This window comes from Peribacillus sp. NPDC058075, assembly GCF_042885195.1.
GTDB lineage: Bacteria > Bacillota > Bacilli > Bacillales > DSM-1321 > Peribacillus.
On sequence record NZ_JBHVSL010000006.1, the window covers coordinates 1 to 57671 of the forward strand.

The 57671-nt window shown below is 34.7% G+C and carries 65 protein-coding genes and 3 pseudogenes; 15 read left to right on the top strand and 53 right to left on the bottom strand.

Annotation, left to right across the window (positions count from 1 at the left end; translation table 11 throughout):
- Positions 1-236: 236 nt before the first annotated feature.
- From ACFVS1_RS24365 to ACFVS1_RS24400, 8 genes are all read right to left on the bottom strand, one after another.
- A complete protein-coding gene (locus ACFVS1_RS24365) occupies positions 237-386 on the bottom strand; it encodes a DUF3953 domain-containing protein (protein ID WP_387551437.1) in 150 nt (49 codons plus the stop codon).
- Positions 387-658: 272 nt separating this feature from the next.
- The gene (locus ACFVS1_RS24370; protein WP_387551440.1) at positions 659-925 is read right to left on the bottom strand and encodes a CPCC family cysteine-rich protein; all 267 of its coding nucleotides are present in this window, start codon (positions 923-925) and stop codon (positions 659-661) included.
- Between the two features lie 675 nt (positions 926-1600).
- On the bottom strand, positions 1601-1834 hold the full coding sequence (locus ACFVS1_RS24375) for a hypothetical protein (RefSeq protein ID WP_387551442.1): 234 nt from the start codon (positions 1832-1834) through the stop codon (positions 1601-1603).
- Positions 1835-1954: 120 nt separating this feature from the next.
- On the bottom strand, positions 1955-2311 hold the full coding sequence (locus tag ACFVS1_RS24380; protein WP_387551445.1) for a hypothetical protein: 357 nt from the start codon (positions 2309-2311) through the stop codon (positions 1955-1957).
- Between the two features lie 354 nt (positions 2312-2665).
- Positions 2666-3013, bottom strand: a complete 348-nt coding sequence (locus ACFVS1_RS24385; protein ID WP_387551448.1) for an ABC transporter — start codon at positions 3011-3013, stop codon at positions 2666-2668.
- Between the two features lie 593 nt (positions 3014-3606).
- On the bottom strand, positions 3607-3822 hold the full coding sequence (locus ACFVS1_RS24390) for a DUF6366 family protein (RefSeq protein WP_192206688.1): 216 nt from the start codon (positions 3820-3822) through the stop codon (positions 3607-3609).
- A 146-nt stretch (positions 3823-3968) separates the two neighbouring features.
- Positions 3969-4352, bottom strand: a complete 384-nt coding sequence (locus ACFVS1_RS24395; protein WP_387551451.1) for a YkvA family protein — start codon at positions 4350-4352, stop codon at positions 3969-3971.
- A 205-nt stretch (positions 4353-4557) separates the two neighbouring features.
- The gene (locus ACFVS1_RS24400) at positions 4558-5325 is read right to left on the bottom strand and encodes an SDR family NAD(P)-dependent oxidoreductase (RefSeq protein WP_387551454.1); all 768 of its coding nucleotides are present in this window, start codon (positions 5323-5325) and stop codon (positions 4558-4560) included.
- Positions 5326-5465: 140 nt separating this feature from the next.
- Between ACFVS1_RS24400 and ACFVS1_RS24405 the strand changes: the two genes are divergently transcribed.
- Positions 5466-5846: a MerR family transcriptional regulator gene (locus ACFVS1_RS24405; RefSeq protein ID WP_387551457.1), complete on the top strand. Its 381-nt coding sequence runs from the start codon at positions 5466-5468 to the stop codon at positions 5844-5846.
- Positions 5847-6399: 553 nt separating this feature from the next.
- A complete protein-coding gene (locus ACFVS1_RS24410; protein ID WP_387551460.1) occupies positions 6400-6816 on the top strand; it encodes a hypothetical protein in 417 nt (138 codons plus the stop codon).
- A 203-nt stretch (positions 6817-7019) separates the two neighbouring features.
- Here the strand turns inward: ACFVS1_RS24410 and ACFVS1_RS24415 are convergent, their stop codons facing one another.
- The 16 genes from ACFVS1_RS24415 to ACFVS1_RS24490 all read right to left on the bottom strand — a co-directional run bounded on the left by ACFVS1_RS24415 (position 7020) and on the right by ACFVS1_RS24490 (position 20166).
- Entirely contained in the window at positions 7020-7505 is a 486-nt protein-coding gene (locus ACFVS1_RS24415) for a GNAT family N-acetyltransferase (protein ID WP_387551463.1), read from the bottom strand.
- A gap of 193 nt (positions 7506-7698) precedes the next feature.
- On the bottom strand, positions 7699-8514 hold the full coding sequence (locus ACFVS1_RS24420) for a lipid II flippase Amj family protein (RefSeq protein ID WP_352928144.1): 816 nt from the start codon (positions 8512-8514) through the stop codon (positions 7699-7701).
- A gap of 159 nt (positions 8515-8673) precedes the next feature.
- Complete coding sequence (locus tag ACFVS1_RS24425) at positions 8674-8856, bottom strand: hypothetical protein (RefSeq protein WP_387551466.1); 183 nt, start codon at positions 8854-8856, stop codon at positions 8674-8676.
- Between the two features lie 339 nt (positions 8857-9195).
- Entirely contained in the window at positions 9196-9405 is a 210-nt protein-coding gene (locus ACFVS1_RS24430; protein ID WP_214922382.1) for a FeoB-associated Cys-rich membrane protein, read from the bottom strand.
- A 141-nt stretch (positions 9406-9546) separates the two neighbouring features.
- Complete coding sequence (locus ACFVS1_RS24435; protein ID WP_352928138.1) at positions 9547-9939, bottom strand: hypothetical protein; 393 nt, start codon at positions 9937-9939, stop codon at positions 9547-9549.
- A 448-nt stretch (positions 9940-10387) separates the two neighbouring features.
- Complete coding sequence (locus tag ACFVS1_RS24440) at positions 10388-11170, bottom strand: SDR family NAD(P)-dependent oxidoreductase (protein WP_387551471.1); 783 nt, start codon at positions 11168-11170, stop codon at positions 10388-10390.
- Positions 11171-11851: 681 nt separating this feature from the next.
- Positions 11852-12253, bottom strand: coding sequence for a hypothetical protein (locus ACFVS1_RS24445; protein WP_352928196.1), 402 nt, complete (start codon positions 12251-12253; stop codon positions 11852-11854).
- A gap of 536 nt (positions 12254-12789) precedes the next feature.
- Entirely contained in the window at positions 12790-12948 is a 159-nt protein-coding gene (locus tag ACFVS1_RS24450) for a DUF1540 domain-containing protein (protein WP_101645284.1), read from the bottom strand.
- 382 nt (positions 12949-13330) lie between these two features.
- The gene (locus ACFVS1_RS24455; protein WP_387551476.1) at positions 13331-14047 is read right to left on the bottom strand and encodes a class I SAM-dependent methyltransferase; all 717 of its coding nucleotides are present in this window, start codon (positions 14045-14047) and stop codon (positions 13331-13333) included.
- Between the two features lie 1049 nt (positions 14048-15096).
- Complete coding sequence (locus ACFVS1_RS24460) at positions 15097-15621, bottom strand: hypothetical protein (protein WP_387551479.1); 525 nt, start codon at positions 15619-15621, stop codon at positions 15097-15099.
- Positions 15622-15798: 177 nt separating this feature from the next.
- A complete protein-coding gene (locus ACFVS1_RS24465; protein WP_387551482.1) occupies positions 15799-16626 on the bottom strand; it encodes an STAS domain-containing protein in 828 nt (275 codons plus the stop codon).
- A gap of 238 nt (positions 16627-16864) precedes the next feature.
- Positions 16865-17536, bottom strand: a complete 672-nt coding sequence (locus ACFVS1_RS24470; RefSeq protein ID WP_387551486.1) for an HAD family hydrolase — start codon at positions 17534-17536, stop codon at positions 16865-16867.
- Positions 17537-18032: 496 nt separating this feature from the next.
- Positions 18033-18440 carry a hypothetical protein gene (locus tag ACFVS1_RS24475; RefSeq protein WP_387551489.1) on the bottom strand — a complete coding sequence of 136 codons (408 nt, stop codon included), beginning with the start codon at positions 18438-18440 and terminating at the stop codon, positions 18033-18035.
- Positions 18430-18642: a helix-turn-helix transcriptional regulator gene (locus ACFVS1_RS24480; protein ID WP_061465124.1), complete on the bottom strand. Its 213-nt coding sequence runs from the start codon at positions 18640-18642 to the stop codon at positions 18430-18432. The genes ACFVS1_RS24475 and ACFVS1_RS24480 overlap by 11 nt, the downstream gene beginning before the upstream one ends.
- A 402-nt stretch (positions 18643-19044) precedes the next feature.
- On the bottom strand, positions 19045-19485 hold the full coding sequence (locus tag ACFVS1_RS24485) for an SRPBCC family protein (RefSeq protein ID WP_352926947.1): 441 nt from the start codon (positions 19483-19485) through the stop codon (positions 19045-19047).
- A gap of 246 nt (positions 19486-19731) precedes the next feature.
- Positions 19732-20166, bottom strand: a complete 435-nt coding sequence (locus tag ACFVS1_RS24490; protein ID WP_352926950.1) for a hypothetical protein — start codon at positions 20164-20166, stop codon at positions 19732-19734.
- A gap of 364 nt (positions 20167-20530) precedes the next feature.
- Here ACFVS1_RS24490 and ACFVS1_RS24495 point away from each other — a divergent pair, with 364 nt between their 5' ends.
- Positions 20531-20683, top strand: a complete 153-nt coding sequence (locus ACFVS1_RS24495; protein WP_309559627.1) for an aspartyl-phosphate phosphatase Spo0E family protein — start codon at positions 20531-20533, stop codon at positions 20681-20683.
- A gap of 277 nt (positions 20684-20960) precedes the next feature.
- Here ACFVS1_RS24495 and ACFVS1_RS24500 read toward each other — a convergent pair whose 3' ends face one another.
- The 3 genes from ACFVS1_RS24500 to ACFVS1_RS24510 form a co-directional block, all read right to left on the bottom strand.
- A complete protein-coding gene (locus tag ACFVS1_RS24500; RefSeq protein ID WP_387551494.1) occupies positions 20961-21377 on the bottom strand; it encodes a VOC family protein in 417 nt (138 codons plus the stop codon).
- A 316-nt stretch (positions 21378-21693) separates the two neighbouring features.
- The gene (locus ACFVS1_RS24505; RefSeq protein WP_387551497.1) at positions 21694-22185 is read right to left on the bottom strand and encodes a hypothetical protein; all 492 of its coding nucleotides are present in this window, start codon (positions 22183-22185) and stop codon (positions 21694-21696) included.
- Complete coding sequence (locus ACFVS1_RS24510) at positions 22119-22511, bottom strand: SMI1/KNR4 family protein (RefSeq protein WP_387551500.1); 393 nt, start codon at positions 22509-22511, stop codon at positions 22119-22121. The genes ACFVS1_RS24505 and ACFVS1_RS24510 overlap by 67 nt, the downstream gene beginning before the upstream one ends.
- Positions 22512-22793: 282 nt before the next feature.
- Here ACFVS1_RS24510 and ACFVS1_RS24515 point away from each other — a divergent pair, with 282 nt between their 5' ends.
- A complete protein-coding gene (locus tag ACFVS1_RS24515; RefSeq protein WP_387551503.1) occupies positions 22794-23312 on the top strand; it encodes a tubby C-terminal domain-like protein in 519 nt (172 codons plus the stop codon).
- Between the two features lie 152 nt (positions 23313-23464).
- Here the strand turns inward: ACFVS1_RS24515 and ACFVS1_RS24520 are convergent.
- Positions 23465-23838: pseudogene (locus tag ACFVS1_RS24520) on the bottom strand (DUF4181 domain-containing protein).
- A gap of 788 nt (positions 23839-24626) precedes the next feature.
- Between ACFVS1_RS24520 and ACFVS1_RS24525 the strand changes: the two are divergent.
- The 4 genes from ACFVS1_RS24525 to ACFVS1_RS24540 all read left to right on the top strand — a co-directional run bounded on the left by ACFVS1_RS24525 (position 24627) and on the right by ACFVS1_RS24540 (position 31914).
- On the top strand, positions 24627-25994 hold the full coding sequence (locus tag ACFVS1_RS24525) for a purine-cytosine permease family protein (protein WP_387551506.1): 1368 nt from the start codon (positions 24627-24629) through the stop codon (positions 25992-25994).
- Between the two features lie 47 nt (positions 25995-26041).
- Entirely contained in the window at positions 26042-26719 is a 678-nt protein-coding gene (locus ACFVS1_RS24530) for a cyclase family protein (RefSeq protein WP_387551509.1), read from the top strand.
- Between the two features lie 195 nt (positions 26720-26914).
- Entirely contained in the window at positions 26915-28384 is a 1470-nt protein-coding gene (locus ACFVS1_RS24535; protein ID WP_387551512.1) for an aldehyde dehydrogenase family protein, read from the top strand.
- A 1589-nt stretch (positions 28385-29973) separates the two neighbouring features.
- The gene (locus tag ACFVS1_RS24540) at positions 29974-31914 is read left to right on the top strand and encodes an AAA family ATPase (RefSeq protein WP_387551515.1); all 1941 of its coding nucleotides are present in this window, start codon (positions 29974-29976) and stop codon (positions 31912-31914) included.
- Positions 31915-32362: 448 nt separating this feature from the next.
- Here the strand turns inward: ACFVS1_RS24540 and ACFVS1_RS24545 are convergent, their stop codons facing one another.
- From ACFVS1_RS24545 to ACFVS1_RS24585, 9 genes are all read right to left on the bottom strand, one after another.
- Positions 32363-32926: a DUF2812 domain-containing protein gene (locus ACFVS1_RS24545; protein ID WP_387551518.1), complete on the bottom strand. Its 564-nt coding sequence runs from the start codon at positions 32924-32926 to the stop codon at positions 32363-32365.
- Complete coding sequence (locus tag ACFVS1_RS24550; RefSeq protein WP_289338234.1) at positions 32923-33261, bottom strand: PadR family transcriptional regulator; 339 nt, start codon at positions 33259-33261, stop codon at positions 32923-32925. Before ACFVS1_RS24550 ends, ACFVS1_RS24545 begins: the two co-directional genes overlap by 4 nt.
- 301 nt (positions 33262-33562) lie before the next feature.
- Positions 33563-33793, bottom strand: a complete 231-nt coding sequence (locus tag ACFVS1_RS24555; RefSeq protein ID WP_387551522.1) for a DUF3953 domain-containing protein — start codon at positions 33791-33793, stop codon at positions 33563-33565.
- Between the two features lie 380 nt (positions 33794-34173).
- Positions 34174-34713 (bottom strand): GNAT family N-acetyltransferase, encoded by a 540-nt coding sequence (locus tag ACFVS1_RS24560; protein ID WP_387551525.1) that lies wholly within the window; start codon positions 34711-34713, stop codon positions 34174-34176.
- A 203-nt stretch (positions 34714-34916) separates the two neighbouring features.
- Complete coding sequence (locus ACFVS1_RS24565) at positions 34917-35426, bottom strand: YfiT family bacillithiol transferase (RefSeq protein ID WP_387551528.1); 510 nt, start codon at positions 35424-35426, stop codon at positions 34917-34919.
- Between the two features lie 627 nt (positions 35427-36053).
- Positions 36054-36416 (bottom strand): hypothetical protein, encoded by a 363-nt coding sequence (locus tag ACFVS1_RS24570; protein ID WP_352926967.1) that lies wholly within the window; start codon positions 36414-36416, stop codon positions 36054-36056.
- Between the two features lie 229 nt (positions 36417-36645).
- A complete protein-coding gene (locus ACFVS1_RS24575; RefSeq protein ID WP_387551532.1) occupies positions 36646-38820 on the bottom strand; it encodes a transglycosylase domain-containing protein in 2175 nt (724 codons plus the stop codon).
- 120 nt (positions 38821-38940) lie between these two features.
- Positions 38941-39180, bottom strand: coding sequence for a hypothetical protein (locus tag ACFVS1_RS24580; RefSeq protein ID WP_144530034.1), 240 nt, complete (start codon positions 39178-39180; stop codon positions 38941-38943).
- 1072 nt (positions 39181-40252) lie between these two features.
- The gene (locus ACFVS1_RS24585; RefSeq protein WP_387551536.1) at positions 40253-40807 is read right to left on the bottom strand and encodes a GNAT family N-acetyltransferase; all 555 of its coding nucleotides are present in this window, start codon (positions 40805-40807) and stop codon (positions 40253-40255) included.
- A gap of 377 nt (positions 40808-41184) precedes the next feature.
- Here ACFVS1_RS24585 and ACFVS1_RS24590 point away from each other — a divergent pair, with 377 nt between their 5' ends.
- Positions 41185-42207: an STAS domain-containing protein gene (locus ACFVS1_RS24590; RefSeq protein WP_387551539.1), complete on the top strand. Its 1023-nt coding sequence runs from the start codon at positions 41185-41187 to the stop codon at positions 42205-42207.
- Between the two features lie 128 nt (positions 42208-42335).
- Here the strand turns inward: ACFVS1_RS24590 and ACFVS1_RS24595 are convergent, their stop codons facing one another.
- A complete protein-coding gene (locus ACFVS1_RS24595) occupies positions 42336-42671 on the bottom strand; it encodes a hypothetical protein (protein WP_387551542.1) in 336 nt (111 codons plus the stop codon).
- 667 nt (positions 42672-43338) lie between these two features.
- Entirely contained in the window at positions 43339-43779 is a 441-nt protein-coding gene (locus ACFVS1_RS24600) for a bleomycin resistance protein (protein ID WP_387551545.1), read from the bottom strand.
- Between the two features lie 233 nt (positions 43780-44012).
- On the opposite strand from ACFVS1_RS24600, the gene ACFVS1_RS24605 reads away from it, so the two are divergent.
- The gene (locus ACFVS1_RS24605; protein ID WP_352926987.1) at positions 44013-44234 is read left to right on the top strand and encodes a hypothetical protein; all 222 of its coding nucleotides are present in this window, start codon (positions 44013-44015) and stop codon (positions 44232-44234) included.
- Between the two features lie 59 nt (positions 44235-44293).
- Here the strand turns inward: ACFVS1_RS24605 and ACFVS1_RS24610 are convergent, their stop codons facing one another.
- Positions 44294-44752 (bottom strand): DUF5412 domain-containing protein, encoded by a 459-nt coding sequence (locus tag ACFVS1_RS24610; RefSeq protein ID WP_387551549.1) that lies wholly within the window; start codon positions 44750-44752, stop codon positions 44294-44296.
- A gap of 32 nt (positions 44753-44784) precedes the next feature.
- Positions 44785-44998 (bottom strand): annotated as a pseudogene (locus tag ACFVS1_RS24615) (dihydrofolate reductase); the annotation flags it as partial.
- Positions 44999-45214: 216 nt separating this feature from the next.
- Between ACFVS1_RS24615 and ACFVS1_RS24620 the strand changes: the two are divergent.
- Both ACFVS1_RS24620 and ACFVS1_RS24625 read left to right on the top strand, forming a co-directional pair.
- Positions 45215-45826 (top strand): undecaprenyl-diphosphatase, encoded by a 612-nt coding sequence (locus ACFVS1_RS24620; RefSeq protein WP_387551552.1) that lies wholly within the window; start codon positions 45215-45217, stop codon positions 45824-45826.
- Between the two features lie 392 nt (positions 45827-46218).
- Entirely contained in the window at positions 46219-47736 is a 1518-nt protein-coding gene (locus tag ACFVS1_RS24625) for a COG4705 family protein (protein ID WP_387551555.1), read from the top strand.
- 282 nt (positions 47737-48018) lie between these two features.
- Here ACFVS1_RS24625 and ACFVS1_RS24630 read toward each other — a convergent pair whose 3' ends face one another.
- From ACFVS1_RS24630 to ACFVS1_RS24665, 8 genes and pseudogenes are all read right to left on the bottom strand, one after another.
- Positions 48019-48396, bottom strand: coding sequence for a hypothetical protein (locus ACFVS1_RS24630; RefSeq protein WP_387551558.1), 378 nt, complete (start codon positions 48394-48396; stop codon positions 48019-48021).
- Positions 48397-48548: 152 nt separating this feature from the next.
- A complete protein-coding gene (locus ACFVS1_RS24635) occupies positions 48549-48752 on the bottom strand; it encodes a DUF4181 domain-containing protein (protein ID WP_387551561.1) in 204 nt (67 codons plus the stop codon).
- A gap of 260 nt (positions 48753-49012) precedes the next feature.
- Positions 49013-49457, bottom strand: a pseudogene (locus ACFVS1_RS24640) (aspartate/glutamate racemase family protein); the annotation flags it as partial.
- 27 nt (positions 49458-49484) lie between these two features.
- Positions 49485-49907 carry a FosM family fosfomycin resistance protein gene (fosM, locus tag ACFVS1_RS24645; protein ID WP_387551564.1) on the bottom strand — a complete coding sequence of 141 codons (423 nt, stop codon included), beginning with the start codon at positions 49905-49907 and terminating at the stop codon, positions 49485-49487.
- Positions 49908-49921: 14 nt separating this feature from the next.
- Positions 49922-50452, bottom strand: coding sequence for a PepSY domain-containing protein (locus ACFVS1_RS24650; RefSeq protein ID WP_352926999.1), 531 nt, complete (start codon positions 50450-50452; stop codon positions 49922-49924).
- A 7-nt stretch (positions 50453-50459) separates the two neighbouring features.
- A complete protein-coding gene (locus ACFVS1_RS24655; RefSeq protein ID WP_387551568.1) occupies positions 50460-50918 on the bottom strand; it encodes a GNAT family N-acetyltransferase in 459 nt (152 codons plus the stop codon).
- A 332-nt stretch (positions 50919-51250) separates the two neighbouring features.
- Positions 51251-51742 carry a GNAT family N-acetyltransferase gene (locus ACFVS1_RS24660; protein WP_352927004.1) on the bottom strand — a complete coding sequence of 164 codons (492 nt, stop codon included), beginning with the start codon at positions 51740-51742 and terminating at the stop codon, positions 51251-51253.
- A gap of 65 nt (positions 51743-51807) precedes the next feature.
- Positions 51808-52065 carry a hypothetical protein gene (locus ACFVS1_RS24665; RefSeq protein WP_387551572.1) on the bottom strand — a complete coding sequence of 86 codons (258 nt, stop codon included), beginning with the start codon at positions 52063-52065 and terminating at the stop codon, positions 51808-51810.
- 263 nt (positions 52066-52328) lie between these two features.
- On the opposite strand from ACFVS1_RS24665, the gene ACFVS1_RS24670 reads away from it, so the two are divergent.
- The 3 genes from ACFVS1_RS24670 (at position 52329) to ACFVS1_RS24680 (ending at position 54262) form a co-directional block, all read left to right on the top strand.
- Positions 52329-53324 carry a zinc-dependent alcohol dehydrogenase family protein gene (locus ACFVS1_RS24670; RefSeq protein WP_387551575.1) on the top strand — a complete coding sequence of 332 codons (996 nt, stop codon included), beginning with the start codon at positions 52329-52331 and terminating at the stop codon, positions 53322-53324.
- Between the two features lie 333 nt (positions 53325-53657).
- Positions 53658-53885, top strand: a complete 228-nt coding sequence (locus ACFVS1_RS24675; protein ID WP_387551577.1) for a DUF421 domain-containing protein — start codon at positions 53658-53660, stop codon at positions 53883-53885.
- Positions 53886-53890: 5 nt separating this feature from the next.
- Complete coding sequence (locus ACFVS1_RS24680) at positions 53891-54262, top strand: DUF421 domain-containing protein (RefSeq protein WP_387551580.1); 372 nt, start codon at positions 53891-53893, stop codon at positions 54260-54262.
- A 120-nt stretch (positions 54263-54382) separates the two neighbouring features.
- On the opposite strand, the gene ACFVS1_RS24685 is transcribed toward ACFVS1_RS24680, so the two are convergent.
- The 4 genes from ACFVS1_RS24685 to ACFVS1_RS24700 form a co-directional block, all read right to left on the bottom strand.
- Complete coding sequence (locus ACFVS1_RS24685) at positions 54383-55180, bottom strand: fumarylacetoacetate hydrolase family protein (RefSeq protein ID WP_101226022.1); 798 nt, start codon at positions 55178-55180, stop codon at positions 54383-54385.
- Between the two features lie 482 nt (positions 55181-55662).
- The gene (locus ACFVS1_RS24690) at positions 55663-56307 is read right to left on the bottom strand and encodes a DUF4272 domain-containing protein (protein ID WP_387551584.1); all 645 of its coding nucleotides are present in this window, start codon (positions 56305-56307) and stop codon (positions 55663-55665) included.
- Between the two features lie 261 nt (positions 56308-56568).
- Entirely contained in the window at positions 56569-56778 is a 210-nt protein-coding gene (locus ACFVS1_RS24695; protein ID WP_352927029.1) for a hypothetical protein, read from the bottom strand.
- A gap of 361 nt (positions 56779-57139) precedes the next feature.
- The gene (locus tag ACFVS1_RS24700; RefSeq protein WP_352927031.1) at positions 57140-57526 is read right to left on the bottom strand and encodes a DUF192 domain-containing protein; all 387 of its coding nucleotides are present in this window, start codon (positions 57524-57526) and stop codon (positions 57140-57142) included.
- Positions 57527-57671 lie beyond the last annotated feature (145 nt).

Genomic DNA, 57671 nt, shown 5'->3' on the forward strand with positions numbered 1-57671 from the left:
AATACATATAGATAAACTTTTTTTATTTTCATCTACTAACACTCCAATCATAATTTTCATAGTTTATTTTTTCCACATCAAAAGCTACTCCACCAAAAAAGAACGCATGTTCCTTTTAATGCAATTATATTCCATAATTAACCAATAGTCAATTTCTTATGGAACTATCCTGCCCCTATAGTTGCATAAGAAAAAGCTGTCTTAAAGACAGCTCTAATCTTCAGCTAACGGACCCGTTAGTTCATTAAGAAACCCTGTATTGAAACAAAGAAAAGAAATAATGAGACAACTACGCACCCCAAAAATCCTCCTTTTCTATCTTTTTGAAGTTCAGCTAATCCTCTCACCAACATAATTACCCCCGAGATCAACATTAAATACGGCATAAACTCAAAGTTTTCAGTAATTAGCAGATATGCTGATAAAGCAAGAACAATATTGCCAAGATAATTCTAACTATTTTCAAGAATATATTTCCCCCTAAAAAATTAAGTTCTGTACGATTTTTTATTTAATCATACCATTTAACACCTTTTCATTTGTGTGGAAAATGGAAAGTCCTTCTTTCACTAACCCGCTCCGTTAGTTCCATAAGAAAAAGCTGCCTTAAAGACAGCTCCGATCAACAGCTAACTCACCCGTTTGTTAAAGCATTTCATTAAATCAAGGGTATCCAAACAGGGTCTTTTACGTCTTTTTCATTAGGTTTTCTTACAAACTCAATACACCCATCCTCACAAGCTCCAAACACAAGATAATTTTTTTGTGCTTGCCTTAAAGAAGGGGTATTAGCACCACCGTCATAATCTGGATCACTATATTGAACTCCATCATCTTCCCAAAAACAAATACTGCAAATATCATATGTTCCAGGCGGTTCTTCATCTAATGTTTTATAACCGCAACAAGGACAAGTATATTTCATACAAACACCCCAATACTTATATCATACCTGTTCTTCAACTATCCTGCCCCGTTAGTTCATTAAGCAAAAAAGGCCACCAAATGGCAGCCCCGGTTCTCAACACGCACCCGTTAGTTGCATAAAACCTATTGTAGAGTTGACACAAACTGTGCGATAAGAAATCTTTTCAAATCAAAAAAACACCCATTAAATAGGAGTGTTTTTTGTAATAATATTCTGGATTGCTTTGGCAGCAACATCTATATCATTAATAAATTCTACTTTACCGCAATTAGAACAAACTAATTTAAAAGTACGTTGTGAATTAAATGTTAAGTATCTAACTTTTAGAGATTGAGTTTTATTAATTGTAAAAGTATGAGTAATATTTACATTATGATAATAGCATAGGTAGGAAAGTAAACTTTTTAAGCTTTCAAATGTCATAATCTTCCCCTTCCTAAATGGGAAGTGACTAAGAAAAGTCTGGTAGGACCCAAATATACTTTATTATCTCTTACTGTAACATCTAGAATTTTGAATGTATATTACTACCATTTTACAAATAGTTACATTTTATCTGAAAAAATGCCGTACAGTCCGACTACACTACGCTTATGGAACTAACCTGCCCCTATAGTTGCATAAGGAAAAAGCTGCCTTAAAGACAGCTCCGATCTTCAGCTAACGCACCCGTTAGTTGTAGAGTGGGGAATAGATTATTAAAAGAACTCCTAATAAAATAAGACCGACAATAATAATTAATCCATTACTTAAATCTAATACGACACCTAAAATCAACCATATGAAATAGAAAATTTTAGTTTTTGTACTTTCTTTTTTATAATTTTTATAAGCTTCTTTAATAAACCACCCTAAAATGATACTTCCACCAACAACCAATATAATCCCAATAGCCAATATTTTCATAATCGTACTATTTTCTGACCCCTTTTAAGAATTTATATTCCTGTTAGTTTGTCACTTTTCTTCTTCAACTAACCTGCCCCGTTAGTTGCATAAAGAAAAAGCTGTCTAATACTTCTCTAATTAGAATGCGTACTTATAGAGACCAAAATACAGTGGACCGAGTAAAAGTACAAATACTACAGCAATAATGATGTATTTGACTGGAGGTGAAACACCCTCGAACTCATCCCCATAGTCAGCTAGGAAGAAGCTGTAGATTAAGTCCCAAAATAACGCCCCAAAAAACACGATTTGCCATAAAGAAGTATTTATTATTTGGATATTTGATACGTAACCAAAAAGTCCTATCCAGGTAATAATCGAGATTACAAAATCCAGTTTTGCTGGAAAAGTCTTATATTTTCCTTTAAAAAGATATCCAATAGCAACAGCACCAAGTATTCCTAAATAAATTGTCCAAAACATATTAACAAACATAATCCATTTCCTCTTTCCTCTGTTTCCCTGAATCATTAATTCAAGATTAACCCCTATTTATTTATAAAAATTATAATTGAACTTGATTAATTTTGAATACAGGGGTTTTATTCCAAACATTTAACTCTACAGAAATTTGTATAGGACCGATCTTGAAAAAGGCGCATCTCACTTTATGAAATGCGCCTGATTACGGAGATCAAGATAATGATTATTCAACAATATGGCCCAAATGTTGAATTAAAATCAAACAGCACTCTTCAACTAACCTGCTTAATTATATAAAAAAAGAGCTGCCCTTAAAGACAGCTCTGATCCTCAGCTAACGCACTGTTAATTCGACAAGATAAGAATTCATTCTGTAATTCTAAGGTGTCTTTTAAGTTCCTTAAAAGGAGGAGCATAGGAGTCCTCATATTTCTTAATATGTTTATTTAACACAGACCAATTGCTTTCGAGGAATGGATGTATCTGAGTGGTATCAGAAAGACTATACAGTTCATTTAAAAAATAAAGGGTTTCCCAAACCAAAAAGTCATCGTCTAACTTAAATAAAACCTCAATGACATTTGGAATATAGTTAAACGCTTCTTCAGGGGACATACCCTTAGTAATTGATTCAAAAGAATTACTAAAATACCACTCGTCATCATCTAATTTGTCTTCCCATTCCATATATATGTCCAATAACCGTTTATCCATTTTAATCCCGTCCCAAAGTGCAATTTTAGCTATACATATTTTATCATTTGCTCTGAAACTATACTGCCCCGTTAGTTCCATAAAGAAAAAGCTGTCTTAAAGACAGCTCTGATTTTCAGCTAACGCACCCTTCATTAGGGATAAAATCTCATTCTTCTGTTAAAATCTCTATAAAAATAATGGTAATAACAAAAGCTATCAAAGAAAGTAAAACTCTATTAAATAAATGAATAGGCGTTAGACGATCTTTTAGCTTAAAGTATCCATTTAACACGACGATTAGTATAGCAAAATGAATAATTATTGCTATTAAATCAGTGTAAGTAAATGGCTTGCTTATGTAACTATCTGAGTAAAACCCTGTTAGGATTATTACAGTAAATAGAATAAATTGGATTCCAAAATATTTAATAAGATTCAAACTGCATAAGCTCCTTCTCAATTTCTCATTGTGTTTCACCATTATTGTAGCTGTAAGAAACAACTTTGGGAAACAGTACATATCGAGAAAAATTCTTCAACTAACCTGCCCCGTTAGTTCCATAAGAAAAAGCTGTCCTAAAGGCAGCTCTGATCTTCAGCTAACGCACCCGTTACTTGAAGAAAAGTGATACAAAAATAAAGCCAATAATGATTACAAGAATGAGAATTCCCGTACCTTTCCAACCTAAACTTCCTACTAAATCAGCAAGACCGCCACTGTTTGCTTTATTAAAAGCATCATTCAAACTACCAGTCGGATTTCTTTTTAATTCTTCTTGTCTTAATCTCTCTCTTTTTCGGTCAGGAGTTTCTTTGTTTTCTTGCACTTAAAACAACCCCCTATAAATTAAACAACTATTCTTTTATATTTTACCACAAATAACCATTTCCCTTGTTGAACTATCCTGCCCCTTTAGTTGCATAAGAAAAAAGCTGCCTTAGAGACAGCTCCGATCTTCAGCTAACGCACCCGTTAGTTCATTAAGCGATAAATATTAATAATAGCCCATATTATAATTAAGCCCCAAATCAAAACTATTATTGAGCCAACTATCCAATTCTTTGGCTTACCCTTTTTCATCATTTCTTCTGCTTTAACTTCACAGTTGGTTAATACACTCTTTGGTATCATCTTTAATGCAAGCATTACCCCTATTGGAACGAGAATTACATCGTCTAAGTAGCCAAGAATGGGTATAAAATCAGGTATGAGGTCAATCGGACTGAATGCATAAGCTACAACACAAGCCGTAAATACTTTTGCATACCAAGGCACCCGTTCATCTTTACAAGCAAAGTAAAGGATAAAGATCTGTCGTTTTAATTTTCTCGCCCAAGTCTTAATTTTGTTAAACATTTTATCTCCTAATACTATTTAAGATTTTATTTCCATTATGACAAAATAAAATTTACTAAGGATTGTTATTGCATTAACCTGCCCCGTTAGTCGAAAAAGAAAAAAAGACCGCCGCAGCGATCCTAATCTTTAAATCTCACATCCGTCAGTTGAACAAGGAAATGAAAGGTTCTCCTAATAGAAAAACGATGATCAATCACCCTTTTTAGTTTCTCATTCTTACTGCATAAGGATAAATTGGATCCTTTAATTGAAATTCATACGTAAGACCATCGACAATTCCAACTACTTTTTCGCTATCGTAAAGATCAAGCATAAATCCAGCCATTTCTTTAGCTGTATGGTATTTTGGAAGAAGCCCTTCGAATGTAACATTTTCCTCCAAGTCATTCGATACTTTTGCAAATTCAGTTTCAGTTGCAGCAGGAGCTAATACTTTTGCTTGCATGCTTGCACCTTGTTCTTTTAATTCATGTGCAAGGCCTTCAGTAAAGGCACTTACATAGAATTTAGAAGCACAATATGTGATTGCATTTCCAATAATCGTGTAACCTCCACCTGATGAAACGTTAATTAATTGCGTTCCTTCAACAGTTGAATAATCACGCACATAAAGAGAAGTCAAAATAGTTAAAGCTTCAATATTTAAATTTAGCATAGTCTCAATTTTAGTTAAATTTTGTTCTCCAACTGATGCGAAATTACCAAACCCTGCATTATTAATCCAAGTTTCAATTTCGCATTCCTTTAAATCTTCAAATAATGTATAAGCATTTTTCGTATTAGATAAATCAACTGTTTTTATAATGACATCTAATTCAGCATTTACCTTCGCGATTTCTGATTTTAGTTTTTCGAGTTCCTCAGTTCTACGTGCCACAATGACTAAATTTTTTCCACGAGCAGCAAAAACAAGAGCTGTTTCATAACCAATCCCAGAACTTGCACCTGTAATAACTGTATATTTCTTCATTTCATTTCCTCCTACTATTTTGTTTATACTAATAACAATTGATTCTTTAGATGATACGAATTTATTATATGGGTTAGAGTAAACTCTAAGTCAAACCTATTTTTACACTTGATTAGCATTGGTTAAGTATGGAGGTTTTTATGTATACAATTGGCGAAGTGGCACAACTTCTAGGAGTCAGCACACATACATTACGTTACTATGAAAAAGAGAAAATCATTCTTCCAGATCGAAATGAACATGGAGATAGAATATATTCTGAATCACATCTTCAATGGCTAAAATTTGTTTTAAAGTTAAAAGAGACGCAAATGCCGATCACAAAAATAAAAGAATATGCCTACTTGTATACTGAAGGAGAACATACAGCATTAAATCGATTAAAACTGTTAGAAGATCATAAAAGTTCGATTGAAAACCAGTTAAAGACGCTGGAAGAAACAAATAAAATGTTAGAACATAAAATTACATCATATAAAGAAATGATTCTGAAAAGAGATGAAGGAGTTACAAAAGCATAATATTATCTGAAAATGAAAGTGTTAAATTACGAAAACTCATAAAATCAAAAGGACCACCATATTAGATACGTCTAATATGTGCGGTCCTTAATGGAGTAGCATCAGGATTATGCGGAAATATAGTTTTTTAAAGTTATCAACTTATTTCTGGACAAACTCCTTAAATTTAGTAAAAGTTCGTCTTATTAAAATAAAATCCTTATGCAACTAACCTGCCCCTTTAGTTCATTAAGAAATGGGATCTATCCCCCATATAGGCAGTATATGCTCGTTTTTCTCTCCATGAAACCCTCCCCTAATTTATGCAATAAAAACGGGAAATGCTTAAAATGATTTTCCGACAAAAGGCCTTATATCAACGATGTATCAAACCCTGTATATTGGATAATTCGATGCCATTTTAAACCCATTGATATAACTGAGGTTTGTATTACTTTATGTAGACTTCCTCTACATGTCATATTTATATATTAATAAAAAAAGATAGTTTGCTTTAATAACTTCTGGTAAATTAAAGAAACATAGTTATAAAAAGTTATATAAGGAGAATTTCATGAAAAAGAAAAGATATTTAAAATTATTAATTATTTTTGTACTTTTGGGTGGAGGAGTATATTGGTATTACAACAGTATTGCAATCTGGGGTACATCTGAAAATGGAATGTGGAAAGCAACTTATAAAAAGAATCAAGATCAATATGTTGAAAAGGGTTGGACTGGCACCCTTAAGCAACAGTCTGGAGATAAAGTTACTGTAGAAGATATAACTTTTACAGATAATAATAAAAATCTAATGTCTGTAGGAGATTTTGAAGAAGGAATAGCCGAAGACGGTGAAGAAACGGCATTATATCCATTTTCTGCAAGATTTTATGGTGGAGATGGGCCTAAGAAAGGGCATATTTATAAAATTCATGTTACTTGGAAGGATAAAGGAAAATCCCATACTGATGGTTTTCGTCTTAAATAATTGAAGATGTGCATTACCCACACCAAAAGCGACTAATCCTTCTGACTTTGAGATTCCAGAATCTATGCGTATGTTGGGTGGAAAAGGACAAGTTTCTCCTAATATTGACCAAAACACGCTCTTAATATATTCAATTAATGATTCTTTTATAAAATGGTTTGATCATTTTCCATAGTTTTTAATGAACTAACGCACCCGTTAGTTTAAGAAGATGTAGATAATAATTTATACATTCTAAATCTCGGAACAGTATCTTCATCTTCTATTTTTAATACATCAAATCCATTTTTTTGATAAAATCTTATCGCCCTTTTGTTTGTGGGGGATACCCTTAATTGATATGCATTAACACCATATTCGCGAAAGAAACGTTCTGCAAATTCAATTAGTTTAGCACCGTATCCTTTTCCACGATATTCTGAGATTAAGTAAAATAGATTAACATATCCAATCTCTTTATTCTCAAATTGTTTAATCTGCAACTCAACTTGTCCTACTTGTTTACCATCTATTTCAACAATAACAAGTCCACCAGGAAATTTTATAAGCCTTACGAAAATCTTCTTTAAATAACTGTCATTATCTCCGAATAAACTCTCATCACCAAAACTAATACTGTACGAATCTCTTCTAAACTTAATAATGGTTTCAGTGTCTCTTAATAGGTCAATGTTACGAAATGAAAACAAGCTGATTCTCCCATTCCTTAAGCACGATATGCTTGATTTTAAAAGACCTTGTTTATAGTTTAATTCAACAATGGAAGTTTTTCCTTAATGAACTAACCTGCCCCTTTAGTTCCATAAAGAAAAAGCTGCCTTAAAGACAGCTCCGATCTTCAGCTAACGCACCCGTTAGTTTATTAAAAAAATTAGTTAATTATTAGACAATAAATTTAGTAAACCACGCAATATAATCTGCCCCTGGAATAAATAATACTTGAGCTAGTATCGTTCCTAATAAACGAGAAGTAACCATCATAAGAGATACACTCTTGAGATTAAGGTAACTTCCCTTTTGATTTATTACGTCATCCGCAAGAATAGATATTTTAGGGTCAATAAAAATTATAAGTAAAATTGTAGCTATTCCATTTATAAGACCCGATGCCATAATAGCTGTTGTTGCTCTTTCTGGAGCTATTAAAGCAGCATATAACGCTGATAACACTCCAATCGTATAGATTGCAGTTATTACCATATTAATTAAGAACAATCTTATGGGAATATCTTTCAATCTAATATCCTTTAAGTATGAAAACCTTGGTAAATGAATGTGTTTTATCCCACGCTTAATGTATTCGAAAGTTAACCCCTTTTTTATCAAAGATGGAATAGAACCTCTTTCTTCAGCTAAATGAACAATAGCCCTTGAAAAGATTGCAATAAAAGTAGGAAGTAAAAGAATACCTATTATTGTTCCTAAGGTTGATGAACCAATAATGACTCTATATTGGTTTTCAACAAATGCTAGTGTATTTACTTTTGGAGCATTATCAACCAGGCTCCCTGTAAATGGTTGCTGCATCATATTCGCTAATCGAGAAATCATAACCATCAAGTTAAATAAAGATAGAGCTGAAGCTAACAATCTTACTCTTGCACCAGATAATCTGACTGCATATGCAAGTGTTTCGATAGAATGGATAATAAATATAAATAGAGATATAAGAATTAATTTTTCTGTTAGGAGTACCAAAACAAATTACCTACTTTAATATATTTCTTCCCATATTACCACATATATTTCCAATTTGTGTTATGGAACTAACCTGCCTCGATAGTTCCATAATAAAAAGCTGCCTTAAAGACAGCTCTGATCTTCAGCTAACGCACCCGTTAAGCTTAAAAATCTGTTTTATTTATCAATGTCTATGTCATCATCGAGAAAAGATTTTTTATCTTTAATTCCATACTTCTTTTCAAGTAATTCACCAATAATTGAGCTGTTAATAACTCTTCTGACTGCTGTTTCAATAACTATATAAAGAATAAATAACGAAATAATATAAAGAACAATAGATAAACCAATAGACTGCATTTAAAAAACCTCCCTAACTACCTGCCCCGTTCATAAAGAAAAAACTGCCTTAAAGACTACTCTGATCTTCAGCTAACACACCTTTAGTTGAATAAAAATTATTTTGTTAAAAGCCAAATTACAAATAAAACAATAGTGATTATAGCCCAAAAAATAGCTTGTCTATATTTCGAACCTCTTTTTTCTGTACTCAAATAACCATCTCCTTGATATATTTTACCATAAAAATCCAATTTCTTTATGCAACTATCCTGCCCCGTTAGTTGCATAAAGAAAGAGCTGCCTTAAAGACAGCTCTGATTTTTAGCTAACGCACCCGTAGTTCTTTAGGGCTTTATTTCAATCACTCTTTTTATCAACTTCTTCATAAGGTATTTCTTTTCTTGACTCAATTTCTTGAGGTTCGCTTGAGTAATTTCGAACCAATCCATTATTGATGTCATCAATAGGTGTATATTGATTACTCGGTATAGTTTTTTTCTTCTTAAACATCCTAAAAAGAGAAAAAATAATCACCCCGATAATTAATGCAAGTACAAAGTATTGCATTTAACCTCCCCCATTCATAAATACAAATCCTTATTTTACCATATATTCCATACTCGTTATAGAACTATCCTGCCCCTTTAGTTCCATAAGAAAAAGCTGCCTTAAAGACAGCTCCGATCTTCAGCTAACGCACCCGTTAGTTCAAGAAGGATCAGCTTCTATAAACTGTTCATAATACTTTTTAGGGTTACTTATTTTGTTTTCAATGAAAAATTCAGCCTGGTTTTTAACCATATCAATATAGTCACTATCAATTTGACCCTTACGAGTATTCTCAACACTGCCTTCAACCTTAACATAATTTGATTGTACATTTACAATTACCGTCATTAGTTTCTTATCTTTAAACGAAACTGTTCCAATAACTTCTTTATTTTCTAAATCGACAGAAGGATAGTCCACTGTTATCCCAGAGGATTTGTACACAGTAAACCCTGGTATTGGTACCATTGGTCTAATGTATTTAAATGTAATATAAAGACCAATGCCAACAATCGGTATCAACAAAATTTTCAAGACAAGCGAACCACCCATTACTGTCCTCCTAACAACAATTCTCTTTCCTAAATAATACCATAAAGTTAAAGTTCCTTCTTCAACTAAACTGCCCCTTTAGTTCCATAAGAAAAAGCTGCCATAATGACAGCTCTGATCTTCAGCTAACGCACCCGTTAACTGAAGAAGAATTATTGTAGAGTTGAACCATATTGCGAAACAAGAAAAAGAATGGAGGAAAACGAACTCTAATTTCTTATTGGCTCAAATTGGCTCATTTTCCGGCGGGGTTGGCTCATTTTTGATTAAGATTGGCTCATTCCTATAGGTTATTGGAATTTTTTTCGTTTTTTTATCATTATGAGAAGACCATAAGGACAACCCGTCCTACTAAAGTCATTCATAACCTTGATGAACCAAAAACCGCAAAAACAAGTCTCTTTCTCTATTCATTCATATTGCCAAAGAAGAAGTCTCTTCACTCATTTTATTTGGTTCTATTTTTTAACCAGCTGTCAAATTCGGTGGCGACTAGGCGTTCACCTGTTAATCCTTCAGATTGCTCGGAAGCAAGATAAACGATAGGTTTTGCCATGATTTCTGGCTTCAGAAGCTGAGAGTTTCCTTCAAGTTCCCTTCTCACTTCATCAGGTATCATTCCGGTTATGGTGGCCCCGCCAGGAAGAAGCATATTTACCGTCACACCAAATTCACGCAGGTCTTCAGCCATGATAAATGACAGGGACTCGGTTGCGGCACGAGAAGGGCCGTATGGGACAAATCCTTTTCGTTTCATGGTTTCATAATTCATTGATATATTGATGATTTTTCCTTTTGCCTGCTTGACCATCAGAGGAGCGAATCCCCGGGCGGTTAGGAAATAACCGGTCACATTTGTATCGATTAAATTTCGAAACCCTTCAGGAGAGACCTGATAGAAAGGCTGTGGTTCTGTAAGGAATTTTGGGTTTACAGTCCTCATGCCTATCCCGGCATTGTTCACGAGGACATCGATCTTACCCCATTCCGTTTTTACCCAGTTCACTGCATCTTGTACCGATTCCTCCGACCTGACATCCAATGGAAGTTTAAAAACATTCGAATATCCCTTATCTTGAAGGTTTTTTACAGCTTCCGTCATTTTTGCTCCCGGACGGGATGCCACTGCAACCGTTGCTCCTTCATCAAGAAGTGCCTCTACCATGGCATATCCTAAACCGCTTGATCCTCCTGTAACAACGGCATGTACGCCAGTTAATTCTTTTGCCATTTTTCCACCTCATTTGGTTTAAATTCAAATCTTCGAAAGGATTATGATAGTATGTACAGTTTTTATATATCAGTTCCCCTGCAGTTAAAAATTTTATGTGTATCGGAAGCGATTAAGTTTTTCCAAACTTATTCTTTCAGTCTGTCTTTGCTAATAAAGTCCAGCCAAATAATCCATTATCTTAAAAACCTGGGATGGTTAAAGATCAGGAAAATCCCGACCACTAATTTAACCCTTTTTTTCATAGAAATAAATTCCTTCCAAATTCCAGAATATAACTTTATTATATCTCAAATTACTCTGAAAATAAAAAAGCTGATCCTATAAGTGTACATAAGAACCTCTGGGTCAGCCTGACTTATTGATGTATCGATTGGATGATTTTATTTACTAAACCTTCCGCATCTTTTGCTTCTACAGTCGTTAATTGGATGCGGCAGAACGGGTTTACCCGGAACTCCAGGCACCTTCTAAAGCAATCTGTGACTTTTACATCAACTTCTTATGATGTTCGAGGCGGAGTAATTCCAACACTTTTCAGGTTTTGGTTTTCTTGTTAAACTATCCTGCCCCGTTAGTTGCATAAAGAAAAAGCTGCCTTAATGACAGCTCCGATCTTAAGCTAACGCACCCAATAGTTTAAGTGCATTTTTCTCTTACTGGTTAATTCAATGGTGACAGCTATCTCTTTTCAATCGCCATACGCAAGTTCGAAATGACACCAAGAAGCACTAGTAACGAACAAAACATTTTTTCAAAAGGTGTTCCTAATAATTGTTGTAAAAACCCAAAAGACCAAAGTACAACAAAAAACCAACATATAATGGTTCTTCCTCTTTTATGTTTATAAAGTCTATTTCCACCAACAATTTGTGTGAAGACTCCTCCCATAATACAAATAATGATACTTATAATAGATATTGGTAGTTGAGCAGCATAGGAAACAGACCGTCCACCATTAACCCATGTGAATGGAATAACACCGCTAATAATAAGAACATGGAGTAACAATGTTATTCCGTAAAAACAAATCCCCATAAATACAGCCATTTTCAGTTCAATTTTTCTAACTCTTCTTAGCATATATAACCTCGCTTTTTCCCAACTTTACTGTATTACATGTTACCCTTATTATATTGGAGACCACGGAGATGAATCATTATCAAATTTATGCTTTAACAGAAAAATCCATGCTAATCCAAATTAAAATAAAGGTTTAGGCATTCTTGTTAAACTATCACACCCTTTAGTCTAAGTACATTTGTTCACATATTAGTTCAAATAGAAGATAAATTAAAAAAGAGCAGATAATTTTTAGTTATCTGCCCTTCCTTTTTAACGGTTGGAATGACGATTGACTGCCTAGACTAAAACATTATCATTACCACCAACCGTCCAACATTATATCGCGCTAATACTATTGAAAATCCACCAAATATATAAATACTTACTTTAATAAAATTATTTTGTTCATTAATTAATAAAGTTTTTAAATTGATTTTCAAGTTATATCCCCTCTTGCATAGTCGTGCTAATTAAATTATTTTTAAGGGGACTGTCCCTATTTCTCGAATTAAAAAACCGGGCGGCATCAGCCGTCCGGCCCATTCTGTATTCCATTATTGTTTGCGAGGTTCAAAGGTTTTACAAGCCGTTTCCTCAACATTGTCAGCATCATTGTTATCAAGGCCCACGACATAAATGGAGTCGGCAACACATTGATTCCCTTCGGCCCAGTACGTACAATTCTCTACGTTACACAAAACTTCGAGTTTCATAAAATGTCTCCTCCTCTTTATCGTTTAGTAACATATCCCCGTTTTGGGATATGGATAAACTCTCATAAGCTTCTTCCTTCTTCTATGGAATTACCCAAATGTCTGTATAACCAATCTCCCACTAGCCTTCTTTGCTGACCATAAGAGCATATAGAATGGAATTCACTATGCCTTAAGCTGCTTCTGGAGGCAATTATCAAAAGGCTGACGAAGCAGCCATACCTACTTAAACTAACGCACCCGTTAGTTCATTAAGAAAAGCGATTCTTATTAAAGAATCGCGCCCGATTGCTGAATATAATAATTGTCTCTCTTTCATTCTTTCGTTTCTAATAATGAAATTGTCAAAGTAGATAAGCAAATCGTCAAAGAAATCCCTTATTTATTTTACACTGTGAAAAATAAAAGATTTGGTTTCTGAAGTTGCTTGTTTAAACTCCCAATCTCCATAAACTTGGAATTGTGAAAAGCCTACTTGTTGTAATGATTCATGGATTTCATCTTGTGTTCGGAATTTTAATTGCATCTTTTTATGAATTACTACTTCTTCTGTACGTGCATTTTTCACAGTTTCATAAAATGTAAAAACATCTTCTATAAATCCCTCGTATTCTGTCCATATTTCAAGTGTATCACCAGTCATCTGATTCGTTGCAATATCAGGTGTCATATCCTTTTTCCACTGTTCCCACGCCTTTGCTAATGGGTTACGTGTATCAAAGATAAAATGTCCTCCAGGCTTTAATGCTCGATATGCATCTGAAATGACGTGTTGCCAACTTTCATCTGTAAGAAATACTTGCGCAACATTCGCTGTCATTATAACGGCATCAAACGCATTTGTTTGTAATTTTGAGCTATCACCAACAATCCAAGTCACTTCGTCTGGATACGCTTTGTTTTCCGCATATTCTATTGCTTCTTCATTCGGGTCAATAGCTGTAATATGATAGCCTACTTTCGCAAAATGCGTTGTCAACCTTCCAGTTCCACAACCCAAATCAGCTATTTTTTTAACATTTACCTTCTTTAACAGTGCTAAGAAGAATTCATCGTCTTTACCCCAGCTATTAATTTGATCATATACTAATGGAATCATTTATTTACCTACTTTCTAAATCATACTTATTTTTTCCTTTATATTTGGCAAAGTACTTTTACCAGTACTTGTACCACAAATTATTTTCACTTAATTACTTCGATTTGATTACAATTTCATCTTCCGCAATATGGCCCTTTAATGGAATAACATAAACAACTTTAATGTTACTTAACAGTATTCCTTATGGAACTATCCTGCCCCGTTAGTTGAATAAGAAAATGCTGCCTTAAAAACAGCTCTGATCCTTAGCAACGCACCCGTTAGTTGAATAACTATGCTTTTTTATTTTGGGTATTTTCGTATAGATTGATGCTATAAGGGGGCGGGCATAAAACACTCCTTTTAAAAACAAGCAATCAAGAATACAAGAAGGATTAACGCACCTATTAACGACATAAAAAACGTTGTGATTAGTAAGGTATGGCGTAATGGTGACTTTATTTTGAAAGCTTTATAGCAAAATAAAATTCCTAACACCAATGCAATTAGAGAGCATATTTGTCCAAACCTTGTATCCAATTTATCTGTCATAAAAACCAACGCATACAAAACAAGCATATGAATAGTAACAAGAAGTATAAAGATTGTATTTAATATTTTAGCGTTTTTTAAAATTTCCATATTTCACCTCTATACTCTAATTATATCTTCAACTAACCTGCCCCTTTAGTTCCATTTGCTGCTGATCAGCTCCTGATAATGAAGGAAAGCACCAGTTAACTTAAGAAGAAAGTAGCCCGAACAATCTTAATAATGAGTACAAAATAAAACCCACACCAATAAATATAATTAAAAATCTTATTATCCAAGGTAATTTAGGAGGAGGGAAAAATGCAATAATTCCACCGGTTAAAAAAAAACACCTACAACAAAACTAAATAAAACTTCCAAACAATTCACTTCCCCATTTAATCTTACATATATTATACGATTTACCAATAAAACCGTTTCACTATTAAACTAAACTGCCCCGTTAGTTCCATAAGAAAAAGCTGCCTTAAAGACAGCTCCGAACTTCAGCTAACGCAACCGTTAGTTTAACAAAATCACTTAACTTTATTATGTAGTTCAAATGTCTCTTCAAAGTCATCCCATTTTACATATACCTTTATAACTTCGCCTTCACCTATAATTGCTCCATTTTCTGAAGCTCCACTCATTGAGAATACTTTTTCGTCAAGCGGTTCAGTGTATACCTCTGTTTTAGTTCCGCTTGAAGTGGTTGTTTCATAAGTATATTCAAGGTTTTTTATAGAGGCTAACTCTTCCAAAGACCCCTTGTATGTCAATACAAGTTTATAGTTATCTTTGCTAGAATGAGTTGTTTGTTTGCTATCATTTTTCCCCCATATTTCGGTTCCTTTATAAGAATATACAGCTTCCCAGTGTTCACTTTCTCCTGCGAATTGGTAATTATGCTCTGTCTTTTCTTGATTAGTATCTTCCTTTGTGGCTTCCTTAGTATCTTCCTTTGTGGCTTCCAAGTTAGTGGTGTGCGAACTTTTAGTACTGTCCGAACCACAAGCTGTTAAAACCATCATTAAAAATAATACAGTAAAAATTTTCTTCAACTTAACTCCACCTCAATGATAAAATTGAATTTCTTTTCAATTTTACCATTTAAAGGTATTAAATTGAGTTTCGATTTTAAATTTTTTATTCCACTAACCTGCCCCTTTAGCAAACAATAAAAAAGATGCTGCTTCCGCAACACCTTTAATTAACAAAAGTTTTTTATTTACTTCTATTCAAATATCCCTTTTGTTAATCCAATTAAGTGCTTGTTTGACATGCGCAAATGTTTGGATTCCATTCATGTCTATCCCGCTATGTACAACAGTTTGAACTAATTCCGGACGCAACCCAGTTACTATTATTTCTATTCCTAACAATTGAAGCACTCCAGCTATATCTCGAAGATTATTTGCTGCATATGTGTTAATGTTTAGAATGCCGGAATAATCAGCAATTAAATATTGTAACTGGAGTTCCGCTATTTTGGGAACCACGTAGTCAGAAATATGCATTGCTCTATAAGAATCCATTATACCGATAAGAGGTAAAATCGCAACATCATCCTTGATTAATACAACAGGTGCTGAAAGAATTGCCATTTCTCTTTGAGTTTCTTCTCGATACTTTTCAGAGATCAGCTCAAAGGCAAGTATTGTTTCGTTTAGGCTTATGTCCAAAATAGAATTTACCTGGCGGATGATTTGGGCATTTTCCTTTAAGGTGAGACCAAATTCAATACTTTTTTGGGTTATTAAGTCTATAAAAACATTCCGTGTAGGAGGGTAACGAACTGCTATATCGGAAATCTTGCCACCGGATTCCACTTGTTGCAGCGCATTTTTTTTACTCCAATCAATTAAAGCATTTGGTGGGTTATTTTCATCTTCGGTAATGTATTTACTCAAAAAATCCAGTAATTTAGCATACATATTAATTGCCTGTTGTTTTTCATGCTCAGAAATTACCAAGTTTAATGAAATTAAAACACTTTTGACAATATCAACTGATAGAGGATACGCATTGTTTTTTAAATAGCTGGAAATCTTCGACATCGAGGTCATTTTTTTATCCATCCTTATGTGATTATTAATAAAATTATAGCAGATAAATAAAACAACACAAATTTGTATTCTAATTCTCTATTTAGGTTTTCGGCAGAAATTACAACTATAACTCAATCCTTGACAGTGGAGTCCACTGTGATTTTAACTGGTTTTATTATTGAACTAACCTGCCCCTTTAGTTGCATAAAGAAAAAGCTGCCTTAAAGACATCTCCGATCTTCAGCTAACGCAACCGTTAGTTCATTAGGCTACTTTTCATTTTAGGTAATATTATTTTTAGCTCCATTAAGTCATCTATTACCAAATCAGCCTGAGCGAGTTCATCTTCTTGTGCAAAATCAAAATTACAGCCAATTGCAATTAAACCATTATCTTTAGCCGCATGTATATCAGATAGACGGTCTCCGATTACTGCTGCTATTTTTATATCATATTTTTTTACAATTTTTTTAACTAAATCACCTTTATCGAGCGTTTGTATTTGTTGAATACTAAATGTTTCAGTAACCCAATTATCCAAATTATAATAACTCACAATTGCTTTTAAATATTCCGTTAAACCATTACTCGCTATGTAAATTGAACAATTATTCTCTTTTAAATAACTGAAAACTTCCTTTACATTAGGATATAAAGCACCTTTTCCACTTCTTATGTTTTCAACTAATCTTTTCAGAAAATAAGCATCAGTTTGTTCTCTTACTTCTTTGGAATGATTAGGTAACAAAGCTTCCCATACTTTTGGTAAAGGTACACCCATAATTTCACGGTATTTATCAATAGGGGTTACTGTATCCCATTTATTTAGTGACCGTAAATGGTTAAAAGTATCATGAAGTGATAATTCTAAAATTTTATCTGTTTGAAATAGAGTTCCGTCCATATCAAAAATCAGTGACTGCAACATTATTGTCCTCTCCCTTTTAAACTTACTACTTGAAAAGTTTACCAAAAATAAAATGATAACTAAACCAATATCTCTTCAACTAACCTGCCCCTTTAGTTCCATAAGAAAAGGAGCTGCAAAAGCAACTCCCTTATTAAAGTAAGGCTGTTTTCGCATACTTTGTTGCTATTTACTGCTATTTACCAAGTAGTGCGGTGTGGTTGATTTCCCCTCCAGATGCTCGCTTTCCGCGGGGCGGGCGGTGAGCCTCCTCGGCGTAAACGCCTGTGGGGTCTCACCTGTCCCGCTGCTCCCGCAGGAGTCTCGCACTTCCGCTCCAATCAACCTTACATAGTTTTGTTTTAAAAACAACAATCTTTACGAAAAGAGCCTAAAGTAAAGAACATTATGGGGTTAGTATACTTTCATGGAACATTATAGATAGGTCCTTAATAGTCCTTCGGCTCGATTCGTATAAAACATTGATAGCCGTAATTAGGTTAAATAGCTTTTCTGATTAACCAGTTTTGATAAAGAAAAAAAAATTACTAATAAAATACATACCAATTAAGAAGAAAAAAGACACCTTATTCATATAACCTAGCAATGCTAAAAATAATAAACCAATACCAAATAAAATGGACATAAAATCAAAGGCTTTAGACTTTGCAAATTGATTAATTTTTGTATTACGCTCATCATTTTCTTCGATCTTTTGTGCTTTAGTTTTAAATCTTTCACTTGAAATAGATGTTACTCCAGAAAAGGTGAGAAAGACCCCAGTAAAAATAATAGCTATGGAAACTAGATCAGGACGGATAAATAGGGAACGAATCTCATTTGCCACAGGAAAAGGTACGAATATTCCAAATGATATTAAGACAATTCCACTTAAGGTTATAATCCAAGGTGCCTTATTTTTCATTATTTATTTCCTCCTCGTAGATAAAAATTTCTTCAATGCTTAAATTAAAATAACGTGCAATCTTAAAAGCTAGAATTATTGAAGGGTTATATCGACCATTTTCTAAAGACCCAATCGTTTGTCTAGATACCTCTAAGGCTGCGGCAAGTTCCTCCTGTTTTACTCCATGCTGTTTTCGGATTATTTCTAGCTTATTTTTCAACTAACCACCTCTAATAAGGAAAGTAAACTTTCTGTAGAATTAACATAAAAAGGTAAAAAGCAAAGTTTACTTTCCATAAAAACCAAATAACATAATCACTCTTAAAGAAACCCATCAAAAATAAACCCCTTGACGGCCAAGGGGTTTTATCATCTTCTAAATTATCGTTTATGCTGTAGGTTTGAAACAAAGTTTAATCATTTTTGTGTTCCTTAATGAACTAACGTACCTGTTAGTTCATTAAGAAAAGCGATTCTGGAATATTGAAAAAAAGAGGCCATCCTTTTGGGACAGCCCTCTTTCCGCTAATTATAAAATTTCTAGTAGAGCTCGACATCATTATATCGGTCACTTCAGAGAAGGTATCTCCAAAATGAACTGGCTTTCAATCTTTGAAAAAAACTATGAGAATACCGCAATTTTACGTGCGATAGATTCAGTTAAACGAGATGCTACTTTTGGAACAGCCCATTTAATAATTGGTGTTAACACCGCACCAGATAATCCGCCTGCATGGATTTCCACTGTACAAGTCATTATTGTTTTACCATTAACATCTTCTGCAGTAAATTGACCGCTTCCTGTAAAATTATCTGATAAACCTTTTAGTTCAAACTTAATATTTGAAGGTTCATTCCATTCGGTAATATCTACCTGCGCTTGAATTGTTTTTTTAATACCTTTCACACTGCCTTCAAATGTCCAAATAGATTGCTTGTCATTTATGATTTCATGTTCTTTATAGGCTGGTACTGTCGTTGCCCATTTTTCTAGATCACTGACATAATCCCAAACTGCTTGTACATCTACTGGAACTACTACAGTATGCGTTCCCGTTGCCATTATGATCTCCACCTTCACTATGTATGAATTTCAACTTTACATTTCTACAAAATAATTATTACATAAAAAGCATAAACTTACATCACTAATTATACATAGCACTGACGTTTTTAAACGAATTTAATGTCACTTAACAGTATTCCTTATGGAACTATCCTGCCCCTTTAGTGCCATAAGAAAAAGCTGCCTTGAAGACAGCTCCGATTTTCAGCTAACGCACCCGTTAGTTCCTTAAGGAATAGCAATTTAATGGTATTGAAACCAAACAAACCATCCTTTTTCCTTACTTTTGGCTAAAAATATTTGACCTTGGGCTAAGTTAGCTCCAGGTGCTTTAGGGAAATCTAAACGTACAAGCCATGATTTTTCAGCAATTTCTTTGCCACAAAAGGTCTTTGCCATTCCAAAATAGTCTTCTTCTTCTTTATTGCCAACTGTTTTAGGAAAAGGTTTGGCAGTTACTACATCCCACTTAGTATATATGTTAGGAAAATCATCTAATCCAGTTCCATACGTTTTTGGAATTAAAGTATTTAACGCTTCTATTACCTCTTTTTTATCCTTAATCGTTGTTTTCTCTAATTCACTTAACACAGGACATTCTTTAGGTTGTGCGTATCCTTGAATTGAACCAAAAGACAACATCGGAATGGTAATAATCAATATATATAGCATTTTCATAAAACTCACCTCTGAAGTTATCTTTCCAAATTTCAAGAAAAATAGTCCAATTTTTGAGGTGTTAAAGCTCAATTCTTCTTCAACTAATCTGCCCCTATAGTTCAAGTAAAAGCAAACGTCACTCACTGTACATCTTTAACGCACAGTTAATGACGTTTGCTTTCACAATATGACTGTATGAATATGTGTAGTACAGTCTCACGGTTTATTCGAACTGTGACGTATTGCAGGATAATTTTATGTCTATTTCCCTATTTATTAACAAATTTAAGAGAAAACATTTTAACAATTACATAATTGTAATATAATCCTAAAATAGAAATTAGTTACCTAAAAAGGAGTATTCAAAATGTGCGAAATAAAAATGTATAGGGAGTTAGAATTAAATATAAAGAACCTAAGAAAATTACTTATAGAAACTGGTGTTAAAAAAGGTCTAAATCATCAGGAAACACTTAAATATAGTGAAAAGCTAGACAAGTTGATTCTTAAGCAATCCCTAATAAGTAATTATTAAATACTTAAAGATTTACCAAACCCAGCAATCAATGATCTTTATCGAACGAATTAACATTTTCATCTCCCTTTATGTCGCAGTTTGTATCAATTGCGATTTAAAAAGGCCACCAAATTGGGAGCCTTTTTAATCAACTAACGCACCTGTTACTTTAAGTACAATTCTTCACAAACTTAATATGGTGCGATTGCTCTAATTAAACAATAGCACCCGGTGGTTAAGTAACTTTATTTTACTTTCTGTTTAAACACTTGTCACGAAATGGCGAATCGGGTTTTCAGCCTTGCGGCATTTTGCTCAAATCCATATACAACGCGTTCCACCGATGACCGTCCGGATCGGCAAAACCGCAGCCGTACATCCAGCCACCCTTTTCGCCCGCCTTGCTGAATACAGTGCCGCCTGCACGTTCGGCTTTCAAGGCGAACTCATCAACTTCATCCCTGGAGTTCGCCCCCAGAGAGAATAACACTTCAGTGCCCTGCCACGAATCCGCAACCGCATTACCAGCAAAACCGCGGAACGCGGATTCCGGGAAGAGCATCAAAACTACCTGATTGTCGCCGACTATCAAGCTGAATGAGCCGTCTTGACTCACATACTGCTCATTCAACCGAAAACCGAGCTGGGTATAAAACGCCTTTGCCCGTTCTGGTTCTCGCACTGGCAGGTTCAACCATAATTCTCTCGACATACCTAACAACCTCCTGATAAAGAGATGCAATAATCACTCACCCCTATATAGTTTCAATGCTTAATATAATCTTTCCTTCTTTTTTGGAAAAAGTCCTTATTCAACTATCCTGCCCCTTTAGTTCCATAAGAGAAAAGCTGCCTTAGAGACAGCTCCGATCTTCAGCTAACGCACCCGTTAGTTTAAGTACAATCCTTCACATTTTTGCTAACCCGCCCCGCGTTAACTCAATAAGAAGAGTCGCTCACAAAGAGCAGCCGAATCCTAACCATTAGTATTGTAATCTATTAGTTCACGAAGAGTTCTTGTTTATAAACTAAATATTAAGTCTCTTATTTAAATCTTTTAAGCCATAAATGGCTAAAGCTTCAGCATCCTTATTTTTACTATTTGAAATTTCATTTAAAACTTCTCGTAGATAATCATCTTCTATAATCCCTTTATTGTTCCCTTCTGCACATGCAGATAAGAACGTCATTAAATAATATTGCACTTTAGGTTTTTTGTGGTGTCTCATTTTTTCAACCATATATCTAATTAGTTCGTTATTTGTTGAAAGAATTTTTATAAATAGTTGGTCTATTTCACCTGGTTTTCCATTTAGCATGCTATGATCAATCTTCGTATAATACTCCTCGATTTGTTGTCGGGTTAGAGAACTATCATCGAAAGGATCCATTTCCTCTTCTTTAATTTCTTCAACAAGGCCATTCATAAATTCTTCAAAATCTTTGGCTAATTTTATCTCTTGATTTGCTTCAACATCGATAAAAGTAACAATTGGATTTTTTCTACGTCTATAATCCAAGCATATAAACGCAGGAGCCCCGATGAAATGATGACTAATTTTTTACTCCGTATCCCCCATTCTTTACGTAAATAGATTGTGTCGATTAATCCGGAGTCTTCCCCTATTCCGAATAAAGCATCGACATATACGGAATTATTGGCCCAACTATTAGGGATACAGGTAGGAAAATACTTCTTTTTCAGATAGAATCCATTTCGTTTATTCAGTACGTTAATATATGACTCGGGCAAATCCACTTGTAATTCTCTTTGAACTTTTTGAAGCGTTTCCGCATTTAGTTCACCTTTAAAATTATCATCAAATTCTTCTTCCCACAAATCCATCCTGCCACTCCCATAAAATACTAATATCATAGTTAATGTTATCATCATTTTCGATAGAAGTATAAGTTTATTGGGAACTTACCTGAATGACCTATTAGCTTAATAAGAGGTTAATAAATTCTATCTATATCGGTATCAATTATGAAGTCTACAAAGTACATCAGGGAGGTCGTTTATGTGAATAGTTAGGTCTTTTAGTTCTATAAGGAATTATATTTGTATGTGGATAAGGATTAGTATTAGAATTAACGCAAAAACAATCAATGGTAAAGGAGGAATTAGGTGCAACCCTTTACTTATCAAGTTCCTGAATCGGTGCTTATTTCAACCAAATTACCAATAATAGACGAACAGGGTAGAACCATTTTTTTGATGCAAAAAGAACGACATAAATTCCTTGCCAGTATCGTCAATGCGACAATTCGTTTTGGTTTACCTTATTCTTATAGAATAACCAATGCTTACGGGAAACCCCTTTATAGCATAGATTGTGCGTTTCCTGGCATTCTATATAAAATAACTGACCATTTATCCTCGCAGACAATACCGATTGCACGACATAAAGTTCAATTGATTGAAAAAGCGTATTCATTTAAAATTGCCAATCAAGACTATTATTTTGAAAAAGATTATACAGGTACATGTCACTTAAAATGTAACAATAAACGAATTGCAAGTGTTTCTATTCCTCTCTCCACTAAGATTTCAATGGTTGATACCATTAATATTGAATCAACAACGGAAGAAATTGCAGCACTAGCTGCCGTATTGTTCCATACATTTTATTATTACTATGCTTAAAAGGGGCCGTTGTGCAACTTACCTGCCCCTTTAGCTCATTAAGCAAAAAGGCCACCAAATGGCAGCCCCGGTTCTCACTAACGCACCCGTTAGTTCTATAAGAAAAGCGAACTTTATTCAAGAATCTCGCCCGATTGCTGAAGATAAATTTTTTACCATTTTATTATCACTAATTGAATAGTTGAAAAAATATAATCATGTCTATTTTCTGCATATCTCTTCTCCATAATTACTCTAGCTGTTTCAGATACAATTATAAAAACAAACAAAAGGATATGCGTTTCCAAAAACCAAATATGCTCTAAAGGGTCACGTTTGACGTTAGTGAAAAAACCGATAAACACAAAGACAATAAAACTGATTCTAATTGTCCATCAATTTTTTTGTATTTATCATTTACATGGCCATAGGAAAACAATTTTTTCTTTTCACAATTAAGCCATTTTCTCAAAACTTTATTAATGAAAAAGAGAAAAAGTCCAAAAATAGATAACACTAAAATTAACTTTACAAAAACACTCTCCACGAACGAACCACCTACCAAAAACTCTTTCTTTTTATCAAGTTCCAATTTTTTCAAATATACTCATTCTAAACAAGACCCATCTTCAATAAAATGGCCCAATTGTTGAACAACTCCATATGCACTCTTGAACTATCCTGCCCCGTTAGTTGCATAAAGAAAAAGCTGCCTTACAGACAGCTCTGATCTTCAGCTAACGAAGTTATTTAATTCGAGTGGCGAATAGCTAATAATCGTCCCCTAATCAAGTTTAGCGAAAGCTACCCGAATTGTCATTAACATCCAATAGGTTCCCCGCCTTTTATGTCTATGGATATTGATTAAAATATTAATTAAAAAGAGGAAATAATCAAAAATTAAATCAGAAAATAAGGATTTGCTTAAATTTTAAATCAATATATTAAAAAACCTAGCTAAAATGGCTGTCAATATCTGCGAAGTAAGTTGGCGCGAATCTTGCTTAAGTAATATGTAAATTGATATTTTTCAGACGTTTATTCAAGAAAAAGGAGTGTTAACTTACTTATGAAAAACATGGGGGCGTTCAATATGCTGTAACCAAAAGCCATTGCCAGTGCGTCTACAATAGCTTTGATAAACGTGAAGATAACTTAACGTCGTCCAAAGCTATTAAAGGCTATTATCAGACTGAAAATGCAAACAAAGTATTGTCAAAAGAAATCAATACAATTGAAGGTAAAGACCTAATAAGCTGAAATTGATTAAAGCCAAATGATAAAATTCTTGCTCGTAATTAATGCAAAATTTTAGGGGAATAGGGAGAGAATTGAATGTCGAATTTACCTGAAACAAATGGCATAGATCGTATGAGACCAATCGCTATGAATGAAAGGTCAATGAGTTGGTTCTCTACTTTATTTCTTTGGTTAGGCTCTAATGTTGTAGTAACCACAGTATTTTCTGGCATGCTGTTTGTTCCTGACATGGCATATTCAAAAGCGCTTACAATAATTTTAATCGGAACGTTAGTAGGTGGAATACCATTGATTTTAATGGGGAATATAGGGACCCGCACCGGCTTACCCACCATGATATTGGCTCGAGGAGCCTTCGGTCAGCGTGGAGCAGTATTGCCTACAGCCGTGAACACTCTTGTACTCATCGGCTGGAGTTGGGTTCAGGCATATATGGGGGCTCTGAGCCTAAATCAAGCGGTATTTTATTTGACAGGATACAGCAATATTAATTTATTTACGATTCTAACTGAAGCGCTAGTTGTTCTTTTGGCTATGTACGGCCACCGTGTAATTGAGAGCGCGGAAAAATTCATCGTTAGTTTAATGGTTATACTGGTTGTTATCGTTTTTGGTTATATGTTTATTAAATTTGATGCAGGAAGTTTAATTCAAATGACAACAATCGATAATACTTCCATAACTGCTATAGTGGCATTCGATCTTGTGGTTGCAACTGTTTTTTCCTGGATGCTTATGGTAAGTGATCATAATTGCCATTGTAAAACAGAAAAAGGCGGTATGATTGGAACTTATTTTGGGTTTAGTGCCGCAACATTTATTGCGATGACACTTGGGGCAACTGTCTCTGGATTTTCACTATTGAATAATATGACACGAACGTATGACCCAACTGTTTTAATCGGAGAATCCAATCCTGTTTTTGGTCTTGTTGCAGCGCTAGTTATCTTCATCTCCGTTGTATCAACGAACACAATGGTTTTATATAGTGCCACAATTTCATACTTAGCGATTTTTAAGAAACAGAGATTCTGGAAAGTTGCGCTAACAATAGGAATCATTTGTATATGCGGTGCCCTGCTTAAAGATTGGTTACTTTCGAATTTCCAAGGCTTTCTAATAATGATTGGAAGTCTTTTTATACCAGTTGTCTCTATTATGTTGACAGATTACTACCTTCTTAAACGCAGCCAGTATGATGCTTCTGAGATTATTTCTGGCGAGAACAAGCTTTACTGGTATAGGAATGGGACTAACTATGTTGCTTATATTTCTTTTATTATCGGAGCTGGATTCTCTTATTACTTTACCTACGTACAACCTCTTTCCATAGGAACTACAATAGTAACCTTCCTGCTTACCTGCGTAGTTTATTCAGGGCTAATGAAAGTTACGGGAAGGATCAGGGTGCAGGAAGAAAGCAAAGAATCTGAAGTCATATAAAAAATTAACAATTTATATGCGTGGGATGAAGAAAGGGAGGCATAGTTATGCTTAAAGTTCAAAAAATTGTTGATTTATCTCTCCAATTAACGAATGATACACCTATTTACCCTGGAGATCCTGAACCGAACATTAGTGTTGCTACAACTATAGAAAGGGACGGGTATAATCTTCTTCATATACATCTTGGTTCCCAAACAGGCTCTCATGTAGATGCACCATACCATTTTATTAATGAGAGCCAACGTATTGATGAATCAGATTTGCGTTTATTTATTGGGATTGGAGTAGTAATTCCAGTAACAGAAAAAGGGGAGGAAGAAGCTATTACCCTGAAAGATGTGGAACCTTACTTGGATCAACTGGCTTCTGGAAAAATCGTTTTGTTTTATACAGGTTGGTCACAATATGTAGGGAAGGAACCATTCTTTCGTCATCCTTATGTTCATGAAGATGTCATTCATGAAATGATAAAAAGGGGAATTCGCTCATTTTTCATCGATACAATCAATATCGATCGTACAGGTGGTACAGAATTTCCTATCCACGATGCAGTGGCCAAGATAAACGGAATCATCGCAGAAAATCTAACTAATTTTGGAGCGATAGATTTTCCTAATCCTCTCATCAGCGCTTTTCCATTACGGATTGTAGGGGCGGATGGTTCACCTGTACGAGCCGTAGCAATGAAAGTTGATTATAAAACCGATACACAAAAAAAATGATCTATAAGGATTCGATCTCCTTACTTTCAAGCTATTATAAAAGTTATCCTCAAATACTGTCAGGTCATAAAAGTATCCTAAGAAGGTAGTAACTACCTTTATACCAATTTTGGACACTATTTACACAAGAACTTCAGCTACCGAAGTTATAGAGGACTTAGCTGATTAATTAAATTTTTAGGGAGAGTGTGTCATTTGAAAAAACTATTAGAAAAATGCGACCAATTATACATTAACGGACACTGGCTGAAGGGTGAAGGCGAAAAAAGAGTTCTGTCCAATCCAGCTAATGAGGAAATCTTGACTGAGATACACGAAGCGAGTGTTGAGCAGGTCGAACTGGCCATACAGGCAGCTTCCGATGCTTTCCGAACAAACGATTGGGCAATCAATAAAGAAAAAAGAATTGACACTCTGAAAAGAATAGCCCAACGCTTGGAAGACGCAAAAGACGATTTGACTAAATTGGAAGTTATTAATACAGGCAAGCCATATAATGAAGCAAAACTGGACATAGAAGATTCAATTGCATGTTTGTGCTATTATGTGAATTTAATAGTTGAAAAGCAGCCAAGACGTATCGAAATGGAAGATGGGTCTGTCAGTGAAGTTTACAAAGAACCTATCGGTGTCTGTTCGTTAATTGTTCCTTGGAACTTTCCTTTTTTACTTGGGATGTGGAAAATAGCACCGGCTCTTGCAGCCGGAAATACAATCGTGTTTAAACCCTCGGAAATTACGCCTTTATCAGCAATTCTGTTTACAGAACTGCTAGATCAATGCGATGTGCCGGATGGTGTGTTTAATTTAGTTTTAGGTGCTGGTAAGGGACCCGGTGAAGCTCTGGTGACTAGCGATAAAGTGGATAAAGTCTCATTTACTGGTGGTTCGGAAACTGGAAGAAAAATTAACGAATTATGTGCTCAATCGTTTAAACGGGTATCTTTAGAGCTTGGAGGAAAATCACCTTTTCTTATTTTTGATGATGTGGATGCTGATTTAGCAGCTGAATTGGCTATTTATGGTGCATTTTTAAATCAAGGGGAGGTTTGTGTGGCATCTTCCCGATTACTTGTTCATGAAAACCTTTATGAAACATTTTTAGGAAAACTTGATGAAAAGCTTCAAAAATTGAAAATTAATGATCCATTTGACGAAAATACGGAAATGGGTGCCATTATTTCAAAAGAACATTTGGCCAAAATTGAGCGGTATATTTCCATTGGAAAAGAAGAAGGAGCAACCCTATTATGCGGTGGAGAGCGTTTAAATCGCAAAGGCTTATATATCACACCAGCTGTGTTTACGAACGTAAAACAAAATATGAGAATTGTACAAGAGGAAATATTTGGTCCGGTTGTAACAGTTCAATCTTTCCGTACGGAAGAAGAAGCCATTGCATTAGCAAATGACACGAAATTTGGCCTTGCTGCGGGGATTTTATCTGGTAATCAGGAACGAGCACAAAAAATAGCTAGGGAACTTAAAGCGGGAACGATTTGGATTAACAGCTATCATACACCATACGTGGAAGCGCCTTGGGGAGGGTATAAACATAGCGGAATCGGGAGAGAGCTTGGCCCAGAAGGATTGGACGGTTTTTTGGAAACAAAACACGTAAATACACAAAAAAGTGTAGAATCACTCGGTTGGTATAAATTTTAAAGGGCTAGAAGTTCTTCAAAAAGAAAGAATACTACTTTATATTATATTTATATTTCAATGCGGTAATACCTATTGAAGTGTTACCGCACTTAAACGCCCTCTCTTCCCCGTTTGTTGGATAAGAAACTTCTATGGCGGATCTTCACCGCCACCATCTACGACGAAACCTGCTCATTACCCCAAAATAAAGTCAAACCCATTATATTCAGCAAAAATAGTAAGCATTTTACATATAAGCGACCTTATAGAAGTAAAAAGAATCTTCGATTGGAAGATCCTTTTTTACTTCTTTTTAAACTAACGCACCCGTTAGTTCATTAAGAATATCTTAAAATAATTCCGTATAGACCCAAAACAACACACATTAATCCTCCGAAAATAAATAAAACTTTAAGAAACCAATAATTAAATGTTAAAGGTAAGGGCGTTATATATTTGATGTGTTCAAAAAATTTTCTATAATCAAACCGATAACGAGTCGTATAAATCAAACCAGTCCAGGTTGCGATAATACCAAATATAGTTACAAATATAGACCCAAAAAAGTCTTTGTCACTCTATTAATCCTACCTAAATTAAATAATTTCCTCACTTTAAAAGATTCCAAGATGAAGAATCACCTGTTAGATTAATAAGGTACAACAAATTACTGTATAAATACCATAAGAGCCACAACTAAAAATGGAGAAAAAACAAGTAAAAATACTATTACTCCTGCCGTCCAATTATTTTTCATTTGAAGTAATTCCTTCTTTGCCTTTTCCTTATTTTTAAGCGACCATATAATAATTCCGACCCAATAAATTGCTGAAAATATATAGCTTGAAGTATCATAAAATCCCCTCTTATAACATCCGTAAACACTGTTTAACAATCATTCTTTCACAAATCTGCCCCGTTAGTGCCATAAGAAAAAGCTGCCTTAAAGACAGCTCCAATCTTCAGCTAACACACCCTTTAATATTAAGTTATTGGAACCTACAATTTATTTGTAATTTTATTTGTTAATTGCCTAATTGATGCTATAAATATTCCGAGATTGAAAAATCAGATTTACCTTGGCTTTTTATCTAGAATAAATGCAATAGTTGCCACTAAAATTACTAGAAAGATACCTATACAGGCAGTAACTATGCCTTCTATTTTGTCTTTTGCATAAAAACAAATATATGTATTAAAAGAGACAAAAATTTAAAAAATTAATAACTTTGTAACTAAGTTAATTGTATTTATTGCTCTCACATTAAATCACATTCCTTAAAGGTGAATTAACGATATCAAATTAAAATAATTTGAACCTTTCAAGAAAATAATAACAATAAAGAGTAATTATTCATAAGTGTAAAATAATCCATTTCCTTATGGAACTAACCTGCCCCTTTAGTTCCATAAGAGAAAGTCTGCTGAAGCAACCCCTGTTATTGATAAATAATTAGTAATAGATTTAATATACGATGGAACTAAAAACCCGCATTAAATGGTACAGCAACCTATGGAATGTTGGCGCTAGTATATTTACTTATCAAGAAGGTAAAAAATTCCTTTTGTTGAATTAGTAGATATACTAAGAAAAAACAGGAGGTTAGTAAATGAACTTATACTCATTAAAAATAGAAGGGTTTAGAAGGCATCTTAATACTACGGTTTTCTTTTCAGATGCAACCTTTTTAATAGGTGAAAATAATAAAGGAAAAAGTACCATACTACATGCCCTCAATATATTATTAAATGATTCAAAGAAAATCCCTGAAGAAGAATTTTGCCATAAATTAAGTGAAGATGGTAAGTCGAATGAAAGAATTTGTGACGAAATCGTCTTAACAGCTGAATTTAGAAACGTGTCAAAAGATGCCCTTGATTGGAAAGGATTTAAAGGGAGGATTTTAAAATATACCCCTACTGAAGGGACAAATGAAACTGGGTATAAAATAGTTTATAAAAAAATATTCAAACCCAATATTAATTATACAGTGCAAATGAAAGAATATAATAAAGTAATGATTGAAAAATTTAAGGATTGCACTACTATTAATGAATTTATTAATGCCGGTTTATCACATGAAGTAATTAAAGAGGAAGGCGGCCTTGATCTTGGTAATTTAGAAAAAAAATTAACTCTAAAACAGTTAGAATCCATTCGTAAAATTGAAGATCTTTATGAAGTAGATGAGACTCAAGAGTCTTGGTTTGAAAACCCTGGTGGAATACCAGGTATTGTATTACAAAAATTACCGAAGTTTTTACTTATTCCAGCTCAAGATAAAGCATCAGAGCTATCCGGCACTTCTGGGGCATTATACGATACATTAAATGAGCTTTTTAAAGATGTAAGAGATTCTTCAGAAAATTTCAAACAAGCCCAAACATATTTAAATTTACTAGCAGATGAACTGGATCCCAGTGATTCAAATAGTGAATTTGGCGTCATGATGGGTGAATTAAATTCAGTTCTTGGTAATATATTTCCTGACATAGGTATTAAAGCAGAAACTACATTGGGGGAAGCAGATAAAAATATAAAACCTAACTTTAAAATCAGCATGCAAAGTAACGTACTTACTTCTGTAGCCTTACAAGGAACTGGGGTGATAAGATCTGCAGTTTTTGCTCTTCTAAGGTATAGAACTATACGGGAAAATAAAAAAATAGAAACTGGAAATGTTCGACCTTTGTTAATAGGATTTGAGGAGCCAGAAATTTATTTACATCCAAATGCAGCTAATCAAATGCGTAATACAATTTACGACCTTGCGAGTTTTCCCTTTAACCAGATTGTTTGTACAACACATTCACCTTACATGATAGATTTGAGTCAAAAGCCTGCACAAACACTAAATAATTTGATTCTTGAAAAAGATACAATTTCCTTTGGTGGACAGACTATTGAAACTGAAAGAATTATCTGTAATCCTTTTAATACTTCTTTAGCATTTAAGAAGTTACAAGATGTTGAAAAGGATTATGTTAAAATGTTACTCAAAATGGATGACTATATCTCAAGGGCTTTCTTTTCGAAAAACGTACTAATTGTTGAAGGAGATACTGAAGATATAGTTTTGAGAGAAACAATATCTAGAATGCCATCAATTGTACGCGTTGATATATTACATAATTGGCAAATTATTAAAGCTAGAGGGAAATCATCAATTATCTCCTTAGTAAAATATTTAAGGGCAACTGGGATAAATCCTTATGTAATGCATGATCGTGATCAAGGAACTCCTGGTGCTGAAGTTTTTAACAATCCAATTTTAGATGCCATAGGATATCCAAATAAAAGGTTTATGTTAGAGGAATGCATTGAGGATGCTTTAGGATATGGATCACCTTCTTCTGAAAAACCTGCAAAGGCATATATCTATATTCAAAACTCATGGACCGATGAATGGGCTAGCATTCCAGAAGATTGGAGAAAGGTGGTTCAAACTATTTTTTACGACTCCTTCAGTCTAATGGATAAAGAACCTATTTTTAGTACCGAATTATCAGATATAATACCTGAATTATCAGATATAACACCTCAAACCTAATGAAATTCTCTCTAAGAGAGAAAGACTATTTTTTGATGAGTTTCTTCTATTTTTCTCTTACTTTATCCAAAAATTCGTAAAAATTTATGAGAAATCAAGAACGTCCATTAAGTGTCTTCTATATTTAACGAACGTTATAACAAGAGGATTCTGGATAAAAAATAACCGTTCGTAAAAGTCTACTTTTACGAACAGTATCAACAATGCTATACTGCCCATTTTATACGCTAAAAAGTCGATCTCCTCTACGTTAAGGAATCGACTTTTTATTACTTTTTCTAAATGAACTAACGCACCCTTTAGTTTAAGTACATTCCTTCACAATCTCTTTAATTTTAAAACAGACAGCCAATTTACTTTAAGGGTGTTGTTCCACAACCTGACCCCAAAAAGAAAATAAGCACTTTGTTACAGGAACGTGCTAAATAGCTGAACATTAAAACTATTATTATCTCCTACCAATCTTTCTCAACTTATTCACTCGATATAAATATCCCAAATAAGGCATTCCTGTAAAAACCAATCCAATCAATGAAATGCAATACAGAATAGTCAGCACAATATCCACAGTTGCCTGAATTCCGTTAAACAAGGTAATTTTGTTAACAAGATAATGGGCGGCTATAAATAAGAGGGAGACAAGAATCATGATGAAAGCTCCCTTTCCCATTGCCTTTTTCTCGGTTTCATATTTTTCGATCGTTGTTTCCCTGTCTGAGTAAATAGGAGCTATTCCTGGAGGTGCGCTAAATAAATGTATATAGTCTGCTGAAGAACCAACACGTGTCCAGCCCGCTTCTTCAAAGTATGCGAAGTAATCGCTATCAGCATTTTTGCGGTAATCCAGCGAATACTGAACTTCCTGACTCTCTGCTTTTCTAAGTGTATAGCCCATAAATGCAAAACGGTCAAAAATCCATCCTTTACGAGCCAGTCTTTCCAGCTTTGCCATATCCTTTTCTTCATCAAATGCCAAACCACCGCTCATCACATACTTTGTTTTTTTCATCATGCACCTTCCCCTCTCTGATCCAAAATTTTTTTCGCATGGCTGATCATTGCTTCACGGCGCTGAACATCTTTTCTTAACAAATCAATGCCTTGCTTTGTCGCGATATACGTTTTGCGTTTGTCTTTCTCTTCCCCTAGCTGCTCAATCATTCCTGCAGATAAAAGTTTCTTAATCGTGGTATACATAGAAGCCGGACCAACCGTAAATTGCTGATTTGTCATTTCCTCAATGTTTTTCATAATTAAATAACCGTGTCTCGCCTCCATCAAAGAAAGCAAAATGTAATATGACGCATCCGTTAATTCACCTGTCTCAAGCGAATCATTTCTTGCCATTTTATCACCTACATTTCATTATATCGTTTAACGATATATCATTAAATATAATATATCGTTTAATGATATATACGTCAATAAAAAATGAATTTATGAATGATGAAAATTGTATAACTGATAAATGCAATCACTTTTCATTAAATCCTTCTTGTTTTTGTATTCTGTTCTCTCTCAACCGTCCTATTGCTTATTATCTTGTACTACACAATCATTTACCCCATAAAAAAAGACACTTTCCTTATGACGGATAAGCGCCTGATTGCTTAAAATCATTATTTTGTCTATAGAACTAACGCACCCGTTAGTTCATTAAGAAACCCTGTATTGAAACAAAGAAAAGAAATAATGAGACAACTACGAACCCCAAAAATCCTCCTTTTCTATCTTTTTGTAGTTCAGCTAATCCTCTCACTAACATAATTGCACCCGAGATCAACATTAAATACGGCATAAACTCAAAGTTTTCAGTAATTAGCAGATAAGCTGATAAAGCAAGAACAATTATTGTTAACATAATTCTAACTATTTTCAAGAATATATTTCCCCCTAAAAAATTAAGTTCTGTACGATTTTTTATTTAATCATACATTTAACACCTTTTCATTTGTGTGGAAAATAGAAAGTCCTTCTTTCACTAACCTGCCCCGTTACTTCCATAAAAAAAGCTGTCTTAGAGACAGCTCCGATCTTCAGCTAACGCACCCGTTAGTTTAAGTACAAACATTCACCTGCCCCGATAGTTCCATAAAGAAAAGGAGCTACTGATCAGCTCCTGATAATGAAGTAAAGCACCTATTAGTAGACGAAGACCGACTGTAGAATTTGACATCAACTGTACATTAAAAGAAAAAACCACTCATTCTGCATTAGAGTGGTTGAAAATGAAATTGAAAGACGGGCAGACAATGAAAATTAATCGTTGGGATTTATTATGGCTAATACCTGATGATCCTCCCAATGATCATTTATTTTTATATTTTGTTTTGCAATTCCTTCTTTATGAAAACCAGCCTTTTCTAAAACACGTATTGAACCTATGTTATGTGGCATAACGCCAGCCTCAATCCTATGTAAATTAAGAGTTCTAAAAGAATAATCTACAACCATTTTAACAGCTTCTGTAGTGTAACCATTACCATTATTTTTTTGATCTAAGTAATAACCTATCAATGCACTTTGAAGGGGACCACGAATAATTTCAAAAAGGCTAATAGTACCTATCAGTGCATCATTTTTTTTTAGAAAAATTCCAAACTGGTATTTAATATTTTCTTTTGATTTTTGTTCCCAAGTTATTATTAATTCCTTTTGCTTTTCTAAAGAATAGTAGTTAGATGGACGTTTTATTGAGAATGGTTCAAAGAAATCCTTATTTTCCACTAGCAATTGTAGTAAATTTTCAGCATCAGATAAATTAAGTTCTTTTAAATAGACAGTCTCGCTGGAAAACACAATTAATCCCCTTCCTTAATGGAATATATTTCATTATATACTATCTATTAAAGGCAAAGGGTATTTGGATTTGCACAGTTCGTCTTCACTACGATTCTTCAACTATCCTGCCCCTTTAGTTGAATAAAACTTCTGTAATTATTCCTTATTTTAATTTTAAAAATGGCTTATCGAGGTTCGATAAGCCACTTTTACATATTGTATTACTTTGATAATGCGATTTTTATATGGGCTAAATGATGCTCTTCGTGCCAAGCTAATTTTGCAACTTTTGTTGCAACTGTTATTATACCGTTTATCTGGTGAGTAAAAGCTCGATCTAATTGCTCTTCAGTTAAACTATGTCCTAAAGGTACGATGCGCTCATTTATACCTTCTAACATTTTAATAGAACTTTCTACAGGAAGCTTTGTATCCGGTTGAATAGCCCACTTTTCTTCATCAAAAGCTGGTACTGTTGGATTCTCATCTGTTAAAGCCAGCTTCAAACGTTGATACATGTTCAACTGAGAATCTGCAATGTGATGAACAAGTTGACGAACTGTCCAGCTACCTTCACGATAAGTTCTGCTTAATTCCTCATCACTTAATGAGTCGACAGTTTCTCTTAATCGAATCGTGTAAGTTTCGATTTCCTTTAGCCATTCTTGAATATTTTCTAATGTTACTTTTTCTGGAACTTGTAGTTTCCCAATTGGGTATCTTACATCCATTTTCAATCCCCCTTTTTCTTATTCTTTATTTCATTATATTTCGGTATTAACGTTTAATTTTATTTAATTATATCACTTCAACAACCTGCATCGTAATTCAAAAGCTTATTCAATTAAATGGCTCTATAATGAAAAATAGGCGCTTACCCTTGTTCCAGAATAGCGCCCTTTAACTAAAATCTGACCTCACTCATAATATCACTTAATTCTTAATCAACTAACGCACCCGTTAGTTCATTAAGAAATGAATACTTTGAGTTAAAAATCACTCAGTTTTTCGCTTTTATCAAGTTTTTTTGAACAATAAAAACATAGTATGCCTACACTTAAGACAAAACAGAAAGGAATAAAAGCCCATAACGGCATGAATATTGCCCAATATAATAGATATGTACTAATAGCAAATATGAGCCAACTAGAAATAAGGAGAAAGCTAGAGAGAAAATCTTTCATAATGACATCTCCTATTTAAAGGGAATTAAGTATATTTTAATTGTATCATATTTGTTAATTGTGTTTATTAAAGTAAACTGCCCCGTTAGTTCATTAAGAACATTCATTACAGGAATACTGCTCCTTAGTTCAATAAAAAGGCTACCGGTTTGGGCAGCCAGTTCTTAAATGTAATCAAGCAAACGTTTCTTTTATTTCAATCTTAAAGTTCGGTTTGAAGGTAATTTCTACAATCATTAAAAACCTTTCTCTATCATCATCTAAAAATAACCGTATAGAAGATTCATCCTCTTTATCGGTAAGTATTTCGATTTTTCTTACCGTTTGAAAATTATATCTTCCAATAACCATACTTCCCTCTTGTACTAATAACCCAAATTGATTATAAAACGGGCAAACGATAACCACATATTTATACTTTTTAACCTTGAACCTGAAGGTTGATTCATTATATTCGAACAGTTCATCATCCTCTTTCTTTACTGGAAGACATTCAAATAGAGAAATGAAATCAATTTCAGAAGGATAAAACTCCATAATACACCCTTCTTTCATAAGGAAATGAACATACATTACTTACCTTCTGCAAAGGAGATGAAAATCCTTCTTCAACTATCCTGCCCCGTTAGATCAATAAGATAAAACTGCCTTAAAAACAGCTCTGATCTTCAGCTAACGCACCCTCTAGTTTAAGTAGAAACCCTCACATTCTCTTATGTGTATCATAAAAAGGATGGAACCAATGCGATCCCATCCTAAAAACTCTTTATTGTTTGTGTTGCCTTTCCTCTTGTTGTTTATGCTTCTCTTCCTTTTGTTTATGTTTCTTTTCCTCTTGTTGTTTATGCTTCTCTTCCTTTTGTTTGTATTTATTTTCCTCTTGTTGTTTATGTTTGTTATCCTCTTCTATTCCATCAATATCAAATGATTTTTCTTTATTATTTTTTGTAACTGGTGGAGCTTCTTCAGGATTTGCACCTTTAATGAACAGTTCATTATTCACCCGGTATACATCACTAGGCTGCTGGAAGCTACTTTGGTCTGTTCCAAACGCTTCCAGCATGACCTTAAACATTTGGTGCGAGATTTTAGTTGTATTTCCATCCATATAATTACCTGGACCATTTTTAGTATATCCAGTCCAAACCGCCATAGTGTATTGCGGTGTATAACCAGCGAACCAACTATCATTCACCGAACCGGTTGGATATCCATATTGTGCTCTGGTATTACTGTCAAAATTGGTTGTGCCAGTTTTTCCAGCCACATCTAGTCCAAGGACATTTGCTGTTTTTCCTGTACCAGATTTTACGACTGTCCGTAACATATCTGTCATCAAATAAGCTGTGTAATCATGCATAACACGTTTTGGCTTTGGTGTTAAATTAACAACTCTGCCATCAGGATAGACAACTTTACGAACAAAATGTGGTGTATTGTATTCACCGTTATTTCCAAAAGCACTATATGCCCCTGCCAACTCTAATGGATTAACGGTATTACTTCCAATCGCATATGATTCGTACACCTTATTATTATTAAAAGTAATACCCAGATTTTCTGCAAAGTTTTGTGCTTTATCCATCCCTACTTCTTGAAGGGTAAGGAGTGCTGGAATATTGTATGACCATTGAAGTGCTGTTCTAATCGACAACATTCCGTGATATTGATGATCCCAGTTAGAAATAGATTGACCATTTGAGTAGGTTATCTCATGATCATTAAGTTGGTGTGCTGTAGACCATTTTGAATTTTCAATAGCCGGACCATAATCAAAGACTGGCTTGAAAGTAGATCCTGGTTGACGTTTAATATCAACCGCAAAGTTGTTGCCTCGGAAGGAAGCTTTATATTGGTTTCGACCGCTTCCAATAGCTCGAACTTCTCCTGTTTTTGTATCCAAAAATGCGAAGGCTCCTTGAAAGTTGTCATCTGGATAAGAAATAATCGTATCGGTGTTCATTATTTTGTCCGCAAAGGTCTGAGCTTTTGGATCTAGCGTCGTATAAATAGATAATCCATCCGAACTGATATCTACATTTTTCTGCTTTCTTTCAACTTCTTTTACAACAGCGTCCAAAAACGCCTCGTACGGCATTCCTTTCTGTTTCGTTTTTGGTACAAGTCCTGCTGTAACTGGTACCTCCTTTGCATCCTCCAATTGCGGTTTCGTAATATACCCTTGTTTATACATTGCTTCTAAAACAATATTACGACGATTTGTTGCAGCTTTCACATGTTCGGGTTCAGTGGGATCGTAATAACTTGGACTCTGCGGGAGCCCCGCCAGCATAGCGGCCTCCGGAAGCGTTAATTTATTTAGATGATCGGCATCGATTCCGTAGTAATTTTTGGCGGCAGCTGCTACACCATATGCCCCGTCTCCAAGGTAAATCTTATTTAAATACATCATTAATATTTGACGTTTGGAATACTTTTGCTCAAGCTGATAGGCCAAGCTCCATTCCTGTACCTTTCGCTTTATAGTTTTCTGAGGTGACAAAAAGGAGTTTTTAATGACCTGCTGCGTAATCGTACTTCCGCCTTGAGATCCGAAATCACCTTTTAGGTTCTTGAAGATTGCTCTCGCAGTTCCTTTTATATCAATGCCATTGTGTTCATAAAAATGTGCATCCTCCGTGGCAATGAAAGCATGTTCCAACATTTTTGGAACTTGAGAATACTTAATTTTTGTCCGCTTTTCTTTACCATATTCGTAAAGGAAATCCCCGTTTTTATCGTATAATTTGGTAGAAAGGGGATCGACTAGTTTTGAATCATCTATTTTAGGTGCATCCTTAATCATCGCTGCAACCGTAACTGCCCCTATTCCAAATGAAATAACACCTAACAGTAAAAACCAAAGTAAAACCTTCTTCAAGAAAGACCTTCTTCTAGGGGAGTTTTTACCTTTTTTTTGATCTTGTTTTATTTTTTCCACTTGTTTACGTTCCTGACGAGAACGATACGTTTCTGACATTAATCTTCTCTCCCATATTCAAGTTACTCAACAAAATTTAAGAAAACTATGCAAAGAAATAACCTTTTATTTACTCATTAGTCATTGATAATCAGTATGGTATTTAAAACAATGCATTTCATGCAAAACCTGTATATAACGAATTAAGGAAGAATTTATCCTATACTCTCCTTGGTCGGTTTTCGCAATAAAGTAATCACTTCGTACTATCTTATCTAATGCATCTTGTAGAACGTCTTCCTTCTTTACATCTGGCCCTTTTAATATTTTTTCTCGTTTAATATCATTTTCCAAGGTATAACAAACAATGAATTTCTTCAAATTAAATCCCCCTTTCAAGAACAACTCCTGATTGTCTTAAGTAGGGAAACACGTCTACTTATTTGAAGCGAAGAGTCTTAAAATGTATACACTGAATAAGAATGCAATTATCGACCAGCTTTGTCTTTCAAAGACGTAATATATATATGACCCATGTTGATAAAATGATGGATAGCATTCCTACTATTTTTGAAAATAACCTTTGTGTACCATCTATAAATATTTCATGGATACCCTAGATACAGCCCAAAAAGATATATATCAAAGCATGTATAGAAAATTTCATTTTTTTAGTCTATTACACAGACTATTTATATTAATTCGAAAGGAACCTTAGTATTAAGGGGGCAAAAATATTTAATCCTCGATTCCCCCCTCTATATACAGACCAAATCTGAATTTTAGTCAATAAAAAAGCCACCAATTATGGCAGCTGGATCTTCGACTTTTGTTCCCGCACATTCTCTTTTTCTATGTATTATGTTCGTTTTACGTAATAACCTGGATAACTTACCTATCTATAGGACATCCAAGAGACCCCCTAAGGATCTTGGTGTTTGTCTGAATCCATCCTCGAAGCTTTTCAGGGATGGATTTTTATTTTTTTTTCTTAGCTGAATAATATGTCTCAAGAGCGACTTAAAAGAGAGCTGGATTTTTACCCGTCTTAATTGCACTAAACTGCTCTTATAGTTCCATAAGAAAAAACTGCCTTAAAGACAGCTCTGATCTAAAGCTAACGCACCCGTTAGGCATCCATGAATCGCAAAAATCGGCGACTCACCACAAAGAATGAAAATGGTTAGGATGTGTCAATACTGATACTGACCTTAATCCGGTCAACCCTAATCCATAGACTAATTAATTAACGCTCTCCTCTTTTTTTAAACGGTGGAGCAGGGTCTTCTTATGTATTGTCATTTTTCCATTTTTAAAGAAACTTATTTTCATGGTAGTTCTATAAGAAAAGCGATTCTTATTAAAGAATCACGCTCTTTAATTGAATAAGAAGGGACTATATTTTATTGAAATTATCGTCAACAAACCTCTTCATTTTATCTGTACAAGAACGCTAAGTTTCCAGATTAGTAATTTTGCCGAAAAGTAATGCATCATAATACTTATTCTCTATAAAATAGTGGTCTTTTAATCGTCCTTCTAACTCATACCTGTTCTTTTCAAGTATCCGTGCAGAGCCAATATTGGCATGCACTACCATAGCATGGAGCTTATGAAGATTAAGTGAATTAAATGCAAAATCACTTATCAATGCAACAATCTCTGTTCCATACCCCTTATCCCAATGATGTTTATGCAACACATAACCAATTTCAGCTTGGTTTGCTTCTTGGTCAAAATTGAAAATTATGGCTGTTCCTATAATTGCTTGAGTTAATTTTTCAACAATGGAGGAATATAAATGAGTTCCTGCCGACTCACGTTTTAACATTATTTCAATGAACTGACGAGTTTCCTCCAAAGTACTCATCAAATTCCAGCCAATAAATCGTGAAACCTCTTGATCTGACGCATAATGATGTATCTCTTGAACATCCTCTATCCTTAGTGCTTTGAAGTAGATTTTTTCACCCTCTAATGAATGAAATAAAACAGCCTGCTTCTCCATTTTACCCTCCTCTAACTACGCTTTGTTAATGAACCTCCGATGGTAGCGAAAATGGCCCCAATTAAGGTTAAATATCATCGTACTCATCTTAGTATATCCTTTCAAATAATTTTCCATATATATGTTTCAACTGTTCCCTCTGCAATCTGTCCCTTTAATGGAATAACATGACTGACGCTTTTAAACAACTTTATTATGTTATAAACGACTTTATTGTAAATTAAACAACTTTAATGTCACTTAACAGTATTCCTTATGGAACTATCCTGCCCCGATAGTTGCATAAAGAAAAAGCTGCCTAAAAGACAGCTAGAAAGTAGCAAATCTTTTGTTATTCCTATAAAATAAAGATAATTCATAATATATAGGTGAAATTAATGGCTAAAACTAATCTAAAGGTCCAAGTAAACAAAAATGAAATTATCTGGAATGAAGAAAAAGGGTTATTTACTTTTGACGGTGCACCTGCACTCTTATTATGGGACTCTGCAATAGAATTGTTTTTAAATACAATTGAAGAGGTTTCCGGAACTGACGTGTCCAAGACTGTATATGAGGCAACCTTTTATCGGATGGGACATTTAGTAAGTTCATATTACCAAGAACGTCAAGACATTGAACAACTTTTTACCGAATACAGTGATATTTATAAAACTGCTGGTTGGGGAAACTTTAAGATTACTTATTACTCATTTGAGGAAAAAAGAGCAGTTATTCAATTAAAAAATAGCTGGGAAGATAGAATCTTTAAAAATTCGAATAAAGAAAACGCGGGAGTTTTATTACCAAGTCATTGGGCAGGTGTCTTTGCAGGACTATTTCAACAAGATATATGGTATAAGGTTAATAAGAGTCAAGCGGAAGGTGAAGAATTTAATGAAATTGAGGTATTCCCTTCTAACATTACTCCAACAAAAAATATTCACGACTTAGCGAGGCAAAAGGAACAACAAAGTATTAAGGAATTAGAGGAAAAGGTAAAAGACCGCACCGAAGAGTTATCCTTATTGGTTAAGGAGTTATCTTCTCCTATTATACCTGTTTTAAAAGGAATTCTTGTTATACCATTAATTGGAAACTTTAACCAAGAACGACTTTCAGATTTGGTTGAAAACGCTTTAATTGAAATATCTCGTCAAAAGGCAAATTACCTACTAATTGATGTAACTGGTATTACTAGTGTTGATGACTTTACTATATTTGGCATTCAAAAATTAATTGAATCTGTTCGTTTGCTAGGAGCTGAGTGTTTCATAGTAGGAATTTCTTCAAAGCTCGCCATCGAAATTTCCATTTTGAACCTCAATATGAGTAAAGTTCGCACTTTTTCAACCCTCCAACAAGGAGTAGAGTTTGCAATTGGATTAAATGGTTTTGAATTAGTCGAGAAGGAAAAATAAAAGGTAGGTTCTAAAAAATAAAGCTGTCTTTTTGACAGCTTTCGAGTGTTTCTCGACAGCCTGAGCTGCCTTAAAGACAGCTCTGATCATTAGCTAACGTATCCGTTACTAGAATAAGGAGTTACCTTTTATTCCTCGTTTAATTGCTTTAACCACTCTATAAACCAATCTTGAGGTAACTTTACTTTTGAGAGGTCTAAATTCTGCATTTTTTTTAATGAGTAAGTATTTACCAAAAATAAATCCCATTGACATTCAATATCTCGTGCTATCCAAAAAGCTATTTCATCAAATTCATTAGATGCTTCAGCTTCCTCAAAAGCCATTGTGAGGTTATCACACCACTTAATAAACTCAAATTGTGAAAATCTGTTTTCTTTTCTACATACGTTATTTAATAAGTTCTTTAAGTTTTCGGACGAGAGTGGAGAATCTATAGTGGTTTCATTCCAGTTCCAATTCATATAAACATCCCCTATTATCGACTGTAATTACTTACTATCCTCATCACCTTCTACTCTCTAATTTAACATTTTCTTATACAACTAACCTGCCTCGTTAGTTCCATAAGAAAAAGCTGCCTCCTTAAAGACAGCTCCGATCTTCAGCTATCGCACCCGTTAGTTCTACAGAAATGCGCCCTATAACAAAAATTATTCAAAAATATGTCTGCTGCATAGATATCGCAGAATCACCCTCGTTCTGGAAAGTAAAACTAAGGCATTGAATTAGTTGTAAAGAAGATAGCAATTGTAACTACAACTAAAAAAGCCATAAAGTAACTTGATGTCATTATCAATTTCTTTACAATGTCTGTTTCTTTCATTTTCTTATAAGCAACAAACCCAAGAACAATGGACGTAATCCATATAAATACACCCCATAGAGAGAATAAATATACGGAATTCGCAACCCAAAATATCAAAATTAATAAGTGAAAAAGCAACAAAAACCAAGCTAGTTGTTTCATATTTCTCTCCGATCCTCACCACAAATGATTGCTCTAAATAACCCATTAATGCAGTTCCGTAAGAAAAAGTTTGCCGCAGCAACCTGGATTATTGAAGTAAAGCACCCGTTAGTTCATTAACGAGATACAATTAATTACATGCAGTTTTCCATGAAAACAAGTTAATCACCAACAACTGGAACTCCTTCATTTTCTCTTTCCCCCAAGCTTTGGACGAATCTTAATAAATATCCGTCTGGGTCCATGATTAAAAATTCCTTTTGTCCTCTTAATTTAGTATCTGCCCTATACCAATTCTCCTGAATTTCCATCTTAATCGGGTACTGATGCTTTCTAAGACTCTTATATAATTCGTTAATATCACTTACCGTTATTTGAAAGTTAATTCCCCTCCCAAAAGGATATGATAACTCCCCTGTCTGCAAATTACCATTTATCTCTTCAATCATAATTTGACAGTCATTTAATGATAGCATAGCGAATTTATCTTCTGGGCGTTGATACTCTATTTTAAACGAGAGAATGTTTAAATAAAAATTAAGACTTTTATTTATATCTGAAACTGATAACTCTGGTACTAATGTATTTAGTCTAAACATCATATCTATCTCCATATCCAATTTTGTTAATAAATGTACCCCTTATTCTATCATTCCTTGTTCAACAATCCTGCCCCTTTAGTGCCATAAAAAAAAGGCTGCCGCAGCAACCCTTGTTATTGAAGTAAATCACCCATTAGTTGAATAAATTTTTTTACCTTAAAAATGATTTGTATATAAATAAAGAGGGTAAAGAATTGGATAGTTAGACAGTTATTTACTTGGGGGGGATAATAATGGCAACTCTTTTAAAAAATTTAACAAACTCGTTAATCGAGACCCGTCAGCGATATGCAATGCTTAAAGATAATGGCATTAAATCCATGAGTACCATTTATCCTGCTATCCCTTGGAATGCCGAAATATATTATCACCTTTTAGCGACCTTACCTAATGAGATTGACCGTCTGGAACAAAGGATTATGAAAATAGAAAGCAATTTTGAAGCCTGCCAGTGAGGGTGGGCTTTTAGATAATGTGAAAAAGCATATTTAACCTTCTTTTTTTTAGAATCGCATTATATAGCTACTCTGCCCCGATAGTTGCAAAAAGAAAAAGCTGCCTTAAGACAGCTCCGATCTTCAGCTAACGCACCCGTTAGTTGATTTATAATTTTCTTCTTATCCCTTCTGAAATCATAAGTTTCACTTGGGACTTCTAATTGGTGACCATTAATTATTACGGTATCATTATCAACCCATTTAATATTTGCTTTTTCTTCATGATAGTTCCAATAAATATTATTTGGTTTTCTTTTCTCTTTATTAAAATTCATCTCTCCAAGAACACTGAAATCTGTTGTTGCTCCTCCAGATGATACATAAGCTTTAAGCGTATAAGTTTCATCTGGGGAGGTAACTGTTGATATTAAATCGCCTTTTGGTAGTCGATTCATATCAAAAAAAGCCCAGTATATTCCGTATCCCAATAGTCTAATTATTAATAAAGAGATAACGATGTTTAGTTTCTTTTTCATATTCTTTCTCCTAAAATTAAGTTATGCCCAGATATTTCTTTCCATTCATCGAAGTAAACTTCTGGAAAAAATATATTTCCTTCAAAATCATGATGAATTTTTGTAATATACATCTTCTCTACATAAGGTTAGAACATATTATAAATCTGTTCTCCCCCGAAAATAAAAATCCCTTCTTCATTTTTACATAACTCAAATACCTTTTCGATCGATTGAATGGACAATTTCACAACCGTCGTTTCCAAAATACAGCAAAAGACGCTTTGCACATGCAAGCTTACTATTTGTTTTTGCCTTCATTTTTAAATGACTACAGCACTAAACTCGCATTTATTTTTCTTATTTTAATTTATTTTTAACGTAATTTTCATAGGATGTTCAGGTTCCTTCGATATACTCAGAATGCATGTTTCTGGTTAACTTGATTTTAAATGAGTAACCAAAACCAAGGAGATGAACAATATGAACTATGAAATATTTCAATGGATTTACGGTTGGTCCGGCCATTTCTCTTATCTAGATAGAGGAATGATATTCATCACTAATAGCGTTCCTTATGTGGTATTCGCACTTATGTTGTTTCTATGGTTTATTGCAAACAAAGAAAAACGAGCGGAAAAACAGTACACAGCAATATACGCTGTTTTTTCTTGCTTACTTGGATTGTTCATAAACGCAATCCTTCACCTTGTCTACTATCATCCACGTCCATTCGTGGCACACCATGTTCATCAGTTAATACCTCATCCTGCTGACTCTTCGTTTGTAAGTGATCACTCGGTATTAGTATTCTCCATAGCATGTACGATGGTGCTACGAAACGACTCGTGGAAGTATCCCGTATTAGTATGGGCTATTATTGTTGGCATTTCGCGTATATTCGTCGGAGTCCATTATCCTGCAGACGTGATTGGTGGCGTCCTTATTTCATATGGGGCAAGCATATTCGTTATGCAGTCTTCCAAAAAATTGGAGCCTTTGGTACAAGTTGTGTTCTACATGTATGACAGATTAACGAAACATATCCCTTTCCTTGCAAAGTACAGCCATAAAGACCTAAGTCAAGAAAGATAAGGATTTTTTCTAATGGAAAATCGGCTGTAATAAGAGTTGAAATCTTATGGTTAATTGATAAACAGACTTTTTCTTATTATGGGAAAATGTTGTATTTTCTATTTTTGCCAGAAATGGAAATTGTTTTGTAACAATGACTACTTCCAAAAAGGAGTTGAGTTCCTTTAAAGGAAACTTAGCATTTTCTGAACAAACTGAAATGGTCCAACCTTTAGGTCGGTAAATGATAAGCAAAGAATCACAAGTCACCATATTTTTGGGAATCGTCAAGATTATGGCAGAAACAGCGCAGACTTCCTTATTGATTAACTTGGATTTGGATGGGTATCCTAATTTAGAGAGAGAAATAAAATTAAGTTGTGGGAAACCACTTTAAAGAAAGGAAATTATATATGCAAGAAAACCAAAATAAAATGAAAATTTTACTTAACAAAGTGCCACAAGTGACGATTTTCTTTTGGATCATCAAAGTTTTGTGTACAACTGTTGGTGAAACATTTGCTGATTACATCAATTTCAACATTGGACTTGGTTTAACTCTTACTACCATTATTATGGGAGTTGCGTTTTTTATTGCATTGTTTTTTCAATTTAAAGCAAACAAATATGTTCCAGCCATTTACTGGGTAACAGTTGTTCTTATAAGCGTATTTGGAACACTTGTAACGGATAGTTTGACAGATAATATGGGCGTACCACTTGAGGTTAGTACAGCTGTATTCTCGGTGTTACTAGGACTGACTTTTCTATTTTGGTATCTTAGTGAAAAAACACTATCGATCCACTCGATTTTTTCTAGAAAAAGAGAAGTTTTCTACTGGCTTACGGTCCTTTTCACCTTTGCACTTGGAACAGCGGTCGGCGATTTATATTCCGAACAACTTGGTTTTGGTTATCTTAACACAGGAATAGGCGTAGTTATTATTATTGCTCTTGTTTTCTTAGCTTATAAATTTTTGAAACTTGACGGAGTATTAGCTTTCTGGATTGCGTATATTTTAACTCGTCCGCTTGGAGCGTCAATTGGAGATTACCTATCTCAATCAAAAGTAAATGGCGGATTAGGACTCGGGACAACCGTTACGAGTGTTATTTTTCTTATCGCTATCTTAGCAATTATCGTTTTCCTAGCCGTTTCAAAAATTGATACAAATGCTAAAAGTGATATAGCGGAAACAAACCAAAGTAATGCAAATAAGAAACATGTGCTAACACAAACGATTGTTGTACTCGTAATTTTCTTAGTTGTTGGTATAGGTGGTTATAACTGGCGCAGTAATAATATTGCATCACAAGGTGCTGCAGAGCAAACTACATTAGCGGGTCAATTAAATGATTTTGTTAAAATTGAAAATGATATACTAAACGCTGTAAATAAAAACGACTTTGCTTCAGCAAAAAAAGCTGCTGATAATTTGGAACATCAGTGGGATACACAAGAACCTAAGCTTCGAAAGATTGATAGCACTACATGGACAAAAATTGATGGAACAATTGACTCTGTGCTAGCAGCAGTTCGTTCTTCAAAACCTGATATTAATCAAAGCAAAACAGCACTTACTAATTCACTTAGTGTCTTAAAAGGTGCAAATAATTCAACATCAAAATCTGGTGCCTCACAAACTACATTATCTCGACAGTTAAACGATTTTGCAAAAATCGAAAATGATATACTAAACGCTATAAACAAAAATGACTTTGCTTTAGCGAAAAAAAGGGCAGATGAATTAGAACATCAATGGGACAAACAGGAACCTAAGCTTCGAAAAATCGATGGCGCTACATGGACGAAAATTGATGGAACAATTGATGTGGTATTAGCAGCAGTTCGTTCATCGAATCCTGATGTAAACAAGTGTAAAACAGCACTTAACCATTCACTTAATACCATAAACGCAGCAAATAAATAATCATCTTAGGAATCGCCAATCGCGGTTCCTTTTTAAATGGAACACTTATTAAACTAAACTACACCGTTAGTTACATAAAGAAAAAGCTGCCTAAAATTCTCCGATCTTCAGCTAAAGCACCTGTTAGTTCTACTGAGGGAAAATCCACTTACATCACTATACAGCTAATTTTGTAAATAAAAAGAGCATTAACCCTTTTGGTCAACACTCTAAAATCGATTTAACATACATTAATAACTATTACATGAAACCATTCGACTATGCCAAGCGTAAATTTTAATATCAATCTTCATTATCTTCTTCATATAAATCGTGTTCACCAATATAAATAGGGCCGTTTGCATAATCAATTCTAATTGGCCATTCATACGGAACGGATAAACGGCTTGCTACACCTCTCCAAAATTTACTCGAATCGGTTTCAAAATCTTGAAACTCTTTTAATAGTTCTTTATATGACGAACCGTCGAATTGTATATTCATTTCCTGCAACCTCATGAAAGCCATATGTCTAATTTCAAGCTCTGCTGCCTTTTCCATTTCTTCTTCAGTTGCCTCTTCGATAATGGTTCCTGGCGGAGGTAAAATAGCGTAGATATTATCTACTTCTTCTACCGTTTCTTGTGCGGGGATCGATTTATTTCGAATCCGATTAAGCATAAAGTCAACTCCTAATGGTTTTCATCTATTATATATAAGTCTATCGAGCTGCGTAAACTAAATACTATTCATGTTGAACTAACGCACCCGTTAGTTCATTAAGGACACAGTAAAAAAAGTCCCTTATTGGGGCTGTTTTCATTTAGATAATATTAAATTAAATAAAAGCCAGTGACCAAAACAAAAAGGTAAATAAACATAGAGTATAGAGTTAAGATATATTCCTTTTTTTCTCTTTTATATTTCCATTCCATGAAAGCACGAAAACTTAATGAAATAAGGAAGTAGCCAATAAGCAAGGGGATAGTATTCTCAACAAACCATATTAAAATAAGAAACGCTATTAGCATAGACATTTAAATCCACTTCTGATATTTATTAACACCTTTGTAAAAATGGCCCTTGCTTTTACCAATCTTTAATTTCTTCTTCAACCAACGTTCAAACACTATTGCAATAATAAAAAAAGCTATAATAAAAATGATGTAATTTAACAAAAAACTCACCTGCCCTGACTACCAATTTTAATGATGTGAATTATTACCTTGTTCCTTTTTCCAAGCGAAAACCCAGCAGCTAATAAAGATACTGTCGCTAGATCACGTTTCTATCCTCGTTTATTTGGTATCAAAACCTTGATGCCATTAAACTCAATTCGTGTTTTATAAAAGTCTTGCTCCATCGTATATGTAGTGCCAAGTAAACCAACCGTACTGATTTTGGACTTTTGAATTTGTTTTGCCGTTGAATCAGCAATGTGTAAAATAGGTAAACTGACTTTTTCTTCAATATGTCCAATCACTTTATGCATCGTATTTGTACACAATCATTTCGGCACCTGCCTTTTCCAATGACAGAGCTATATCGGCTAATAATTTACCGGAACTTTCCCAATCCCCTTCAGCTTGATAGCGTTCGATTTCTTCAAAATCCACGCTATATAAAATGCACTTTGCTGAATGCAATCCTCCCAATTTGGCTTTTACTTCCTCATTGATGAGTCGATAATACTCCAGCGATGATTCCCAGCTCATTCCGCCAATAAGGCCAATAGTTTTCACAAATATTTCCCTTTCATCGTTTAATTATCAGTCAAAAAACTCCATATGTGCTTTTTCTTGTTTGTAGTAATCTATTCTGATTTGTAAAGTACCTGTATGAAACTCGAACTTATGACCATCTGGATCGGTGAAATAAATGGAATTCTTATCTTGTTCATCTCTTGGACGTCCTGACAGGATGTTTACATTCAGTTCATTTAGTTTCTCGTACATGTTCATAAAGTCAGCTTCTTCTATGGAAAATGCGATATGTGTGTATGATGGGCTTATTTCATTACGGGGAATATCTTTTTCTACATTCAGGGCAAGCCACATTCCATTCAAATCAAAATAGGCAGTTCTTCTCCCCTTAACTAACAATTTAGCATCAAAAACATTTTGATAAAATTCTATGGAAGTCTCTAAATTAGAAACTGAAAATAAAAAGTGATTCAAACCTTTTATAGACACATTACCACCTCATATTAAGATTGCCTTTTATTCGTCATTAGACGCTTATAGAGAGGATACCCGAACATGTAATACCCGGAAAATGACAGCAGGATTAAAGATAAACCCGTCATTGTGAGGATACTGTATCTATACCAATCGCCAAAGAAGGTTCCATCATGCAAAGTGATGAGGAACGTCGAGTAATCTGGATTTGTGGATAGCACTTTTCCCGTACTCACATCTATTTGAACACCTTGACCGTTATTAAAGCGAACCTGGTACACATTTGCACTTGGTCTGTATTCAATTCTAAAGATATCTTCAACCGAGTCTGCACCTGGAAGATCCTGAGATGTAGCAATGGACACGACCTTCTCCATAGGTATCGCTTGATCTGGACCCGCCTCTTTCCCCATCCTTAACTCATCAGCCACTCCGAGTGGTAACATATAAACAAGCACGAGGCCTGTGACTGCGATGAACATAAAAAAAACGGATAAAACCAATCCAGTCCATTTATGTATTTTTCGGCTTAATTGATACAACTTTACAGATTTCGACACTATTCCATCACCCCTTGGCTACTTTTAATAAATTTTTCTTCATGACCACCCGATCTTCATTTACAACATAATCATTTTTAAGATAAAATGCTTCTGCAAGCCCGTCATTGGCCGTTAATAGATATAGACTTTTAATCTCTCTCTTCTGCAGTTCAGCTTCTAAAGATTGAAGCATTTTTGAGCCATGCCCTTTGCCTTGCATTTCATTATTCACACAAAGTTCTGCCAAATAAAAAGTTAATCCTTGATCAGACACTTTACTATTTCCAGCAATGAAACCAACTGGTTTATGATCACTATGAAATAAAAGTCCAAGAAATTTAGGTGTATGCAATAAGTCGGAAAGTCTCTCTTTAGCCCTTTCATATGTCCATCTTTCATTCCATGGTTCACTGTTAAAAACATTCATGTAGAGTTCGATACATAGCTCCACATTCTCCGATGTCAGTGGTATCATTTCTGTCATTTTCATGCTTCCTTTCTATTCCCATTAAAATTTTGTATATTAATCCAAATTATAGCTTATCTGATGTGAACTATCCTGCCCCTATAGGACCATAAAAGAAGAGCTCTCTAAGAAGAAGAAAATCACCTAAATACCAGTCGACTAACCATGGTGGGCATAAACTGGGCAGATTAGATAATTATGAGGCGCTACAGATATTGTAAGTACTATTCTAGACAGCATTAGGAATGAATAAAAAAAACACTTTAGCTGACAGTCCCGCCTTAGTTGATTCTATAAAAAAGGTCGACCGGATTTTTACTGGTCGACCTTACTTCATTAAGAATAGGATTTCATTGAAAATCTTTGTAATTTGATAACTGTTTCACGAATAAAACTCTATCTTGATTTAGTCCGTCATAGTCAGAGTGCACTGAAACACCATCAATTATTTTATCTCCCTCTTCCATTTCAAATCCCATCTTGCAATGATAGGCAATTGAGGATTTGTTGACAGGAGACGTTACACAACGGACAACATTGCATCCATTTTCATTAACGACATTGAAAAATTGATTGTATAAATGTCTTCCGATATCATTTTTTCTGTATTCAGGATGCACCCCGACAAAATGAATATATGCCTCACCAGATTGAGATTGAGATAGAATCCCTATTAGGAAACCGACTATCTTCCCTTCTTTTTCGGCTATGAAACTTGTATTTGTAAAATGATCAAAGAATAATTTCGGCAACCTATCAGACATTTGCCTTCCTCCCCACCACTCATTGATTAGCGGAGATATTGCATAGTAATCTGAACCTTTCACTGAACGAATTTCCATCCTTCTCCCCCTTTAATCATTAAGGTCATTTTCACGTTAGTCATTCTTATAATTAATATACCCCGTTAGTTCATTAACTTTTCAAACGATAAAATTACAATTCCACATATTACTGAAACTCCTAAAAATGATAATACATAAAAATGAGAGGGTATAACACTCACAAACTCTACCTCGTTGTGAAGGTTTTCTACTGCTCCCCATGCATTCTCAATATCTGGTTTATAGCTTTTTGTTTTTATATAACCGACTAACATCATAACGACTGCATAGATTGCATGAATGGATAATGAACCTATAATTGCTTGAAGAACGACTTTCATATTGCCCCCCCCAATCTTTTTAAGTATCAAATTGTATACTATAAAATTTATCCTATTCAACAAAAATGTGCGTGCTTTTCATTTTATACGATATAAAGTATCATTGATTTTGCAAGTAAAGACTAAATATTCGTACTTTTCATACCATTTAAGGATGTTACTACTCGGATGCTTATGTTTCTGCTGTGCCATCCATATCCATTCATCCTAACGATGAATAGTGACGAGACATTTTCCATAAAAAATAAAAAGGAGTGATATGAGTGAAAGCACAAATTATTCAATCATTTGGTGACCCATCCGTATTTCAATTTAAAGAGCTTCCAAAACCCGAATTGATACCTGGACATGTACTTATTCAAGTCAAGGCTACAAGTGTAAATCCTATTGATACGAAAGTCCGTGTTGGTGCAGTTCCGGCCGTTGCCCCCGAGTTTCCAGCCGTTTTACATGGGGATGTGGCAGGTTTTGTATCTGCAGTGGGTGAAGGTGTGAATGAGTTTAAAGTTGGCGATGAAGTGTTTGGATGCGCGGGTGGTTTTAAAGGAACTGGCGGTGCACTTGCGGAGTTTATGCTGGCAGATGCTGATTTACTTGCCCACAAGCCGAAAAATTTAACGATGGAAGAAGCGGCTGCTTTACCACTAGTTGCCATTACCGCATGGGAAGCTTTATTTAATCGGGCAAATCTTGTCCCTGGACAAGATATACTGATCCATGCAGCCACCGGCGGTGTAGGACACATCGCCATTCAGCTAGCCAAATGGGGAGGCGCGACAGTCTATACAACTGCCTCTTCGCAAGAGAAGCTGGAGATTGGCACGCGCCTTGGTGCAGATGTAACGATTAATTATCGAGAAGAAAGCGTTCACGATTATGTACAAAAATATACAGACGGAAAAGGTTTTGACGTTGTGCTTGACACGGTAGGTGGAGAAAATCTTGATCGCTCTTTTGAGGCAGCCGCGGTACATGGAACAGTAGCAGCCATTGCTGCTCGTTCCACTCATGACCTCTCCCCCATGCATTCAAAGGGACTCTCCCTACATGTTACCTTTATGTTGTTGAAGATATTAAACAAGGACATGCATAAGCAATATGGAGAAATTTTGAAGAAGGTTGCCAGTGTGGTTGAGGAAGGTAAGCTGCGCCCGCTTGTGGACCCAAACATGTTTACGTTTGAAGAAGTCTCAAAAGCCCATGAGTACTTGGAGTCAGGCAAAGCGATAGGAAAAATTGTTTTGAAAAATAACTGGTGATTTTATTTTCAATGTTCATTCAAAAGCAGAGGTACAGTGAGAATCTCTATAGATCCTCACTGTATCGTCTGCTTCTATTTTTTATTACTAAAACATCCTCTAGCTCTACATTCCACTGATTCATACTTCAAGATATATTCATTTAGTTCCTAAGAATTTTACTTTTGCCGACTGTTAATACCGCCTCTGATACTGGGTAATCTTTACCTTACAGAAACAAGGGGGAAATCGGTGCGCTAAGCATGGAAACCCTTACTTCATCTGAGTGTGAAATAAATACTAGGTACTATTTGGTTTAAATGATAGTTAAAAGGGAGAAAAGGAAAAAAAGAAATGTCTCAAGTGACCCCTATTGATTTTATTTACGCTTTAGTATTGGGTGGCATTCTAGAAGAAGGCATTTACGATGAAAAAGTGTCGATCTGGCAGATTCTATTTACCATTTGCCTTTGGGGAATTTCCGTTTATATCATAGAGATTTGCGCTCAAAAAAGTGATCGCATGAAAAAATTGCTCAAAGGACATCCTTCTTTGATTTTCGTAACGGCGAATTGGATATAAAACAAATGAAAAAAAATCATCTGGATATTGAACAGGTTCGAACCATGCTGCAGAAACAGGGTGTGTTTACTCTCCGGGAAGTGCGTGATTTATATCTTGAGCCTGGCGGGGACATCAGTGTAATACTTCATACTAAAGCAGGAAGCGTCACTCCGGACATGCTTAGCCTCAATCCTTTGGATGAAGCACCTTCTATCTTAGTAATTGAGGAAGGCCAAATAAAAGAGGAAGAACTTCAATCCTTGAAAAAATCAAAAGAATGGCTTCTGGAAGGAATTCGGAAAAAAAATTATAAAACAATTGAGGATATCCTATATGGAAAATGGTCAGAAACAGATGGATTCTTTATACAACCACACCCCAAAGAAAATTCTTAATATACAAATAAATAACTTAAGAGATTTTAATTTTTTGCGCTGCTTAATCTTAACTAAAGAAAAAGCTGCCATAATGGCAGCTCTAATCTTTTTTTACTTTATTAAGAATTCCAGCAAATCTTACTGGACACCATTACATAACCGACCGATATTCTCAACTTCAACAACGACTTCATCCCCCGACTTGATCGTGCAGCTGCCAGATGGTGAACCAGTGGCCAAAATGTCGCCGGGCTCCAGTGTCATTACCTGAGAAAGCCAGCTGATTAGAAACGGAATGCTTAGAGACATTTCATTGGTATTCCCGTCTTGGACAACACGGCCGTTTAAAGTGGTCACAATCCTTAAATTTGTAGGATCCACGCCGGTAACGATGCACGGTCCCAAAGGTCCGAATGTATCAAATCCTTTGCCCCGCGTAAACTGTGGATCTTTTTTTGTTAGATCTCTTGCTGTGACGTCATTAAATATCGTGCACCCAAATACATAATCAAGCGCATCTTCTTCTTTAATGTTTTTTCCGCGCTTTCCAATGACAAGGGCCACTTCCCCTTCAAGTTCCACTTGATTGGATAACTCGTTTGGAGGAAGGATAATATTCTCCTTGTCTGCTATAAGTGAAGATAATGGCTTTAAAAATAGAAATGGTTCAACAAGGTTTGCCTCTCCACCCGTTTCCTTCGCATGACCTGCATATGTCCAGCCGAAATTAACCACTTTCGAAGGTTTTACAGGTTCCAAGATTTTCACGTCACTATATTTTAGCTCGACCCCGTCATACTTTATTTCCTTGTTGACAAGTTCAGCAAAACTGCTAGACAGTTGTAATATCATATCATCCTCAACAATACCGTAATGTATTTTGCCCTGTTGATTCTGATAGCGAACGATTTTTTGTGTTTTTTGTAGCACATGCATTATGAATAAACTCCTTTGATGATTAAGATTACCACAGATCATATAAATCCGGTTCTCCTATACTATAACATGCCTGTTCTTTTACGTGAAAAAAGATCTCTCGTCTCGACTCACTCTTCAACTAAACCGACCTATAGTTAATTAAGCTTAAGTTATTTAACTATTTATTTTATGGAACCTACAATTTATATGTAATTTTATCTGTGTAGTGCCTTAGGCCGCAATAAATATTCCGATTGACAGACCTAGTATACATTCCCGATTAATTTTAAACATACCTAAAACCAAGCACAGTCTTGGTGCTTATTGATTATCTCAAAATATCAAAACTTTTGTACTGGTAATTCGTCCCTTATTCAGCTAACCCGCCTCGTTAGTGCATAAGAAAAAGGCTGCCTCAGCAGCCTTCCTACCTGTTAGATTAAATGGATAACTTCACTTTTAACCATGATATAGGAGCATAAAAGTATGTATTGCAGCTTTTATGTATCTGTACTTATTTCCTCCCATTCTTGATCCATATAATTTACCAACCAATTAAGAGTGTAGTGCCTTTCATATACAACGCCTTCATCTAGAAATGATGGAACTTCCAAATGATTTATTTGGGCTTCTCGTACCGCCCAATGTGCCCTATAAATAAAATCAAGACTATCTAATATATCACTGGTTGGTTTTAGAGTGGATTCATCAAGCAGCTCTTGTTTAGAATGAAGAGAAAAAACCTTCTCAAAAACATATTCAGCATTGCACGTATCGGCTGGAACATCTATATCAGATATTAGATTTACAGACCAAAGCAAAAGCCAAATACATTCTAACTTCCACGAGTATTGGATCAGCTCGTTCTGATTAGGATGTTCTTTCTTTAAAAACTTTTGTTCTTCTTCTGTGAATAATTCATTAGCCTTATACCTTTCAATAAATTCCTCAATTTTTTCTGGCGGAGCCTCCATGGCTTTCGCTGAAACTATCGCTAATGAAATAATTCTGTTTATAATTTCTTCCTTTGTTCTAAGGGAGGCTTCTTCCTCATTTTCCGTTAAGGGTAAATGTTTATTTATTGGTACCTTTAAAGTCTTTAATATTTTTTCGGATTGTTTTTTTCTCTTTTTCGAACTCTTCATTCCGCACCTCACTATTAACAGATCACGCTTCTTAAAAATTATTATTAGAAAAAACCTTCCACAGACCGTCTATTATTGTAACATGCCACTCAACTTCCCTGGGCATTTAGTTGCATAAAGAAAAAGCTTCAGCTCCGATCTTCAGTTAAAGCACCCATTCGTTCCAAAAGGAATATTCGACTAAACTCCCCTTTAGTGAACATAAAAATAGTGCCAACTTCTCTTTAATAGAAATTAGCACTTCGGTTTATTCACTATACGTTATCGTGCCGCTTTAGGCGGTTGGCACACATCACATTTACGTTGGTTATTATTTTTGAATTTCTTGAATGTTTTTTCAAAGTTACTGCCACATGTACATTTAAAAAGTAACTTTTGAGAAAAACCGTGATATTCAGTCGTTAGCAACTTACTTTCAGAATTGTTCTCAACAAATTCTTGAATTTTACCAATCGTCCATTGTTTATTCATTTCTCTTACACCTCCATATTTTATCGCTATGCGGAGGCTTTTCTGGCATCCGTTCAGAAACAGTAATTATCGTAAGCTATTCATTATAACACGAGCTGGCACTCAATTAAACAGATGGATGTATCTTAACTTGCCCCGAAGTTGCATAAAGAGAAGGAGCTGTTGTTCAGCTCCTGGTAATGAAGTAAAGCAATCTTTAACGCACCCGTTCGTTTTAGTATATTTCTTAACAACTTTTTCAGAAATATTCACTGAAAAATCATTTTTACCACTAAGAACTAGAGGTGAGGTGAGGTGAGGTGAGGTGAGGTGAGGTGAGGTGAGGTGAGGTGAGGTGAGGTGAGGTGAGGTGAGATGAATTTCAATAAAATCTTACATAATCCCCTTCTTTAATTTGATTCTTTTCAAACCAACCAAGGTTCACTTCAATTGCATAGTGATAAGAAATTCCTGGATCATAGGTAGGACATATATCTTCTTTACAAGGCTCCATATGAAGTATTTTTAGAATTTCCCCATCCCAATCAAGAAAAGCAATAGATAAAGGAATTAATGTGTTTTTCATCCAGAATCCACCATATATCTTCACTGGAAACACAAATAACATCCCCTCGTTTTCGGGTAATTTCCTAACAAACATTAAGCCCTTATCTCTTTTTCTTTGAGTATCTGCAACTTGAACGGTTAATCTGGTTTCCCTGTTTCCGCTGAGTATTTTTATCATTTTTGTTTTTATTCTATTTTCCATGTTCACTCACCTTAGGGTAGTATTAAAAGCAGGAAAGAAATTCAAAGGAAGTTCATGAGGTTGAAAAAAAAGCCTTTTCCCTTCATAACTAAAAGGAGATAAAACAAAAACAAGAAAAAAAGAACTAAGGCAATCCCTTTTCACA

What these genes read in the sequence shown, in the direction of transcription:
- ACFVS1_RS24365 (WP_387551437.1), bottom strand. Translation starts at nt 386, where the DNA reads ATGCCGTATTTAATGTTGATCTCGGGGGTAATTATGTTGGTGAGAGGA.
- ACFVS1_RS24370 (WP_387551440.1), bottom strand. Translation starts at nt 925, where the DNA reads ATGAAATATACTTGTCCTTGTTGCGGTTATAAAACATTAGATGAAGAA.
- ACFVS1_RS24375 (WP_387551442.1), bottom strand. Translation starts at nt 1,834, where the DNA reads ATGAAAATATTGGCTATTGGGATTATATTGGTTGTTGGTGGAAGTATC.
- ACFVS1_RS24380 (WP_387551445.1), bottom strand. Translation starts at nt 2,311, where the DNA reads ATGTTTGTTAATATGTTTTGGACAATTTATTTAGGAATACTTGGTGCT.
- ACFVS1_RS24385 (WP_387551448.1), bottom strand. Translation starts at nt 3,013, where the DNA reads ATGGATAAACGGTTATTGGACATATATATGGAATGGGAAGACAAATTA.
- ACFVS1_RS24395 (WP_387551451.1), bottom strand. Translation starts at nt 4,352, where the DNA reads ATGTTTAACAAAATTAAGACTTGGGCGAGAAAATTAAAACGACAGATC.
- ACFVS1_RS24400 (WP_387551454.1), bottom strand. Translation starts at nt 5,325, where the DNA reads ATGAAGAAATATACAGTTATTACAGGTGCAAGTTCTGGGATTGGTTAT.
- ACFVS1_RS24405 (WP_387551457.1), top strand. Translation starts at nt 5,466, where the DNA reads ATGTATACAATTGGCGAAGTGGCACAACTTCTAGGAGTCAGCACACAT.
- ACFVS1_RS24410 (WP_387551460.1), top strand. Translation starts at nt 6,400, where the DNA reads ATGAAAAAGAAAAGATATTTAAAATTATTAATTATTTTTGTACTTTTG.
- ACFVS1_RS24425 (WP_387551466.1), bottom strand. Translation starts at nt 8,856, where the DNA reads ATGCAGTCTATTGGTTTATCTATTGTTCTTTATATTATTTCGTTATTT.
- ACFVS1_RS24430 (WP_214922382.1), bottom strand. Translation starts at nt 9,405, where the DNA reads ATGCAATACTTTGTACTTGCATTAATTATCGGGGTGATTATTTTTTCT.
- ACFVS1_RS24435 (WP_352928138.1), bottom strand. Translation starts at nt 9,939, where the DNA reads ATGGGTGGTTCGCTTGTCTTGAAAATTTTGTTGATACCGATTGTTGGC.
- ACFVS1_RS24440 (WP_387551471.1), bottom strand. Translation starts at nt 11,170, where the DNA reads ATGGCAAAAGAATTAACTGGCGTACATGCCGTTGTTACAGGAGGATCA.
- ACFVS1_RS24445 (WP_352928196.1), bottom strand. Translation starts at nt 12,253, where the DNA reads ATGCTAAGAAGAGTTAGAAAAATTGAACTGAAAATGGCTGTATTTATG.
- ACFVS1_RS24450 (WP_101645284.1), bottom strand. Translation starts at nt 12,948, where the DNA reads ATGAAACTCGAAGTTTTGTGTAACGTAGAGAATTGTACGTACTGGGCC.
- ACFVS1_RS24455 (WP_387551476.1), bottom strand. Translation starts at nt 14,047, where the DNA reads ATGATTCCATTAGTATATGATCAAATTAATAGCTGGGGTAAAGACGAT.
- ACFVS1_RS24465 (WP_387551482.1), bottom strand. Translation starts at nt 16,626, where the DNA reads ATGACCTCGATGTCGAAGATTTCCAGCTATTTAAAAAACAATGCGTAT.
- ACFVS1_RS24470 (WP_387551486.1), bottom strand. Translation starts at nt 17,536, where the DNA reads ATGTTGCAGTCACTGATTTTTGATATGGACGGAACTCTATTTCAAACA.
- ACFVS1_RS24475 (WP_387551489.1), bottom strand. Translation starts at nt 18,440, where the DNA reads ATGAAAAATAAGGCACCTTGGATTATAACCTTAAGTGGAATTGTCTTA.
- ACFVS1_RS24485 (WP_352926947.1), bottom strand. Translation starts at nt 19,485, where the DNA reads ATGGCAACGGGAACGCATACTGTAGTAGTTCCAGTAGATGTACAAGCA.
- ACFVS1_RS24490 (WP_352926950.1), bottom strand. Translation starts at nt 20,166, where the DNA reads ATGAAAATGCTATATATATTGATTATTACCATTCCGATGTTGTCTTTT.
- ACFVS1_RS24495 (WP_309559627.1), top strand. Translation starts at nt 20,531, where the DNA reads ATGTATAGGGAGTTAGAATTAAATATAAAGAACCTAAGAAAATTACTT.
- ACFVS1_RS24500 (WP_387551494.1), bottom strand. Translation starts at nt 21,377, where the DNA reads ATGTCGAGAGAATTATGGTTGAACCTGCCAGTGCGAGAACCAGAACGG.
- ACFVS1_RS24510 (WP_387551500.1), bottom strand. Translation starts at nt 22,511, where the DNA reads ATGGATTTGTGGGAAGAAGAATTTGATGATAATTTTAAAGGTGAACTA.
- ACFVS1_RS24525 (WP_387551506.1), top strand. Translation starts at nt 24,627, where the DNA reads ATGTCGAATTTACCTGAAACAAATGGCATAGATCGTATGAGACCAATC.
- ACFVS1_RS24530 (WP_387551509.1), top strand. Translation starts at nt 26,042, where the DNA reads ATGCTTAAAGTTCAAAAAATTGTTGATTTATCTCTCCAATTAACGAAT.
- ACFVS1_RS24540 (WP_387551515.1), top strand. Translation starts at nt 29,974, where the DNA reads ATGAACTTATACTCATTAAAAATAGAAGGGTTTAGAAGGCATCTTAAT.
- ACFVS1_RS24545 (WP_387551518.1), bottom strand. Translation starts at nt 32,926, where the DNA reads ATGATGAAAAAAACAAAGTATGTGATGAGCGGTGGTTTGGCATTTGAT.
- ACFVS1_RS24550 (WP_289338234.1), bottom strand. Translation starts at nt 33,261, where the DNA reads ATGGCAAGAAATGATTCGCTTGAGACAGGTGAATTAACGGATGCGTCA.
- ACFVS1_RS24565 (WP_387551528.1), bottom strand. Translation starts at nt 35,426, where the DNA reads ATGGATGTAAGATACCCAATTGGGAAACTACAAGTTCCAGAAAAAGTA.
- ACFVS1_RS24570 (WP_352926967.1), bottom strand. Translation starts at nt 36,416, where the DNA reads ATGGAGTTTTATCCTTCTGAAATTGATTTCATTTCTCTATTTGAATGT.
- ACFVS1_RS24585 (WP_387551536.1), bottom strand. Translation starts at nt 40,807, where the DNA reads ATGGAGAAGCAGGCTGTTTTATTTCATTCATTAGAGGGTGAAAAAATC.
- ACFVS1_RS24590 (WP_387551539.1), top strand. Translation starts at nt 41,185, where the DNA reads ATGGCTAAAACTAATCTAAAGGTCCAAGTAAACAAAAATGAAATTATC.
- ACFVS1_RS24595 (WP_387551542.1), bottom strand. Translation starts at nt 42,671, where the DNA reads ATGAATTGGAACTGGAATGAAACCACTATAGATTCTCCACTCTCGTCC.
- ACFVS1_RS24600 (WP_387551545.1), bottom strand. Translation starts at nt 43,779, where the DNA reads ATGATGTTTAGACTAAATACATTAGTACCAGAGTTATCAGTTTCAGAT.
- ACFVS1_RS24605 (WP_352926987.1), top strand. Translation starts at nt 44,013, where the DNA reads ATGGCAACTCTTTTAAAAAATTTAACAAACTCGTTAATCGAGACCCGT.
- ACFVS1_RS24610 (WP_387551549.1), bottom strand. Translation starts at nt 44,752, where the DNA reads ATGAAAAAGAAACTAAACATCGTTATCTCTTTATTAATAATTAGACTA.
- ACFVS1_RS24620 (WP_387551552.1), top strand. Translation starts at nt 45,215, where the DNA reads ATGAACTATGAAATATTTCAATGGATTTACGGTTGGTCCGGCCATTTC.
- ACFVS1_RS24625 (WP_387551555.1), top strand. Translation starts at nt 46,219, where the DNA reads ATGCAAGAAAACCAAAATAAAATGAAAATTTTACTTAACAAAGTGCCA.
- ACFVS1_RS24630 (WP_387551558.1), bottom strand. Translation starts at nt 48,396, where the DNA reads ATGCTTAATCGGATTCGAAATAAATCGATCCCCGCACAAGAAACGGTA.
- ACFVS1_RS24635 (WP_387551561.1), bottom strand. Translation starts at nt 48,752, where the DNA reads ATGTCTATGCTAATAGCGTTTCTTATTTTAATATGGTTTGTTGAGAAT.
- ACFVS1_RS24655 (WP_387551568.1), bottom strand. Translation starts at nt 50,918, where the DNA reads ATGACAGAAATGATACCACTGACATCGGAGAATGTGGAGCTATGTATC.
- ACFVS1_RS24660 (WP_352927004.1), bottom strand. Translation starts at nt 51,742, where the DNA reads ATGGAAATTCGTTCAGTGAAAGGTTCAGATTACTATGCAATATCTCCG.
- ACFVS1_RS24665 (WP_387551572.1), bottom strand. Translation starts at nt 52,065, where the DNA reads ATGAAAGTCGTTCTTCAAGCAATTATAGGTTCATTATCCATTCATGCA.
- ACFVS1_RS24675 (WP_387551577.1), top strand. Translation starts at nt 53,658, where the DNA reads ATGTCTCAAGTGACCCCTATTGATTTTATTTACGCTTTAGTATTGGGT.
- ACFVS1_RS24680 (WP_387551580.1), top strand. Translation starts at nt 53,891, where the DNA reads ATGAAAAAAAATCATCTGGATATTGAACAGGTTCGAACCATGCTGCAG.
- ACFVS1_RS24685 (WP_101226022.1), bottom strand. Translation starts at nt 55,180, where the DNA reads ATGCATGTGCTACAAAAAACACAAAAAATCGTTCGCTATCAGAATCAA.
- ACFVS1_RS24690 (WP_387551584.1), bottom strand. Translation starts at nt 56,307, where the DNA reads ATGAAGAGTTCGAAAAAGAGAAAAAAACAATCCGAAAAAATATTAAAG.
- ACFVS1_RS24695 (WP_352927029.1), bottom strand. Translation starts at nt 56,778, where the DNA reads ATGAATAAACAATGGACGATTGGTAAAATTCAAGAATTTGTTGAGAAC.
- ACFVS1_RS24700 (WP_352927031.1), bottom strand. Translation starts at nt 57,526, where the DNA reads ATGGAAAATAGAATAAAAACAAAAATGATAAAAATACTCAGCGGAAAC.